Raw genomic sequence first — 53738 nt, 5'->3', positions numbered from 1 at the left:
AACTTCACAACACTTCAATCTCAACTATCTATATTGTTAATCAACTTATATGTTAATTTCTTCTTCGTCCGTATGCGCAATTCTGCGGGATGGCTGACTTTTGATAATTATTGAAAGAAAATATTTGATAATTTCAAGTTCTTCCAGTACCCCCATTAGAGGAAAAAAGACATTTATACTAATGACGATATGGTTCCACCACTTTACGTTCCTTCCTGTGCCGTGGCTGGTCCCGTATGATTACGGGATCACCCGCCACACTATTACAAGATTTTGTGCTTGTTGATAACACACTAGCACGGCCTGAACCCTGAATAGGCAGTCAATCTAAAGCGACGCGAGTCTATATTTCAATTATTTGTTTATTATGGAATCAACCCTTCATAATAACAATATTACACCCTTAAGAGCCGTTTAACTATCTATATTGCTCACAATACCTATCCACCATGAATACGTTCCTGCCCGCGACGCCTTTCCTGTTTTCTTTATTGTTCCTAACCGCTTGCTCCTCGGAAAAAAATGAAGACATAAGTAATAATACCAAATAGACTATAAAATGCTATTTAAATTGAAGTCTTTTCTGCGATAGTTTCGTTAAAAAGCCTCGTCTTAGCCCCGCTATGACTACGTTTCTTGCCTCACTCTCACAGAAAATCCATTTCAAGTTTATGCTGCACCCTATAATCTATTCGGTATAAGCCCCATTCCATCACCCTCAACTCTACCCTATATGACCGAAAAGGAAATGATACATTATTTATGTCGGATTATTTCGAAGAGGTGGAATATGTAGCATTGGAATCAGGTGATTCCACCTTGATGGCCCGCGTGGAGAATTTAAAAATTAATGACCATTTCATCGCCGCATACGCAGATAAAAAGATCTGGGTTTTCACGCGTTCCGGAGATTTCTATTCCAAAATTGACAAGTACGGTAAAGGAGCCGGGGAGTATACATTTCTATCTAATTTTAATTTCAAAAACGATTCTACCATCGGCCTTATTGACATAGACAATTCCAAATATATAGAGTATCATGTCAATGGCACCTTACAAAGCGAAATAAAAATCCCTGCGTCCAGTATGCAATTCAGTTATTCTGAAAACGATGACCTATTAGTAGTTTATCCCTTCCCAGACTATGGAAACAACGATTTTCACTTTGGAAAAAATTTAACCACTAATGAACTATTTTTAGAGGATACAACATTTAAAGAACTATTATCCTCTGAAGAAAAAATCAGAGGTTTGCCTAGTACAACAAATATTTCTTTCTATCGGGATCGTTTCGGAGACCTTCAATACTGGTCTTTCAAATATGACAAACTACTAAAGAAGGAAAAACAGGGTACAGAATATGCACAATTAACTATTGATACGCAAGAAGGAGATGTGATATCATTATTCGATTTCTATTCCAGCTTTTATTTATCCTCGTTATACGACGGTAAATTATACCACTTCATAATGGATAAAGAAACAGGCCATATCAAAAAGTTCGTATTCGAAGAAGGAGGATACCTGGGAATCATATATGCATTTGAAAATGATATCGATTACGGCCTGCCTTTCGTTCCCAAATTTCGATCCGAAGGTGACTATTTCGTATCCAATGTTAGTTTTCAGCAAATAAATGACCTGAAAAACCACCGCGAAAACTATTTCGGGGACTGTACCCATACCGGTCTATTGGATATCGTCACCAATGGCAATGAAAACATGAATAATGTGATAATGATTGCACAATTAAAATAACGTAAACTATTACTCCTACCTTTCCTCCTTATCCCTCTATTCCATCGGATGCTCTTTTAATAAGTCTTCCGAGGAATAAAACCCTTGTTTATTCTCGACACTTTCCCGAACTTTCTCAACCAACTCAGGGGTCACGACAGAGGATTCGTTTCCGAAAGAATTTCGAACATAGGTGGCTACCGCTGCTACTTCTTTGTCAGATAACATTCCTTCGAACGGAGTCATAGGAACTTGTCCGGGATAGCTCTTTCCCTTCACTTCGATCGGCCCCATCATTCCCTTGAGAATGATCTTCACCAATCGTTCTTCGCTTTCCTGTACCCATTTGGTTCCCGAAAGCGGCGGGAAACCCGATGTCTCCAGCCCGTTTCCATCTTCCTGGTGGCAGGTAATGCAAAATCCATCCCTGGAATAAATTTCCTTACCCAGCGTAAATAATTCTCCTTCTTCTTCATTTAACCGCTCCGGGACAATGGATTCTTCCTTACCCTTTTTACGACTCTCTACAGACTCCCCATTCAAGTGGGCTACTGCCGTCTCATAACTGTGAATAATCCATTTGTCCATGGGTTGTTGCCCGGCAACATCAAGTACCTTATTTCCTTCTTCCGGCTCCATCCACGAAGCTGCGACGATGGCTTCCAGGCGAACCCTACCGTGTTCGTCCCTAGCCGCTTCTGTCATTAATTCCGTTTGATTGTCTACCTGGTGCCCTGTATATCTCAATACCCTGACAGCGGCAGCCCTGGCGTGATAATCTTCGGCGTTTAGCATCCGGACTAATAAATCCTTATCCACTTTATTCAATCCCCAGGAAACCCATAAAGCTTCCAATACCTGGTGTTCGTAATTGGGATCGGAAGTATCCAGGTTTGACACCCACTCCTTCAATGCGGGTAAAACTTCCGAGGCATCTCGTCCACGGAGTTCCCGCCTGGTACGGTACCGGGTCCGGTATTCCGGCAACTTCAAATTATCCAATAACACCTGAATACTCGCGCCGTCAACTTCTGCAGGCTCCACCAGAGGTCGCGACGGATATGTCACTCTGTACACCCTTCCGTGGGAATGGTCGCGGAGAGGGTCCCTCGCATTGTGCTGCATGTGTCCTATAAGGACATTGTGCCAATCAATAAAATACAGTGATCCGTCCGGGGCGAATTCCATATCTACCGGCCGGAAATTACCGTCATCACCTTTTACGAGATCCACCCTGTGATGGCTTACATAGCCCGTACCGTCGTCTTCCATCACATGCTGTTTCATACCCAGGAACCCAATCGTATTATTTATCAAAAGGTCGCCCTGTACTTCGTCCGGGAAATGCCGGCTGGATACGAATTCCAGGCCGGAGGTAGGCCGCACTCTGTGTGCCTCCTCAATCAGGTTGTACGAATTGTGGTTGGCCTCGCCGTAATACGGCAACACCGTGCCCGGCATCATCCACCGAACATCCGGCCCGGAAGTATGCGCAAAGAAATTCTGTCCCCACCGGTCAAATGCAATTCCCCATGGATTGGGAATCGGCAATTGAGCCGTCCTTTCCAACCTTCTTCGCTGCGGATTGAACCGGTAAAATCCTCCGTTTGTACCCCTTACCGTACCATATGATGTCTCTACATTTGTGTGCAAGAATACACCCTCCCCCATATAAATAGCACCCGATGGGTCAGCAGTATATGCACTATGGGCATGGTGGGTATCGTGATCGTCAAAACCACTCAATAAAATTTCCTCTTTATCCGCATGGTCATCACCATCGGTATCCATTAACAGTTTCATATTGGTTCCCTGGGATATGTACACTCCTTCCGGTGCCAATTCAAATCCGACCGGAAGGTGTAAACTATCTGCAAAGACAATTTGGTTATCGGCCTTACCGTCGTTGTCCGTATCTTCCAGAATAATGAGTTTGTCATTTGGCTTTTGGTCCCCGGGCTTATAATGTGGATAACTCGGCATAGTAGCTACCCATAGGCGCCCTTTGTTGTCAAAGGACATCTGTACCGGATTGGCTAATTCCGAAAATTCCTCTTCCGAAGCAAATAGTTCTATTTTGTAGCCCTCGGGAACATGCACTTTTTCAAGTGCATCCTCACCGTACAAGTATTCTACAGTACCATTTTTTCTACTGGGCCGATAATTGGTTTCCACATCCGGTAAGGTATCGGTTTTTTTATCTGCCGTTGCAAGGTCCATTTTTTCCCCTTTAGAAGCAGCCATCCATATAGCGGTATCCCGAATGGAGGTCATTTCCCTGATTTTTGCAATTTCGTACGGGTAATTATCAGGTCCAAAGGGATTGTACCTTCTTCCATAGGCATGTACACCATTGGGTATTTTATAATCGTTATGCCACATCCAGTTCTTTTCCATTACGGCTTTGTGGACTAAATTCCTGCGACCCTCAATAGCAGATACCTTTTCTCCGAAAATTTGGTCAGCCAAATATTTACCCAATTTATTATACCCTTCGGCATTCAATTGAGACCCGTCTATAGTCAAGGGTTCTGCGCTATTGTTATACCAATCTTGTGAAGGTGCAAAAGCATCGACAAATAATAGATTATGATTTTGGGCTACCTCCTTCATAGCTTCCGTATACATGGAAAGGTTTTTATTCTCTTCCTCTCCATTCGGCACATCCATATCATCCGAAAGGTCTTCGAAAGCGATCGGTGAAACCAATACTAATTGTACCGTATCTTTACCATTGTATTTTTGACTGAGGGTGTGGCTTACAAAAGCATCCAGTTCGGCTTTGTAATTTTCTAATCCATCCTGTCCCTCAAAAGATTCGCTATACCCGAAAAAGGCAATAATAATATCTGTTTCCAATCGAGTCATCCACTCATCCGGTGTTTCGAAATGTCCGGTACTACCGGAAGGGTTGGCTAATTCCGTTTGAAATTCCTCAGCTCCGGGAAATGCCCAGGGGGAGTTTCTGCTGGAATGGGGACGAAACCCAGGCGTATTGCCCGGATCACACATGTTTCGAATCATTAAATTACTATCCGGATATCGCATATACATTTCTGTCTCAAAAGTTCCAAAATTCAGCATTCTGGAGCCAAGGTTATTGCCGAGAAGAATAATGCGGGAATCTTTTTTCACTTTTACAGCAGATCCGTTATGTTCCGTCGGAGTACAATTAAAAACGGTAAACAAAAAAAGTATTAATCCCAACCCTTTTAAAAGTTCGTGCAAAGTGGTGTTATCAGGTTTTGTCATTTTTATTGCTATTGCTTATTTTGAAATCTTGAACAGTTAAAAATTTGTCTGTCCTGTCGTAACATCAAATCAAATATTTAATAAAGATTACAATTACAAACTAATTATTTACCTGCTCTTACCTACAAGACTGCTCCGGGAATAAAAAGTACACCCCTAAATGTAGTAAACTTTTTCAATCGCCCGGGCATTTACCTTTTTTGACAACTCAACAACATACTTACAAATTCTTTCTTTAAACAATGGGAAGAATTTATAAATATCCTTTCGATGCAAACACCGCGAAAAAATAACACCGTCTGATTCCATAAAACTCCCTATTCAATAATTGTCAATACGTTTACGATATGCCGATGGGTATCCCTTTAATTTTGTAATTCCTGAGATATCATGGATTGATGCTGCATCTTTAACTTCATCGATCAATCTATTTACTTGCTTTTTAGTACGGATATCGCCAAGTTTTCGAGTATCTTTGTAAAATGCATTCTTGAAAAGAACTTCCATTTAACTTTCCAAATTTTTTCTGATATCTGCCTCCGGTATATAGTTCTCCTTCTTCTCCCTTACCATAGCCCGAAGCAATCCTACGTCTTCTATTTCTTCATCGCTTAATTCTGTCGAATCAATCCCACGTTTTTCTAAAAGCTCCTTCAAGAAGGAAAATTCTTTTTCGCTTTTCGACGTCACGATTAAAGATCTCTCCGTCATAATTCCAATTTATTATTCTTTTATATATATACTAATAAATAACTCAAATTACAAAACCGCGTAAACCAAAAACCATATCCACCACATCATAGGCCAGCCGTGCTCATTATAGAGTTGTTGTTTTACCATTCTTATAGACTCATATAATTGTTTTTTTACTGCAGATTGTGATATTTTTAGCGAAAGGGCAATATCAGCTATTGGCATCTCTTTTTGTGTACGCATCAGGAATATTCTTTTCCTCTGTGGTGTCAATCTTTCAATGATCTCCTGGGCCGATTCGTAATACTCTTCAAATACAAAATCTTCATGCGCAGAATTATGTCTCTCTTCAATATCCAAACCTCCATTAACCTGGTTTCGCGCTTGTCGTTGTTTATGGAGGTCAAATAATTTATTTTTTGCCATTCGAAAAAGGTATGACTCTACTGAACGAATATGAATAACTTTCTCCCTCCGATGCCATAATTTCATAAATACCTCCTGAATCACTTCCTCAGCTTCGGGTTTTGAATGCCTTACAAAGGGGAGAATAAAGGTATATAGAGACGAAGCATACTTCGAATACAGGAAAGTAAAAGCCTCCTTATCTCCATTGGCTATTCTCTCCAACAAAGAAAATTCACTGCACTCTGTATGCGATCCTTTCTTATTCAAAGTATCCTATTCCTTTACTTCATATAATCTTCCATCAAGAACAAAGAGTCAAAAAAACACACAAACTAAAATAATATACGTATTCAATACGCAATTAGTAAAATAATATTACATCTAAATTATAAATTCCCAAACCTGAAACCTACCTATGGTTTCCTATTTATGTTAAAATTTTATTTAGTATTCGTGCTTTTACAACCTGTTAAAATACAAAACTTATAAGCTCATATCAATCAAAAATTGCGTTGGTATTACCATTGAAAAGGATTTGAGAATAAATGAATTATTATATACCCCGTCCTATGGTTCAATTATAAAATTGTAATTTTCTAAATGTAAAGAAAAATGTAACAGATAAATATTAAACTTAATTGTAGAACTTATACAGATCTTTTTCCAAATTTTCACGAAATGAAGACCTTAGGTTAACGTGAGCTCGACGAATAATTAATTCTATCATTATTTTATCGAAAAATGAAATGCCCAAGGCATCTGGCAAAATCATCCCTATGAGGACTTCGTGCAAATCAATGCAAGAATCATCGTTCTACCTTGATTTCCACCCAGGGTTGGCACCCAGGGTTAACTATATTTCGCTTCCCGACAATTTCATGTCGGAACAGGCACTCCAGAGCTCATTTTTCTCTATCGAACTCAGGTTATGTTATTGTCATTCCCCCTTAAGTCGTTACAAGGAACACCCGAATATTTACCTGCCGGGAAGAAGAAAGGTCTGTACAAACATGAAATTCAACAGCACGCAAGTAAAGTAGGAGGTGCCCTCGCTATAGGGTAAACATTGTACCAAATGAACTATAAAATGATATTTAAATTAAAAGTCTTTTCAGCAATATCTTCGTTAAAAAGCCTCATGGTAGCTCTGGTATGACTACGTTTTTTGCCTCATTCCCTCAGAAAATCCAATTCAAGATTATACTGCACCCTATAATCTAATTGGCATTACGCAACTTCAGCTGATCCCTGTTTAGCACTTTAATGAAACATACATTATATTTAGTATAGTACAAAGACCTATTTATTTGTAAAAGTTTCCTTTAAAGTCATTGAATTAAAATCACCTTTCCATTTCCATCCGGCAAATGACAGAAAAAAAATCAAGAGTACCTCAAACCGAGTTGACAAAAGGCATACTAAACTACCCACGTGAATTTTTTATTTTATTTACTAAATGATAATTATCACCCGCCTTGTAAAATGGACCTATCGTGAATAAAACGGGTTAGGAAATGATAACCATCACTAGCCAATTCATCAGGACTTCCGGCCAATGGCCGCCATATACTCGCTGCCCGGGCCAATTCTTTGGAAGGCGCCCCGAAAGTTTCTATCACGAGCGCTCCATTATAATTAATTTTTTTCAGTGCTTCGAATATACCTTCCCAGTCCAAATGCCCGGTGCCGGGCGTACCCCGGTCATTTTCATTGGCCTGGATGTGAACCAACTCACCATCCAATTTTTCAATACAGCCCGGAATATCCTTTTCTTCAATATTACTGTGAAAAGTATCTAATAGAATTTTCAGATAATCACTCCCAATTTCTTTTGTTAATTCTAAGGCCTGATCCACCGTATTGACCATATCGGTTTCGAATCGATTGAGAGGCTCCAGTGCTAAAACAACTCCAAGATCTTTTGCCCTTATTGCCGCTATATGGAGATTTTCCAGGCACCACTGTCTTTCTCGTTCTTTTTGTTCAGGGGATACTAATCGGGTTTTACCAACCGCAGAATAAAGAGGCCCGCCAAACACCGGGCTTTCCATTTCACTCGCCAATTCCAGGCAATCGATTATATAATCTAATCCTCCGGAACGAAATTCAGATTGATCACTGGATATATCACGGCTTTCTCCAAAGGCTCCGCTAACAGAAATTTTTAACTCTAAATCCAAACATGTTTTCTTCAATTGTACCCAGTCGATCAAATTCCGGTCTTCCACAGCAATCTCTATAATATCATATCCGATGTCTTTGGCTTTATATAATACATCAAAAGATTGGGTTGAAAATGGTGAAGTCCAGACGAATGTACTAATTCCGAGTTGCATAAGTTTGGTTCTTTATTTTTAATTGTCAATTTTCTTCTTTGCCGGGATCTGGTATCACCTTCCTAAGTACCTATTTACAGACGGTCTGAATGAATATACGGAACAGAAAAATTTAGAAAATGAAGCCCTGGCACTGCAAGTTATAAATTGTAAAAGTTATTCCTTATACCAGGGTTTTGTCAGGAGACCTGACATGAACCTGGAAATCCATAACATACTTTATTTAAGAAACGGTGCACTAGTGTTTTGACACGATAAAGTGGAAACATATCGGTCTTTCCTACAACCCAAAATTCGGCACCTCAATCCGTACTCCCCCTTTCATCGCCGATTCATGGGCACAAATTCCGGCACAGGTATAGTTAGCCGCCAATGGCGCATCCACAGCAGAATCCCTGCCTTCTACAATAGCCGCTATGAACTCCTGAACCAGGTGCGGATGGGATCCACCGTGCCCCGCTCCCTGTAAAAAAGAAACGTGATTCGGATCATCTATTTTTTCGCGCTTGGTAAAACTTGCTATTTCTTCAATTAACAATTCATCCGTATCCGGTACATCTATCCGAAATGCATTTTCTCCACCATCAAAGACAACATGGTGTTCATCCTGTAATTGCTCCCACTCAAAAGACATTTTTGTACCGTAAACATCGTAGCTTTCCCTGTACTGTCTGACTACATCAAAAAGAGAGCGTGTAGCTTCTGCCACTACATCCGTACCTTTCAATGTAAATGTAGCTGTTTCCACTGCAAATGGGGATCCGTAGCGCTCAGCCAGATCATTAGTCAACTTTCCGGAACCGTGGCAAACCACCGTTTCGGCAATAGTATCATTTATTTTCAAAAGCGGGGAAATCGCATGGGTCCCATTGAGCATAGGAGGGTATCCCTTCCAGTAATCTGCCCAACCATCCATACTCATGTCCTGGATATGGGATCCACGGACAAATTGAATTCTCCCTAATTTACCCGATTTTACTAAATTTAATCCATACAGAAATTCCCGGGTATAAATAGCTGTTTCCATCATCATATATACTTTCCCGGACTTTCTCTTCGCTTCTACAATGGCTTCACAATCCTCTCTCGTCATAGCCATAGGAATGGTACAGGCAGTGTGTTTCCCCGCGTTCAAAGAAGCCAGGGTCATTCGGGCATGGTCGGGTACAGGTGTCACTACGTGAATAGCATCTACATCATCCCTTTCCGGTACTTTTTCAAAGTCTGTAAAACACAAATCATCATCCAGTCCAAACTTATTCTTCAATTCCCGAACCGTATTTTCATTCCGTGTACATATGCCCACTCTTTCAATATTCGGATGTTTTTGATAAATAGGTATAAACTCTTTTCCAAATCCCATCCCAATAATAACTACCGTAATTTTCTTCATTCCAAAGTTCTATTTTACAATTAAATCAAAATTAGTTTTCGGATACCCAGCGAACCGCATTAGTTAATAAGGTTTTATATTCATCCCTTGTGTGGCTTTTTTCATCGTGCCCAAGACTAATTCCTGCAATTCTTGCTTTCGGATGTTTAACCGTAAATACTACAGGATAAAATTCATCCGTGTGCATGGACATACCAATAGCCAATACTTCAATTCCCCTGGCTTCCGGGTCAGGCATATATCTGTACAATTCATCCGCTAATTCAAAGGTCAATGGGACATCTTTGGTGATAGGGTGCGTAGAATTAACTACACAATTCTTGAATACCCTGTATTCCTCGTGGCTTTTGCTTCCACCCCCGGCATAATTAAGATTGTATTCCGGCCAATCCGCCCAGTTGTACCACAATCCGGGATGTAATAGAAGCAACCCGTTCCCTTTTTCCACAAAACGGGTTATGGCTTTTTTCCCCTCGTCCCCGATCGGTTGATTATTACTTAAAATAAGGACATCTGAGTGTTTTAAGTAAAAAGGAATCGAATCCACATGATCAGTATATTGCACTTGAAAGGAATGCAGAGATTCTATCGTTTTTGCATCTTCCTGACGATACCACCGGTCAAAATCATGGGAAGCCCCTCCCCCTACCAATAATATATTAGCTGTCTTTTGAGCACTGGCGACAGTGGGATATAACCCCATAACTGCAGATAAAAAACTACAGACAAATAAACTCAATATCAATTTTCTATTTACCATACCATCCATTTAAAATCTTTAATTAATAACTTTCATTACACCGTTCATTCCACGCCAATGTCCCGGAAAAGTACATACATATGGGTAATTCCCCGTTTTATCAGGCACATCGAATGTAAGGGAATAACTGTCCCCCGGCTGTAATAATGGTGTATGGTACATTACTTCATCGACATCCGGAATATATTCTTTCTCTGCTGCTCCTGAATATTTTAGCATTTCATCTGCGGCCTTCCCGACAATTTCCAGTGTCCCGGGTTCAATGATCAAAAGGTTGTGGGGCATAGCATCGGGATTTTCTACAATTAATGTTACCCGGCTTCCTGCTTTTACAGTAATTTCCTTCTTATCATATTGCATTAAATCTTTTACCGTTTTAATCACGATCGTTTGATCTGAACTCACGGTAGCTCCTCCATCTTCATTCACAGCATCTCCCGGATGTTTATATTCTCCTCTTACCAATTTTACTTTGACATTTCCCATATTCCCGGTAAATTCGGATTGTCCTTCCAAAAACTTATTATCAATATTCAATTCTTGTCCTGTCCTCAAATATCCGGCAAGAGGCGTTTTAAATACAGCAGGCCCCTCATTTTCATCTACTATTTTATTATTAATTTTCAGCAATAATTTTGAATCCTTTGAAAGCGTAGCTTCTACCAGGTAGTCTCGTTTTCCTCTCAATCGGTCAGAGACTGAAAACAATTCGGAACCGCGATAGACATTAAAGAAAATTCGATCATTCTCAGCATAGAGAATATACCCCTCTTTTTTATTTCCTTGAGCTGCTATTAAACCGTTGTAGTCTTTTCCATCATTTCTACTTATCATAGTTTCAATCACAATTCCTTTGTTTGAGACATCAGGAGAAAACTGCAGTCGGGACCTTCTTCCCAAAATGTATTCTTCTTTTCCGAGGGATTCCAAAATAAGGTTTCCAAAAGAGCTAAACATCTTGCCTTCTGATTGGATATAAAACATTTCCTCATGGCTGGCAATAGCACCAATTAAAGCTTGGGCCAGCCAACGGTCATTGGCATTTTCTATATTGTCCGTTGCTTCTATCAACAAGTCAACTATTTCCGAAGACGAAGGGAATTCAGCGAGCTTGACAAAAGCTGCTAATCGGGTATTAAGATGGGGATCATGTATTATGTTGCTCTGTTTGATATCACTTATCAAAGCTTCATTTGCAGGCAATACCTGGATAGCTGCCTTCCGGACACCGGGAGAAGGATGATCCAGGCTTTTTATTACAGATTGTAGAGCTTTTTCATGCCCATGTATAGCATTCAGCCCTTTCATTGTCCACAAAGCGTGAATAGCAGGTGCATTTAACGCTATAGCATCAACCGATTGATCATCAACAATTTTGATGAGGTCGCTCACAACATCTTTATTCTTTCGCTCTACCAGTAGTCTCTGGGCATGGGTCCGCCAAAATTTGTTATCACTTTTCAATGCCTTCAAAAGTCCCGGAACATCATCTTTAGATAATTCAAATCCCTGACTTTCGCCCCCTCCTTTGTATACAAGCCTGTAAATACGACCATGCATTTTGTCCCTGAGTTCACTTTCAAAGGCATTCCCTTCACCATGCGGCTGGTCTTTGAAAGGCAGTACCTTCTCTGAGGGCGCTTGTCGGGGAACAAAAACATTGTGTTGTATGATAAAGTTATACCAATCCACTACCCAAACCGCCCCATCAGGTCCAACTTTCGCCTGAACCGGGCCAAACCATTCATCGGAACTTGCCATAAAATTCCAACCGTCGGATTCGGCAAACCCCGCACCATCAGCTTCTAATATAGCATTATGTACCAATCGAATTGTAGGTTCGGCAACAAACGCTATCCGGTTCCAATATTCTTCCGGGAAATTTCTCGCCGTGTAGAATTGATGCCCGGCCGCTGAGGTAAAACCCCCTACCACATCGACCTGCCTCAAATTTGGCGTAAGAGGATGTGCATTGTAATGTCCATCAATTTTTTGGATGGCATTAACTTCAAATTTCTTATCCTCGTCTCTGATCCTTCGCTGGGTCATCCATTCCGGCATTGAATAAAAAGCGCTATGTGTATTATTAGCCGTAGAAATAAATACATTGTTGTCCTCCGTCATTCCCAACCCCCAGGTATTATTGCTGGTAGTTGCCAAATATTCAAAATCCGAGCCATCGGGATTGAACCGATACAAACCCTGTCCAAAAATTTGGCGTTTACCATTGATATATCCATCAAATCCGGAATATCCGGTCACCCCCCATATCTTATTATCAAAACTATATTGCAGGTGGGAAGGGCCGGCATGGGTATCGAATTTTCGCCAACCGGTCATTATCGTATCACGCAGGTCAGCAACATCGTCACCATCCGTATCCTTTAAATATATAAAATGGGGAGCCATAGAAACCAGTACTCCATCGTTCACAAAAGTCAGACTGGTAGCAATATTCAATTCATCAGCAAATACCGTAAATTTATCGGCTTTCCCGTCACCGTTCGTATCTTCACAAATTTTGATTTGGTCATTTTTGGCACCATCCGTTTCTACAAAATCATTGGGATAATCCAATCCTTCTATTACCCATAGTCTGCCTTTTTCATCCCAGTTCATCGCAATAGGATTCACAATATCAGGTTCAGATGCAAACAATTCCACTTCAAAACCCACTGGTTTTTGAATGAGTTTCACAGCCTCTTCAGGGGACTGAGGATCCTGAATTCCCGGGACATCATGCCTGGCCGTAAAGTCAGCAATGGAATCTCCATAAATACTAGCCCTGGGTATTTTCAAATCCTCTACCAATTGCTGTACTTTGCTTCCCAATGTCCAAAACACCCCGTTTCTCAGCAAGTGAAGGAAATTGGATTTCTTCCAGGTCATTTCGCTACTTCCCAACGCGGTATAGAAAATTCTACCCTTTCCTTCCTTTCGGGTCCAGGCATAGGGTTCCCCTGAATCTGTATTCCCATTTTCTATTAAAATAGTAATATCAGGTTGTAAATTATTGTGTTGATAAATAACATCAGTTGTCTCAAATCCGGAGAATCCTTTTACTACCTGGGATGAAGTATCAGCTAAGTGGACCGTTATCTCTCCTTCAGCACCCTGGACTGCACTTCCTCCTACTGCATTACCGTACCAATCCGAGTTTTTAAAACAACTGGAACCAATATTGAGCACTGTTAATCCTTTTCCGGCTGAAACAAAACCTTTCAAAGCATCTTCTTGATCCGGCGAAAGAGTATCGATAGTAGAATAAATAATTAATCCATCATACAATTCCAGGTTTTCTTTGTTTAAATCACCACTTTCGCCTGTAAAAGTTACATTAACTCCGGATTTAAACAACTCGATAGCCATCCATGAAGCATATTTTTCAGCATCAGCAATACCTTTACCAAAAAACAAGACTTCTGCTCTTCTCGGTGGGTCATCCGTGCAATTGACGAACAATAAGGAGATTAATAAAACAAAAAATGGAAATCTATTCATCCCTAAATTATAAGTTGTGGATTATACAACAAATATAGAACGTAATTTTATCGAAAGTCGGCTATATTTTGCCCTTTTATAATCAAATTATATCCTACTATCAATCATATATCACCCATCTATGACAACATCAGATCAAATAAACGAAGAAGTAATTAGATCTTTTCTCCATGTTCAACCCTTCCCCATACGGTGTCTGACCGGGCCGGAATTACCGAGAAATCTGACCAGTCTTTGTGATTAAGGTAGGTAAATTCACATTTTTCTTTATACAAAAATTATATCGTACGACTGCTTGGCAGAATGCCCCACAAACTCCGAAGGAGTTGAATAACAATAACGCCGGGTGCAACCCGGTGCTAAGAGGTACCTGTCTGCACACCAACTCTGAAAGAGTTGAACAAAGAACAAAATCCATGTTATTACTAAGTTGTGGTAAAAATTCAACCACATAAAACATTATTCTTTCATAAATCCGTATATCTAATCCATTGTAGGTCATATACTTAAAACATATCGGAACCTAAAACAACTTTATAAATTATGAGTACTTACACCCAAATTCTTTACCAAATAGTCTTTAGTACCAAGCATAGAAACCCAACTTTACTGGAAGAAAGCAGAGATTTACTTTTCAAAGATATTTGGGGTATTTTGAAGAATAAAAAATGTCATTTGTATTGTATCAATGGTGCAGAGGATCATATACGTATAGTAACGCACATACATCCAATCGTTGCTGTATCCTCCCTGATAAAAGACATTATACTTGGGAGTAATGACTATATAAAAAAGAACCGCATATTTCTCGATTTCTCCGGTTGGCAAGAGGGATACGGGACATTCACTTATTCAATTAATGAAAAAGAACGACTCATTAGATACGTTAAAAACCAACAAGATCATCACAAGCATTTTACTTATAAAGAGGAATTAATCGCTCTACTAAATGAACATAATATAGAATTTGACGAGAAGTATTTACTTTAGATTCTAAGATTGTTCAACCCCTCCAGGGTTGACTTTATCCGGCATTCATACCCCGCATTTCATACGGGGTTATGAGGGTTCAATCCTTCCAGGATTGAGTGCTTTAGTCTTCGTAACTTCGGGTGAAGACCCGAAGTTACTTATGTTCAACCCCAATTGGGTTGCCCACCTCCGTTAGCTATCTTTGGTATTTCATAGCCTCACAAACATTATATAAATTTCTATGGACTAAATGGTATTAAAGGCTCCAAGTTTTCGATGCAAGTTAAAGTCCAAAACTGAATTATTAGTAACTGCAAAAGATTAAAAGGCTTCTGTCCGTAGAAGAATGAAGGCAATCACAATAACCTATCCCTATCTATCTGGTGGCAATCTACACGTTTTTGAAAAACTCCGAAGGAGTTCAACTTCAATAACTCCGGGTGGAAACCCGGGGATTAAAGCGCTCCGGAACCCAACTCCGAAGGAGTTGAACAAAGAACAAAATCCATGTTATTACCAAGGTGTGGTAAAAATTCAACCACATAAAACATTATTCTTTCATAAATCCGTATATTTAATCCGCTGTAGGTCATATACTTAAAACATATCGAAACCTAAAACAACTTTATAAATTATGAGTACTTACACCCAAATTCTTTACCAAATAGTCTTTAGTACCAAGCATAGAAACCCAACTTTACTGGAAGAAAGCAGAGATTTACTTTTCAAAGATATTTGGGGCATTTTGAAAAACAAAAAATGTCATTTGTATTGTATCAATGGTGTAGAGGATCATATACATATAGTGACGCACATACATCCAACCGTTGCTGTATCCTCCCTGATAAAAGACATTAAACTTGGGAGTAATGACTATATAAAAAAGAACCGCATATTTCTCGATTTCTCCGGTTGGCAAGAGGGATACGGGGCATTTACCTATTCTATTAAAGAAAAAGAACGACTAATCAGGTACGTTAAACACCAACAAGATCATCACAAACGCTTTACTTATAAAGAGGAATTAACCACTCTCCTGAATGAGCACCAGGTAGAATTTAATGAGAAGTACTTACTATAGTCTCACTTACTAAAGATTGTTCAACCCCTTCAGGGTTGATTTCTATTTCTGGCATTTCATTCCCCGCATGGCATGCGGGGTTATTTATGTTCAACCCCATTCGGGGTTGCTTCCTTTCCTAACATTTCATTCCCAACACTGCATACCCTTACAGGCCCAACTTGCCTGCCTAGGTATATGGAGCGGGTTATGAAGGTTCAACCTTCCGAAATTACCGAGCAATCAGAAGAATCTTCGCGATTCAGGTAGATGAATTTCGTACTCTTCCATATGAAAATTACATTGCACAAATGCCAGACAATATGACCTGAAAAACTCCGAAGGAGTTCAACTTCAATAACTCCGGGTGAAACCCGGGGATTAAAGCACTCCGGCTACCCAACTCCGAAGGAGTTGAACACTTCAGAAATCAAGTCCCCTACCTCTTACTCCCTTCAAACACCGGTGCACTTTGAGACGAAGTACCCGGTGTATTCCCCCTGATTTCCGGCCAACCGTCTTTCCATACTACCGGATCCAGCATCAACATACGCCGCGTTGCCCCACTCCTTACTTTTCCCTGATTCTTGTCAATACCGTGATACACAAACCAATCCATATCCATATCATCAGTAATCAATCGCGCATTGTGACCCGGCCCCACAAAAACATAGTTGCCTTCTATAAATAATGTGCCGTTTCCCCTCTCAGCAATTGGGTTCCCTTCCCTGTCCAAGTAAGGCCCTTTCAAACTTTCGGAACGGGCCACCATTACATGGTATTTGGTTCTGGCACCTTCACAGCAATTGCCCTTGGATCCAAAGAAGTAATAGTAACCTTTCCTCTTATGGATCATTACCCCTTCAAAATCTCCCGCTGCTATTTTAAACTTTCGGGAGAGGTCCAGCACCGATAATCCGTCACCTGCCATAGGCACGCCATAAGTACCCTGAGAAGGAGCACTACTATAACTTCCCCAGAACAAATACTTCCGGCCATTCTCTTCCCAATAAAACGGATCAATTGAATTGGGGACACCCGATTCTTCACTGGTAAAGATCTTCCCCTTATCGGTAAAGGGACCATCGGGATTTGTAGCGACCGCCACACCTATACCAGGATTGGCATCGCCCCATACGGAATAAGCATAATAGAGATAATATTTCCCATTTATGTAATTTGCATCGGGAGCCCACAAACCTCCTCTTTCTTTCCAGGCAGGTTTTGTCTCAAAAGCTTCTCCCACAACCTCCCAGTCAACCAGGTTTTCCGACTTCAATACGGGTATAAGCCTGCTTCCCATACCATCTCCCCAATCATCCTGTGTACCATAAACATAAAAAAGTCCGGACTTCGGATCCTTTATTACAGTTGGATCCGCCAGGATGGGTTCAAATACCGGATTGGTAAAAGTCTCTCCTTGCCAAGTCCCGCCGGATTGCAACGCTGTTTGTCCCATAGACCTTCCAACGATCAACATCACTACTGCAATAGTCAAAAATATTTTGCTCAACTTCACCCTATTTTATATTATCAATTTGTATCGTTCCAGGGTTGTGGCACAACGCCTGTCCTAAGGGCATACCCATTCCATATTTTCTTGAGTTCCTCAACTATTTCTGGATATTGATCCTTTACTTTGTGCAATTCACTCCTATCCTTTTCCATATCATACAATTCCCAATCCCCCATCGAATAACCTTTCCATTTTCCCTACGAACCATCCTGTAATTACCCTTTGGATTCCAGTCTCCATCTCCCCTTCCGTACTGCCCTGTTGGTTTCATGCTCCCAGCACAAGACGCTATCCCGTTTGAAATCTTCCCGCTTTTGTTTTCCGGTCCGGTTCGTCTTGCCATGAATGTGAATCCAGGGGTGATAATTCAAGATTCGGATCAACCAACCCCAATTGTTTGAGGCGGTTGAGTCTTTGTTCCCTTATAACCTCCCACCCTACATCATATACACCTTTGTATTTTGCTATTTCTTCCGGAGGTGCCTGCATGGGCCAGTGGGCAGCAGTATAAGCCATATACATAAAAAAGGGCGGACGTATCCCGTTCATTTACAAATCGGACACCTTCATCAGAAATAGCATTGGTATAGTAATAGTTTTCGGAAGGATAACTCCCATCAACCAAAGGAGTAATTAGTTTATTACCCCGACAAAAAGTAGCCGGGTCATAATAATTCCCCGCTCCTTGTATCGTACCATAATACCTGTCAAAACCTCTCTGAAGCGGCCAATTGTGTTTCGGACCATCATCCCTGACATTGGCAGTAACATGCCATTTACCTGTCATCATTGTAGAATAGCCGGCGCTTTTCGCCACTTCCGCAATAGTGACAACATTTCTACTGAGATCTCCCTGGTACGGTTGGAGATCCGTATCAATATTTACTCCGGTCATCCATCCCATACCCGCCTGGTGAGGATACAATCCCGTAAGTAGCGAGGCCCTTGTGGGACAACATCTTGCAGTATTGTAAAATTGGGAAAAACTTAGTCCGTTTTCCGTCAACGCATCCAGATTAGGCGTGTTGACTTCTCCACCATAACATCCCAGGTCTGAATACTCCCATATCGTCAGACATAATAAGAATAATATTGGGCTTTTCGGAATTGCCGATTCCCCTTTGTAGGCCATGCGATTTACTACTAATAAAATACAGAAAAAACAAAAGAGGCAAGAAAAATCGAATATGTTGCTTTTTAGTATTCATTTTAGGGTAGATTTTATCGATACATTTATTTTGTTCCTTTTTTATAAATACTTTTATCTATATCATGCGGATAGTCAACATACCAATGCAGTAATTCTTGTCTGAGTTCATCCGCAATCTCAGGATCAGTCGTGGCCAGGTTACTGCTTTCACCCGGATCCTCGGATATATTATATAACTGCATATTGGAACCATCAACATCCATCAATAATTTAAAATCTCCTTTCCGAATCGCCAGGTCAGGGTCATTATCTCCATCATACCCAGGACGGTCCGGTGGACGGATCCAAAACAACGGCTTCCACCTGGATCTGGTTGATTCTCCTGATATGACATCGAACATATTTTCTCCGTCATAAGAAATGCCTTTGGGAGGATCAACACTTCCAACCTGCATAAAAGTAAGAGGTAGGTCAACACCTGCAATTACTGAATTCTTGTTAATAGTTCCCCGCTTGTCTTTCGAAATTACACCCGGCCACCAAACAATAAACGGTTCTTTTATTCCTCCCTCATAAAGTTGGGTTTTATAACCTTTTAAATCTCCCGCTTTATTTACATTTTTATCAGGGCCATTGTCACTGGTAAATACAATAAGCGTATTATTGGCAAGGTCTGGCTCATTTCTAATGTATTTAAAAAGACGCCCCATTTGCCGATCCATTTCTTCCATCACGCCCAGGAATCGGGATTTAACGGAAAGGTCCCCCCTGAGCGAAGCCGGAGGCTCCAACGGTGTATGGATATCATCCGGCCAAAGATTTATGTAAAAAGGTTTGCTTTCCCTTCTGGCATTTTCTATGGCTACAATGGTACGATCGACAAAAACACGGGTAAAATTTTCCCTCTTTTCCCAGTGAACTTCCCCCCTTCCCAGATCTGCAGACATTTTTTCCAATCCTCTCGTACTATCTTTTAAATGATTAAGAGTCTCATAAGTAGCTAAGTACCGCTCTCCCAATCCTTCAAACTGCGTCACTGACTCATCAAAACCGTATTCTTCAATCAGGGGAACATCCGCTACATCCCGTCCCCCTCCGAGGTGCCATTTTCCGATATGTGCGGTGTAATAACCTGCCTTTTGGAAACTCCTTCCAATAGATGGTGCTTTAAGGTCGAGATAGTCACGAATCCCCCTTGATTTATTTTGTTCCCGCGATGAGATATACGAAGTTATTCCCCAACGGGAAGGATAATGGCCTGTGATCACAGCAGTTCTGGAAGGGGAGCAAATGGGAGAATTCACATAAAATTGATTGAACCGAATTCCTTCATCCGCCAGTAAATCAATATGGGGTGTGCGGACTTCCGGGTTCCCATAACATCCGAGATCTCCGTACCCCATATCATCGATAAACACAAATAAAATATTAGTCGATTGCCCCGAGCAAATATTCAGGCTAAAGAAGCACAGTGTTATTAGCATTGAAATTCGGAAAACAGATACTAATTTAATGAATACCCATTCGATAAAACGATATTTCCAACTTCCCAGGCCAATTATAATGGCATCCTCGTCTTTCTGTCTTGCAACAATATTGTCAATCTTTTGCTCCTCCATAATTTTCATAAATTAAAATATTACTAGTTTATTCAAAAATGTACGGAATCGACTGTTTACGGGTTTTGATTTTTGAAGCATCATAAGGCCCGGTTTCACTATCCTCTTGTGTTTTCCTCCAGGTATTCATCTGACTGCGAAAGGATTTTAAAATTTCCGAATAATGAATATTTGCGGCAAGATTTCGGGTTTCACCCGGATCATTTTCAATATCATATAATTCTTCATCTGGGCGATTATGATAACGCCAGAGGACCCACGCAGCATGTTTTGTTTCAAACGATTGATCCACCCACGAATCCCAATATTGCCTCCCTCCGTCGTGATTTTTCGATTTGTCCATATGAGTGGTATATTCTATTTCCGGAGCCAGGTTTAAGATATATTTATATTTTCGGGTTCTGATCATTCGCATCGGAGACCGGTTCATAGTGCCGTCACCGGTGTGAGAAGCAAATACTTCTTCACGATGACTTTCTCCACCTTTCTTCAAAATAGATAAAAAGCTTTTCCCATCAATGTCCGAAGGGTTTCCGGGGACTACACCCCCCGCTATTTCAACCACGGTGGGCAAAACATCAATAAGAGAAACCAGGGCAGCTGAGGTACTTCTTTCTTCACTTACTTCCGGCCACCGTACCAAAAGGGGTACTTTAACGCCGTAGTCATATAGGTTCCATTTTCCGAAAGCCCATTGGGGACCCTGGTCGGATGTAAATATGACAACCGTATTATCATCCAGTGCATTAGCCTCCAAAGCATTTAATAATCGTCCTACATTTCGATCCATCTTTGTAATGTCTGTATAATATCTTGCTCTGGATTCCCGGGTTTCCCTGGTGTCAATATGTCTTTCCGGAACATTTATTGCGGAAGGATCATAATCAGTCGATTCAGGCCAAATTACATGCGGGCTATGGTCATTGACGATCAAAAGGAAAGGACTGTCCCCTATAGATACATCGGCAAGCCACTCTTCCACCGGTCGCATATTGAGATCCGTCCAAAGAACTCCTTTTCCCTCATATCCCGGTTCCTGTACATTGGTGTGGTGAATCATTTCAAAGGGATAAGCCTCTTTCGGGCCAATATGATATTTTCCGGCGATAGCGGTCTTATACCCCATTTGTTGCATTAAAAAGGGCAATGTAGGTATTCCATCCCTGATACCAGTATGATTGGCATGGGCACCATTTCGAAAAGGCATTAACCCAGTGAGAAGAGCTGCACGTGAAGGAGAACAGGTAGGAGATGCTGCAAATGCATTGGAAAACAGCATCGATCTTGAAGCCAGGTGATCCAGATTGGGTGTTCTCACTACTACGTTACCATAAGGACCGATATCATGTGCCCCCAGGTCATCCGCAACAAACAAAACAACATTAACAAGGCCTTCCGAAGAAACAGTTTGACCACGAAGAACAATGACCATAACCATATTAATAATCAAATTATACAAAAACCTGGCTCTCATATGCTACTAATTTAGAGCTTGATAAAATTTACCTATTTAGGAACAAAGAATAAATTTGATTTCAGACAAGAATGATCCTATATACTAAATGTGAAACATAAATCAAAATACCTGATGTCTTAATTAATCTAACCGAAGTCCGAAGAATTTTAAGGAGTCTGAGCACATGCGAATAGTGATGATCGACTAAAAGGGGCCAATATATAATGGATATTTAGAGCTCCTTTTAAGAAGAAGATTGCTGTTTTCAAAGGGGTAATTCCCAAATGCAAGTTCTCATACTGGATTGAGACGGTGCACCTACTACGTTCCCTTCTTTTGCTTTATCGGGATAAAAAATCAGGAAGCTACCTTTTACTATTCGTCGAACACAGTTTAATCTAACTTATCTTATTTGGTCCATAATTTGATTTTAAAAAAATGTATTTTATATAAAAATTTCTGATGTAAATATAAATATTATTAATATCTCACTGAACCGATGCATACCCTCTATCGAACCCGGACAACATCTGAATAGATGGCCTGATCCGCACCTACGGGCCTTACTCCTACTCTTGCAAACAACGCCCCGTTAGCCTCCACTTCTGCAATTCCGGATACATCCATAGACAATTCCAGTTCATTTCCTACCTGCGGAGCGCTCAAATCCTGACGGCCTATATAGACCACGTCATCAACAAAGGCGGTTTTACCCAGCAATACCATGGCATATTCGGCATTAGCAACTTCTGCAATTTGATCTATGGTAAAAGTAGCAGTTACTTCATTCTTACCTTCCAGAGAAATATCGACCTCAGAAAGCATAAAATAAGGTGTAACTTCCAAATTTACTTCAGCACTTCCATTTACGGTAACCAACATAGTATCTCTGTCATTAACCCATGGACCATTCTGGTCGCGGGTAACCAATTTATACTCCCCGTCGAATAAAGTAGCTTCGAAAGATCCGTCTTGTTTAACAAATACCGGAATAGGGGCATCCAATTCATACCCATCCTGATACAATTGTAACTGAACTGCCTCTCCCGTACCCCTCAGACCGATAGATTCGCCTTCATACGTTATTTGACCGAACAATTGGGATCCGGGTTCATCGTAATTATCAAGTCCACAGCTTATTGTGAAAAATAGTCCAGCGAACCAAAGGATATATATATTATTTTTCATGATTATATTTATTTTCAATTATTGAAAAGGATTTCTCACAAGCTTTGGATTGTTATTGATCCATCCCTGATCCAGAAAGTTGTAATAGTGCCTCAGTTGGAAATGCCTGGGATTCGGGGAATTACTAAACGGTTGTTTATCAAATACCCACTTCCCGTCATTTGGGCTTCCTGGAGCATTTACTAAATACGGGAACAAAGCAAATTGCTGTGCTTCGGGGTCATTCTGTACCCCATTCCATACTTCATGAGCCAGTCTCCAACGTTTCAAATCCCAATACCGGTGATCTTCGAAGGCAAATTCGACCCGGTTTTCCCTGACAATATCCTCAAATGTCAAAGCCTCTAATTCCTGAATCCCTGCACGGGACCTGATTTGATTAATATAATCCAGGGCTTGCTCCTTTTGTCCCAATTCAAAAGTGGCCTCACATGCAATCATCAACGCTTCGGCAAACCTAAACCTGGGAAACCACATTTCACTATTTCGTCCCCGGGTTGAAGCACCCCCTGTTTCATCCATAAATTTTCGAAAGAAAAACCCGGTTTTATTTATGAATTGTTGATTTGAAGTCGTCGGACCGTTTACAGAAGTAATCAAATCTTTATCATCCCCACGATCTCCAGGTTGCCCGGTCCTTTCTTTCCATTGCCCATTTTCCAAATATTTTTGCCCCGCCTGGAGCACCACTTTACTACCTTTGAATTCAGCTCCCGGATATATTATTGAACCTCCCAATCGAGCATCTTTATTCTCAAATGCATCTTCAGGGCTATCATAAAATATATAATTGCCTTGTGCATCCCTCGTCCGGATGGTTCCATCCCTATTGTCCGCATACTCGAAATCTTCTACCAAATTGAGGATCGGACCGGCGTACGCTCGGTCGATATCTTCGGCATGGGATGCCGGTATATTGACCCTCGTAAAACCTACTGTTTGCCCGGGATATATGTAATCACGAGCCCAAATAACTTCCAGGTTGTTCTCCTTGATACTTAGTGCCTCATAAAAATTCCTTTTCAGGTCATCCGGATCAGACATATTCAACTGGTATTTTCCACTATTAATCACTTCCTGTGCTGCAGAGTGGGCCTGTTGATAATATTCATCCGCCCTTTCGGCCGGAATGCCGACTTCCCCTCCTTCCGTCCGTATGGGATTGGGCATTTTGTTATTGTAATTCGCGATGGAGCCGGCATAGACAGCCGCCCTGGCTTTCAACATATATGCCGCCCATTTGGTAGCCCTGGCGGCATTAATTGACGGTTCTTCGGGTAAAAAATCCACTATAGCATTACATTCAGAAATTATATAATCATACAATTCTGCCTCTGTAGATCTCGGATACTGCAAGGTAGAAATATCCGTACCTCCTGTATATTCAAAAACGTCATCTCCAACAATAGGCATTCCACCCAACCCTTTACACATATTAAAATATACCCAGGCCCTGAGAAATCGCACTTCTCCTTCATAGGCCTGTCTTGAATCTTCATCGAGTATAGGTGTTTCACGTAATCCTTGCAAGAATTGATTGATGTTTCGGATCAAGGTATAATCATACACTCTCCATTGGTCATCCGAATACGTTTGTAACAAGTCCGGACCACCATCGCATTTTCCAGCTTCATCCAGTACCGTATAAGAATAAGAATCATTAGTATGCTGTCCCCAGGTTACTCTGCCATAATAGTTGGCCAGCACAGATTGTATAATTACTTCATCGCTAAAGACCTGGTTACCTGTAAGGATCTGATCCGGTTCCTGTTCAAGTATATCAGAACAGCCACCAAACAAAACAACCAATATTGGCAAAATAATATATATGTAGTTTTTCATGGTTATTAAAATTTTAGGTTTAAACCAAAATTGTATATCGTCATGGTAGGATATCCCAATCCATTGTCGGCATCGCCTTCCGGGTCAATCCCAATGAGATTGGTCAAAGTCCATAAATTCTGGCCTGAAAAAGAAATACGGACACTGGTAATCGACCATTGCGACAATAATTGATCGGGAAGCGAATATCCCAAAGCCAGGTTGCGCAATTTGATATATCTGACATTGTGCTTCCAAAAATCACTATTCCAGTAATTACTATGCCCACTGTTCCCTATCAATGGGGTAGGATATTTACCGGGGACCAATTCACTTTCCGCATCAAAGATATCCGACAAACCCCATGCATCATCCAAGTAATACTGGGGATTATTCCCACCGTCATGGAAAGGGTTTCGCTGCTCCCAGTTCTGATACCAGGAGTACATGGCCCCGCCTGTCAGGTCAAATGCCAAATCGATCCCTTTCCATAAAAAGCTAACATTCAATCCAAAATTGAGGACCGGTGTCGAATTTTGACGGTAACCAATCGGACGTTCATCCAATCCGTTTATTACGCCATCCCCATTTTGATCGACATATTTGATATCACCGGGACGAAGCGTCTTGTTACCTTGCCGATCATTATCAATTGGCCATGAAGCAATTTCTTCCCAACTCGTAAATTGTCCATCGGTTTCCAACCCCCAATTGAGATAACCGTATCTCCGCTCTAATGAACCGCGGTATTCGTCCCAGGAATTGCTAAACCTGGGTTTATAGCGATCCCAGTCATAAAAACGGGAATAGGTAATATTACCCCCTATAGAATAATTCAACTCCCCTCTGGTCTCACGCCAGTTAATGGATGCATCATACCCTATATGCACATCTGAATTCAGGTTTTCCAGTGGCAGACTAAACCCGACCTCGGAAGGCAACAATACATCATACCTGGAAGCCGGCAAGCCTGTTCGAATTCTTCTAAAAAAATCTATTGTAGCGGTTAACCTGTAATCCAAAAAGCTCATATCCACACCTACATCCAACATTTCCGCTTCTATCCACGATAAAGTGGTAACGGGTAATCCCCTTGGAGCTGTTCCGATCGTATATTCTCCATTAATTACAGATCCGCCTGATTTATAATTGTAACCGCTTAAATAATCAAACGGAGCATAACTATCCCCCAAATCATCATCTCCTAAAATGCCGTAAGAACCTCTTACCTTAAGGTCATCAACAACCTCTGCCAATCCGCCATTTTCCCAGAAATTTTCTTCAGAAATTCTCCATCCAAGTGATACCGATGGGAAAAATCCCCAACGGTCACTGGGGGGAAATTTCCAGGATCCGTCGTAGCGTGCCGCCAATTCTAAAAGATATTTATTACCATAATCATAGTTGATCCTCCCCATGTACCCAAGCCGGGCTTGCGTATTATCCCCTACATCATCATAGGTATCCGCTGTTTCATAATCGATCAAATTCAACGCATTGGCTGTTGGAATAGAATGTATCCAGGTAGTGGGTTCATCTCGTGTAATGGTTTCCACTCCCCCCAGAAGCGAAAGCGTGTGGTTGTCAATTACCTTGTTATAGGTCAACCTGACATTAGAGGTCACCTCTTCTACATGGCCGACTCTCCGCTCACGCCATGGATTGTTATTCTCAAAAATAACGGGATACGTATCAGAGTCTTCATCATAACCGTATAACTTATAAGTATATTCGTGATTGTCCAGGCGCTGGGCTGCATAGTAATATCCCATCAAAGCTGAAATTTTAAGTCCGTCTAACAGCTCGTATTCCGCATCAAAATTCAATTGACCAACCCGCCAGGTTTCCTGCCACTTGCCGGATAAATCATAGGTTAACCAGGCAAAATTCGTTCCCGGGTCCGTAGAAGTCAAGGTAGGATAATCGGGATTATCATTGGCGAAAGGCCGTACGGTAGGCAGATTTCGGTATGTAGCGAAGCGGGGCAACCAATAATCATCCCCTCCAGGCACACCTGGATTCACCCGCTTCTCCACCCGGCCATTAAGGCCGGCTCCTAATTTCAAACGGTCAGAGACCTGAGATTCTATATTCATTTGCACGTTGGTCCGGTTAAATCCCCCATAATTTACGATCATGGCATCCTGGTTGAGATGTCCGGCACTGAAGTAATAGTTGATTTTATCCGATCCACCCGACGCGTTGACGTTGAGATAATACTGTGGAGCTGCCTCCCATACAAAATCATACCAGTTAAATGGCCTATAGCCTTGCTCTGTTCCCTGTCGCCATTTCTCGAGATCTTCACGGGAATATTTGTAATTACCGACCCCTTGAATGGTTTCCGATTGTATATATTTTTCCACATAGGTAGCTGCGTCTGCCGGCTTCGGAAAAGTAGATAGGTTTTGGAAGCCATATTTACTGGTCACACTAATTGTATTTTTAGTGTTTTGTCTTCCTTTTTTTGTAGTGACTACCACCACTCCATTGGCTGCGCGAACACCATATATCGCTGCAGAAGCATCTTTCAATACAGAAATAGACTCGATATCATTAAAATCCAGATTATTAAACTGGCCGGCATCCTTTTGTATTCCGTCAATTACGAATAAAGGATTCCCCATATTCCTAATCTGAAGTGCAGTGGATGCCCCTGGCCTCCCATCAGTTTGCCGGGAATTTAATCCGGCTATCTTCCCTACCAAAGCACCGGAAGTAGTCGAAGCTACAGACCGTTGGATATTATCCGAATTTAAGGTAGTTATAGCACCTGTTAAAGATTCTTTTTTAGCCGTCCCATACCCTATCACCACTACTTCCTCCAACGTTTCAGAATCCTCGGTCAAGACGACAGAAACCTCAGTTCTGCCTTCGACCTGGATTTCTTGTGGTTCATAACCTACATAGGAAAACACCAAAATAGCGTCTTCTGCTACATTCTCTATTGTGAAGTTCCCATCAAAATCAGTTACTGCTCCTTTCTCTGTATCTTTTACCAAAACATTTACCCCCACCAGGGGATTTCCTTCTTTATCTAAAACGCTACCAGATATATCTACTTCCATAGGTAGCGTATTCCTACCAAACCCTTCCAAAGTCAAAACTGTAGCCCCAACCAAATTGGTCAGGAAAATAAGAATCGTGGCGACACAAACGCATCGCAGCATTGTAAGTACCATATTCCATTGGTTTTTTATGTTAATTAAAATTTCAATGTCATCACCCTGACTTCTTTTTTAAAGAGTCAAAAAGAAAAGTCCCAGTGAATTATATAATTTTTATAAATCAGATTTATAGTAAGCTGTAGAAGCAAAGGTAATGTACTGCAAATTGATAATTCTGCCTTATTTTATCACATTGTAGTCATATTATATCCATAATAAATTTTTTTTATTTAATTTTTGATAATATTATACCTATTTAAGAACACCATATTTGAAATTAATACGAATGAAACAACGACATGTCATACCCAAGGCCCTTATTCCGGACTCAAAATCGTTTCTCATCAAAGAAATACACGCTCCTCATTTTGATCCTATTTTCCACCTTCACCCCGAATTTCAAATATCATACGTGGTACAGGGGGAAGGAAACCGTTTTGTAGGAGATAATGTAAAACCCTTCAAGGCCAATGACCTGGTATTATTAGGTCCCAACCTACCCCATGTCTGGAGAAGCCATAAGGCTTATTTCGAAAAAAACAGTACATTGAGCACTACAGTAATTGTCCTATATTTTCAGGATAATTTTCTCGGCAGGACTATTCAGACAAAAGAAGAATTTGAAGGGATTAAACATCTACTTAAACATTCCCAACAAGGATTAGAGATAACCGGAAGAACCAAGAAAAAGGTGTGTCGGTTAATGGTTGAATTACTTTCACTCAAAGGTACGGAAAGCATTATTCAACTGCTCAAAATATTAAATACGCTAGCTGAGTCCGATGAATGTCACATTATTACACAAACCCACTCCATATCCTATAATACAGAAATCGAAACCCAACGAATGAATAAAGTATATGAATTCGTAATGGATCATTTTCACGAAAAAATAAAGCTGGAAGAAGTAGCCGATATCGCCTGCATGACCAAAACTTCCTTTAGCCGTTACTTTAAATCGCGATTAAATAAGTCCTTCTCGGACTTTCTCAAAGAAATAAGAATAGAACACGCCTGCAAACTCCTCAAAGAAGGCGAGATGAACATCGACCGGGTGGGGTATGAAAGTGGTTTCCATACCCCTTCCAATTTCAACAAGCAATTCAAGAAAGTTACCGGACAACAACCCCGGCAGTACCGCGATGAATACCATAAAATCGCACATGATTCGTATCATCAGGTGTGATGGAGGAATATGTAATGTAATAACTACAAGCTACTGACATAAGCTTAGACATTGTAGCTCTTCATTACCTTTCATCGTCCTGTAAGCGCCTCCGGATATTGATTCAATATAGCGCGTAACCTTGCCACCACTTCCGGATTTTCATCCGAAATATTCCTTTTCTCTACCTCGCTGTCTTTATAGTCATAAAGTTCCATTTCGGCCGTCTCCGAAGCCTCACCAATCTTCTTCCACTCTACCAGTCGATATCTTTCGGTGCGAATGGCGCGCCCCATTCGACCACCACGCGGATAGCAGTGATAGGCATGATCCCGGTCACCGTCAAGTGGATTCACCAGGGCAGGCACCAGGCTCTTCCCGTCAAAAGGTTGGGTTATGTCCACTTCTTCTAATCCGGCCAATTCTGTCAAAGTGGGATAGATATCCACGGTCTCGGCAAACTGATCCGTATTTTCCCCTGCTTTGAAATCTTTCAGTATTGCTTCCGGAACCTTTATTAAAAGCGGTATTCGATTCGCCGCCTCATAATTGACATGTTTGGTCCATATACCCATTTCGCCGAGGTGAAACCCATGATCCCCCCAAAGAACGACAATCGTATTTTCATCCAGACCCAGGCGCTCCAATTCCTTCATTACTTTTCCGATCTGGACATCTACATAACTAATTCCTGCGTAATAGCCGTGAATCAAATTTCGCTTTATTTCCTCTGGAAAAGGGTCTGAATCAGAAGACTGCGGAATGGGTTTGTACTGAACGATCTCCCCGTCGCGTTTGACTGCATAGCCCGGTGCCCCCTCAGGAGGTTTCTCAAAAGCCGGCATAGGAAGGTGATCCGCATCATATAGGTCCCAATATTTCTTCGGTACTGAAAACGGTAAATGAGGTCTGGCAAAACCCACAGCCATAAAAAAAGGTTTGTCCTTTTTCCCCAATACACGTAATCTTCCAATAGCATATTCAGCAGTTCGTCCGTCTGCGTAGTCTTCGTCATCCACATCGGGTGACTCCCAGGCTGCCCCTTTGGGCAAAGATCTGGCGAACTCCCAACTTTCATTATTAAAAAGCGCTTCTTCCCGGGTCAACTCCCCACCTGTACTTTCCGGATTTTTATATTCGATCACTTTATCCGAATGGTGTGGGACACTCCACGATTGTCCGTCATTGTAAGTACCGTGACCAATGTGAAATACCTTGCCCATAGACTCAGAATGATATCCACTTTTTTTGAAGTACTCTGGAAGGGTAACAGCATCCGGATAGTAGTCCCTGAAATCCTTACCGAATCCATAAATGCCTGTGGAAGTTGATCGACTCCCCAGCATTAGGTTAATCCTCGATGGTGCACATACGGATTGATTGGCATACCCCCGGTCAAAGCGCATGCTTTCAGAAGCCAGTGCATTGATATTGGGAGATATTGCAGTGCCATCCCCGTAACATCCCAATGCCGGGCGCAAATCATCGACGAGAATGAGTAATACGTTTGGCCCGGGCTTTACAAGCTCCTGCGACTGCATATAACCAGGTAAAAAAACCAATATCCAACATGAAATTTTTAACAATATCCTGTACTCCATAGCTTTGAAAAGTTAAACAACTTCTATTTCTAAAAGAAAATATATGTATATCATTACAGCAAATCTTTGCGGTAAGCTTCCCGCACCAGTCCTGCTACATTTTTCACCCCTAATTTGGCGATCAGGTTTCCACGGTGGGATTCTACGGTATGGGTGCTAAGATTAAGCTCCGTAGCTATTTCCTGAGTAGTCATTTCAGCTACAATCAGTTTTAATATTTCCGTCTCCCTCCTGCTAAGTCTGGGTTTATATTCATTAGATGGTTTATTTTTCAGGGATTGGGCCAATAGCGACTCCTTCAATTTTTCCTGTATATATTCCTTACCCTGATAAACAGATAAAATGGCTTCCTCAAAAACTTTCTTACCAGCAGATTTCAGAATAAAACCATTTCCTCCTGCAGCCAGGAAGGTCTTTACAATCCCAAATTCATCAAACGTTGATATTCCCAATATCCCCATTTCGGGAAATGATCGACGTAAATTTTTACACCAGTAGACTCCATCTTTTTCACCTCCCAAATGGATATCCATGAGAATTACATCACAAGATTCTTCTTTCAGGTGATCAAGAAGATCTTCCCCGGAGGTAAATCCACCACACCATACCATTTTCTCATTCCCATGCAAAATAGCCTGGTACCCTTCCAGGATAAAAGGATGATCGTCCAATGCAGTAATCCGTATCATAATTCTTCCTTAAATAACCCGGGACAAAATAATGAAATTGTTGTACCCAGTCCTTCATCAGCGTCAATATTCACTATTCCATTTAATAGAGATATCTGGTTTTCTATGTTTTGCAGGCCAATCCCTTGTGTCCGGACACCTTTTATATCAAACCCCTTTCCATTATCTTCCACAATTACTTCACAATCGCTGCCATGCCTAAATACCTGGACGAGGATCTCATCACATTCTGCGTGTTTTATAGCATTTATGACCAATTCCTGAACCGCCCTGTATATAACGAGGGCATCCGAACTATCCAAAGCATCTATATTCCCACTGCTTTCAAAAATGATTTCTATTTGATCTTTTTGACTAACGAGGTTACAAAAATACGCTAAAGCACCATCCAACCCGGATTGTTCCAATTTGATCGGAGCCAATCTGTGGCTTATTGTCCTTGCTTCCTGGTGTGCTTTTTCTACGATCTCCGAAATTTTTCCATACGGTTCTATTATTCCGTTTTCAGTATCGGTACCCATCGCGGAAATATGCAATTTGGCAGCTGCTAGTAATCCACCAATGTTATCGTGTAACTCCCTGGAAATTCGCATCCGTTCTTTTTCCTCGCCTGCGCTGTACTCCTGCAAAAGCAATACCTTTTGTTCTGCTTCTTTTTGCTGTAAAACACGGTCTTGTAATGCTTTTTTCCTCCTGTAGTTACTAATAATCAGTCCTCCGATAACCAGAGATATCAAGAACCCTCCTAAACTAAGATACAACCAGTTTGTCCTGGACTCCAATTCATTTCTTGTATTGGATAATTCCAATTCCTTCTCCAGGTTAAGAGCCTTCTGGCGCTGCAATTCAAAGTTGGTTTCCAGTTCCAGTATCCGGTTTTTAGTATTTTCATTCTGTATTTCCTGTTTCAAGGAATATCCTTTTCCCTGAAAGCCAAATGCTTTTTGATATTCACCAATTTTGCTGTACAGCTCAGCGGCTGATTCATACAGGTTAACTAATCTATTTTTTTCTTCTACCTCTTCATAAATATCAATGGCTTTAACCAGGTAATTTTCAGAAAGTCCATAATTACCAATCATAGAATAATATTTACTAAAACCGCTATACGAATAGGCTATTTTTTCCTGCGACTTCATTAACTCAGCTATTTCCAACATTTCCCGGGCATGGATTAACATATCTCCAGGCCTGTTGTAAATTCCACTAAAGTCTACCATATTGGCGTGGAAGGCATATTTCAAATGGATATTGGTGTTTTCTACATATTTTTCGGCTGCTTTCAACTTCTGGTATGCAGCAGAAGTATCCTGCATGTGTTTTAAAGAAATCGCATGGTTAACAAGCAAGCTGGCATAGTTTCCCCATTGTCCCTGATCAAACGCCAATTTTGTCGCTTCTTCAATATAAGGTATTGACCTTTCATATTCTTCCTGGTGCATAAGAACGGCGGCAATATTGGCCAGTTCTTTAACGATCGGCGCTTTCCTTTCCAGTGATTTATTTATCGTATAAGCCTTTTGGTAATTTTCCAATGCAAGTCCGGTCTGTCCTGTCATTGTGTTAATATTTCCCTGCAAATCCAGGTAATCCGCATATTCCCTCAAATCGTTTAAAGTATCAATTCCCAGGAAGGCTTCCCTTTGAAGTATTTTGGCGGAATCCAACTCTCCTTTTATCACATAAATTCGGGCAAGACCTATTTTCGCGCGAATCTCTATTTCTTCCAGACCATTTTCTCCAGCCTCCGATACAATTTCTTTTCCAAGTTCCAGCGCACGGGTAAAGTCTATCCGCGTCAGACTATCCAGTTTCCTTAGCTTTTTGTCAAAGTAGACAGAGTCGACCTGTACCCCTTGCACATATCCTTGAACTTCAGTGGAAAGCACAACCAACAATACAATAAAAATTCGCAATATATTACCAATTTTCGCCATGATTCGAAAGTAAGTAATAAAAGCGATTTTATCGATTTCTGAAAAAAGAATAAAAATGTTAATCCAATATAATGCCCTTTCTAAAGGATAAGAAATAGCAAATACAAGATTTACCCTGACAAGTTCCTATGCGTCACACGAGGTTTATATTCGGCCCCCGTCTAAGTGAATTGATCCAGTAACTGTAAAAGGATAAACATTGGTGATTTCAGCTTCCCTCTTCAAGGTACCGGTATTTCATTCATTCTTTGCCACAGAAAAGCAGTAATCACTTCCTACTAAAGTTCAAATGAATCCTCTGGTCATTCTCCACTTTCCTATTATCAAGTAAACCTAATCCTAATTACTTTGATTTACCGGAATCAGTCTGAAAGATTAAGACCATTGAAATATAAAGTATTTTATAATTGATTCCAAATTAGGCCATTCCTCCCATTAAAGGGTCTGTTTTTTGGGCCTTACCGGTTTCTACTTTTCCTGCATACCTGTAACAAAATTCTTTAGATCCTGTTACTTTTAACTCAAAATCATACCACCCATAATTATCATCCACATTAATTTGAACGATTTCCCTTTCTCCTTTATGTCCCCCTAATTGAAACACACGAGAAGATTGCCCGTAAGATTGATCTTCTATACTTATTTCAAATGGCTGTGTATTTCCACCTGAAATAAATGTCAATTCCAACATTCCGGTAGTCTCTTTCTTTGAATTACTTTTTACTTTATAACTACATTCAATAGCGAGATTAGGATCTTTTGTACTCCCATTAAACGATCTAAAAAATCCATTGGGGCCGTATACTTCCAAATGATATATCCCATTCTCAAAATGATTTAATGCAAATTGGTCGTTCAATTCGTCTCCGGCGTCTACTGCATAATTCCAAACTTTCACAGACTCAAAATTTCCGGATTCTTCATTTAAATAACTACCCGGAGCGTATACTGTAAAAGGAGCGCCCGAACTCTTATCACCAAAAACTTTATCGCCTGATTTTAATCGAAGTTCGAAAAACTCATTATCAGGACTAAGTCCCCCGTTTACATAGAGTTCATAAGGCAGGACATTACTGTTTTTAATTCCCTTTTCTTGCCTAGGCATTCTATTTGATGAATTCGGATCTTCATTTATTTGCGCTATTTCCCTGTCACTCAATTCAACAAAACCATCCGGCAGATCCCTGAACTGAGCCCGGTGTATGGTTTGAACAAATTCTTCCCGATTCGTAGATTCCGGAAGGGAAATTTTTTCACCATTATACGGTCTGAAGGCAGAAGAAAGGTCTCCACAAATCATTCGTCTCCATTCACTGATATTATCTTCACGGACTTTTTTCCCCTTCTTGTAACTCATTACATTTTCCATTAATTGCAAAATAGATGTATGATCACAAACCTGGGAATTCACATATCCACCGCGACTCCATGGGGAAACCACTAAAAGAGGGACGCGAAATCCCAGTCCTACCGGTCCAAAACGCGCTTTTGTACGATCCCCATTGTGTCTTTCCACCTCGTCTTTTTCATTGGCAAAGTCAATTCCGGTATGAATATTATGACTGATTTTACCTGTGTTCTTACCTGAGGGATGTGGGGGCACAAAGGGAGGTACATGGTCAAAATAACCATCGTTTTCGTCATAGGTAACGATAAAAATAGTTTTTTTCCATACCTCCGGATTTTTAGTTAAAATATCCATTACTTCTGAGATGTACCAAGCTCCATACCACGGAGCACTTGGATGGTCTGAAAAATTCTTAGGGGCACACAACCAGGAGACCTCAGGAAGATTTCCTTTTTCAACATCAGATCTGAACTGGTGAAAGACATCCCCTTTTGGCAATTTCATTTCACGATCAATTCCATTATCATTGTACGTAAAGGATTCTATTGTATGATAAAAAGGATCTTCCTGGTTTGTGGTAAAAGCTTTCTTATGTAAATTCTGTTCAAACTTTGGCAGCCCCTTAAATTTTGAAGGATGATACTTAATTTTATTCTCTTTTGCCTCTGCTAATGTTTGTTCTCTTTCTTCAATTTCTTGCTGCCATTCTTTGTATTTTCCACTTGTGGGAGATAGATTTTGTATTCGGTCTTTTAATTCTTTTATTTCCTTAGGAAGAGATTCCAACAATTGATCCAGGTATGCATGAAAACCTTCAGAAAACATAACGTGATACTGAGAAAACCACTCCATGTTGTTATCTGTAAAATTAGCTAACCAGGCTTCTTCCTCTCCTTCAAACCCCATTGGCAAACTGAGCTCATTCTGGTAAATTCTCCATGAAATATCATTTTCTTCCAACCGTTCGGGGAACGTTTTCCAACTAGCCCATCTATTGTAGGTAACGTCTGAATTATGAACATTCGCTTTGGAATCCGGATCCTGTTTTTCCCGTATCGTCCCAGTCCACAAAAAGTGCCTATTCGCTGTGGTACCCGTAAGGGAAGAACAAAAATTATGATCGCAAACAGTAAATGCATCTGCAAGGGCGTAATAAAAGGGTAAATCTTCACGATTATAATACCCCAGAGTAAGAGGCATGTCAGAATACTCTTTATTTCCGGATTTTTTTGCCTCCAACCATTTATCGTATTTACCCTCATTACGAGCATCTACCATATTTTCCCAACTATGGGGCAATGAACTCATCCATGTAGATTTTGTATTTTTTAAATCCAGACGAAAGGGAGCGTAGGTATGACCCTTTGAATTAGTTTGAAGCCAAACCCGGTTCTTATTCGGTAACCTGATGGCTCTTGGATCATTAAATCCCCGAACGCCTTTGAGACATCCAAAAGCATGGTCAAAAGACCTGTTTTCCTGCATTAACACTACTATGTGCTCTGCATCCAGATAAGAACTACCTTTGGAGGGGTTAATCGATAATGCTTTTTGGATAGCGGGTGGCAAAACACCTGAAAGTGCTGCAGACCCTGATAATAAAGCAGATTTTTTGAGAAATGATCTTCTGGTATCCATTCTTTGGTTATGTAGATAGTTTAAAAAAGTATCGACTAAAATACCATAACCTACCAAAAAATACCAGAAGATTGAGTTTAAATTTAATTCAAAAATACACCCAGTTTTTCACAAAGGCATTCAACCTTCTTTACACCAAAGGTCGAAGGTAACCGCTACGGTGCCCTTACCAGCGAAAAGACCATAATGCCCGCATGAAATACAGAATGGTAAAATATTGACTACAGGACATCAAGCAGTTGGTTACCATTTAATCATCCCCTTTTTTTTTGGATAATAGCATTTTGTGCCGTCAGAAAGTGTTTCCAAATGGAACAATAGCTACCGGATGCGCTGTGTCATAACTTTCATTTATCCTCAAATTTGAAAATCTTTGGGATCGTCAGTCGACAAATTCTTCCAAAGTTGATGGAAAGTGAATTACTTCCCATCAATCGTAGCCAATATTTATAGGTCTTACATGTAATATGTGATAATAATTATACTTCCTGTAATAGAATCATTTCAATATGCTAATACCGATCTAGTTTTGCATAACAGTCACTTTTGTAATCGCCTTGTAAGGCTCATATTTATATTCTGATCCCAGTTTGAGGTTTTTTGTCATATAAGATTTCAAATCAGGAATATCGTTTTTCACAACGAAACTTTTTTCCCGGCGATATTGGTCCCTGTAATTTACCACAACGTATCTTCCAGAACGACTAACTATAATTGACTGCGGATAAAATCCCAGTCTTCTATAATCAAAACTACCGTTTGGCTTTGCTTTGTAACTTCCCTCATAATTATACTCTTTGGTAAATATCACATTACCTTTCCCATAATATTTATACCAAGCTTTATTATTATATCCATCTTTATTATCACTCCTACCTTTTCCATAGGTCTTATTGTTGCTTTTATCTTTTGAATAGTCATTTTTATGCTGAAACTGGTATTTTCTATTTCCTCCGGAAGCATATTTTTCATTCCCATGGTGGTTATCCTTACACTGATGTACCACTTTTTGAATATTTTTCCAACCCTGTCGATACCCGTATTTTAAGTCCTTCCATTTTTTCAATTCTGAATAGAAATCCCTGACATCCCCACATAATATTTTGTCTTCTATTTTTCCATTTTTTGTGTAATAATAAAATTGAGTGCAGCAACTTGTTTTCCACGAACTCCATTTCCATGAATGTGATGGTTTATGATCCCCTTTTTGATACGTTTTATGGTATCCTTTATAATAGGTGCTATTGTAATATGTCCATTCTCCACTTTGAGAAAAACAAAACTGAGAATAACTTACAAATAAGATCAGCACAAGACCCATTTTGATTTTCATAGTATTTTTAATTTAGTTTATTAAGGAATTGAGACAAAGCTATTCCCACTCAAAAGACATTTTATCACCCCAAAAGGTAGAATTTGAAAAACCATGACTTGAACTTCTAAAAAACCAATAGCTTATACCAATCCATAATTCACCCTTTTGGGTGAAAGACAGAGAATAAAAGAATTATATATTGTAAATTTAATGGCGCCGAAAAAATTACTCATTGAATTGTGGGATCAAAATAGCACTATTTCTTTCAGGATTGCGTAACAATATATTCACCGTTTGCACTATTAGTTGTCTATGTCTGGGAGCAACCCAAGCCCAGGAAGCCCATACGGATAGTATGATCTATTCTTCATTGAAGTCAATAGATACACTGGACAATGACTCTTCAAAAGTTCGGCAACTGTTATCTTATGCCGGAAGAACTTATAGGTACCATCCGTCCGCAAAAATACTTATTGACAGAGCATATAATTTATCTGCTAAAATCAATGACGAACATTTGTTGGCCGAAACAAACTATAGCTATGGTAACTATTTTATGTACGCCTCTATGATGGATAGCGCTGAGGCTCGCTACAACATGGCGTTAAATTTTCCTAATATTGATAATTTTCCATTTTTAAAAGCGCATATACAATCATCTGCCAGCCATATCTTTAAACAGAAAGGACTTATGTCAGAAGCATTGGAAAAGCTTCTTAGCGGTTTAAAAATCCTTGAAGACATTGATACTGTATCACTTTCCTCAATGGAGTTATTCAAACGAGATGGGCAAATGAGTACTATCAACAATGGAATTGGAAATTTGTACAATGATATGGGAGAAGAGGAGTTAGCTGTACAATATTATTCAAAAGCCTATTCCACCCTACTTGAAATGGGGGAAAAAGGTAATGCCGGAATTATTCTGGGCAATATTGGGGACCTACAAATAGACCTTGGAAAATTGGACGAAGCATTTGAATCTATCTCCCAAAGCAAGGAATTAAAACAAAATGCACAACTCCCTCCCAGGTATATTGCTTCGGCCGAATTAAATCTGGGCATAATTTACAACCGGAAAAACCAATATAACAAGGCAATCGAACAGTACGAAATTGCCCAACAATTGTACAAACAGGGAAATTACTTTAAAGGCCAGGTAGAAGCCACACTGCGAAGAGGAGAACTTTTTCTTACCATGCAGGAATTTCAAAAAGCGAAAGAAGATTGTGAAACGGCCCTATCCGGGGTACAAAAACTAAACGACGCACTTGATATGTATTCCCAGACCTGTTTTTGTTTGTATCAAGCCAATAAATCACTGGGTAATTACCAAAAAGCTCTCTACTTTTATGAGAACCACGTTTCGCTGAAAGATTCTATTTTCAATGCCGAAAACATCAAACAGCTCACTCAGCTAGAGATGCAATATAATTTTGACAGGGAACAGTACCTTATCAAACTAGAATCTGACATTCAAGAACAAGAATACCAAAGAGTAAAGCGAGTATTAATTGCCGGGATGGTTGCTATATCTATCATAGCATTTTTGTTATATTATCTATTCCAATTGCGAAAAAAAGCCAATAAAACGCTATCTTTTAAAAATGAGCAAATAACCCGGTCTCTTGATGAAAAAGAAATACTTCTTAAAGAAATACACCACCGCGTAAAGAATAATTTACAAATTATTTCTTCATTATTGAGTCTCCAAAGCAGAAAGATTGACAACCCAAAAGCAAAAGAGGCAATTCAAGTAGGGCGAAATCGCATCAAATCAATGGCATTAATCCATCAAAACCTCTATCAGGATGAGGACTTAATAGGTGTAGATCTCCACGAATATGTGACGAAATTAAGTAATAGCCTGGTAAAAAATTACTCTTCAGATGATAAAATCATTACTATTGACACAATGGTGGCACCGATAAAATTGGACGTAGATACACTTATTCCCATTGGCCTGATCCTTAATGAAATTATTACCAATGCTCTGAAATATGCATTTAAAGACCAGGATAAAGGTACGATCACAATTAAAATGGAGAACGATAACGGTCACCTCATAATGAATGTAATGGATACCGGAAAAGGATTACCCCCGGATTTCGACGCTAAAACCGCACAAAGTCTCGGGTTTCGTCTGATTTACTCACTTTCTGATAAACTAAATGCCTGTGTGAAAATTAATAGCTCAGCCTCAGGCACAGAAATAACCATTGATATCCCTAATCCTAAAATCTTTGAATAATGTCTCGAATAAATGTTTTAGTAGTAGAAGATGAACCTTTAATAGCCACTGATATTGAAGAATATCTAACCAATGTAGACTACAAAGTATCTACAATTGCAAAAACCAAGACAGAGGCATTGAACGCCCTAAAAAACCATGATTTTGACCTGGCATTACTCGATATTAACCTGGGGAATAATATGGACGGTTTTGACATCGCTAATACCATCAATTCCCATTATGGAATACCTTTCTTGTATTTGACATCATATTCTGGTAAAAACATAGTAAATCAAGCCAAAGTGACACGTCCAATGGGATATATTCTCAAGCCATTTGAAGAAGACGATTTGTTTTGTTCCATTGAAATAGCCCTGTACAACCACGGCCAAAACCAACGTCCCCAGAATCTTTGCTTAAGAACAATAAATGACCAGATTTTCCTCAAAATCACTTCAAAAGAGTTTGATATCCTCGAGGATATTTTTGAAGGGAAAACGAATAAACAAATGGCAACTAAGCACTATGTAAGTATTAACACTATAAAATCCCATGTGAAAAATTTATATGAAAAACTGGAAACTCATTCGCGTTCAGGAACGATAGTTCGCATACGGGAATTAATGAACAACTAATACTTATTTCTTCAATCATCGCAACCTATTTTGTTCGCTAATAGCACATCTTCTCAGACCTTTCATTCCTTTCAAAAAAATTGCTATTCCATTGACCTTTCGCATCCCCTTTTTTAAAATCACCTTTTTGGGTGAAAATGCATGTAGAATCTGACTGTAACTTCACAGCTATTATTCAAATTTTAATCAGAGAAAAATGAAATTGTATCAAGTTTTATTACCAGTAATATTATTATTCATTGGAATGACGGGTTATTGCCAGCAAGTAACCAAATTAAAAGCGGTAAAGGGCTGTGAAGGAAGTATCGGAGAATGGGGCATAAAAAAAGGAAATACAGTATATCCCGCTAAAGGATGGAGCTTTTATGATATTGAAAACATTGCTTTTGTGATCCTGCATGAAAAGAGCGGGACTCAAAAAGATCTTAAATCTTTTATCAGCAAAAACAAAGAAGCTCAATTTAAGTTATTTGGAAGCACCTATAAAGAATACACTGCTGAGGCAAAAAAGAAAAAGAAAAAGCCCAAATACCCAGGAGTAATGGTTGTATGTAGAAGTTCATCCGATTGCAGTTCCCAGCCTTGTGCTGCCGTTATCATCAACGGGGAATTCCTTAGATGTACAGGTATTTGCTGTGGACCTGGTTCAGATCCCAGTACCGACATCGTGACAGATGCGGCTGAATATTTATATCCATAATAAAGTTCAAATACAAATGAAAAGGCCTTATATACATTTTTTAATACAAGGCCTTTTTTTTATGGTCGGGATATACCTCATTCAGTTGACAGTCTTTTTCTCTGCATTAAAAATCCACTCCTTAAGTGAATTAGACTTCCTTCAGGAAAACTTACATGGTAATGTTCACCATTCCGCCATTCTGTTTAGAGAAGTAATTGACAATAATGAATCTTCTTACTTGCCTTTTGTCAATGATGAAGTGCCTGGTTACGACCACATCGCCCTGGCTATTAACGATTCTGTATACGAAGTCCACCCTGGATACGGGAGAGGCATATACCTTTCCGCTAACCATAGAGATTCAATCAGAATAACTAACATAAGCGGATTACAATCCCAACACAATCCGGCCACTTTTGCATACAATTCCCGAATTAATTCCAGCACTCGGGTTAAAAGTTTCAACTCCGTACGTATCCCTGATAGTTTAGCATTTTCTATGCTCAGTGCTATGCAATCACTTTCAGCAGCTCATTACAAGCCATTAGACTTCCATTATCAAAATTTTGATCGCGTGTTATCTCCCAAATCCCAAAAAGGTACTAATAGTAGCTTTACCTGCTCAGGAATAATTGAGTGGGCGGCAGAACAAGCCGGGCATAATAATGGTAGTGGATTTGTACCAAATCATCTGGAGTCAATACTACTTCCCAATCCTTTTAATTTTTTCATTCTATCCGAATTCCCTACCCTTTCCCCCCAATTAATATTTATGTGTATCGCCAGAAAATAGGATACCTGCGAGTACAACCAAAAAGTTAGATATCAATGTCTATGAAACGCAGGGACGATTCCATTACACCGGTATTAGACCAAGAGTTATAATTTCATGTATAGTGAAAGCCCATTATCCATGGCGTCTTCCTGAAGCTATTCGATATAAAGAAAAGGGTGTCACTAAAGACTTAACGCTGTGACCGAAGCTATTAAGCTGTACTGATTTTCCACTTGAAAACAGCGATCTTCATCCGCAAGGGGATTTGCATTCACCCTTTATATTCAAACCAACTGATTCACCAGTGATCAAAACCCTACATTCGAACTTAGGTAGCAACCATTGTATCCGTGAAATTCCAACAAATTAGGAATCACCTTTTTTTAATCTCTATTTTTAATTTGTACCCACCATTTGTCAGCTTTTCTGCTCCTGCTACACCAATCACTACCTGGTAGGGGTTTTTAAGCGCCACAATGTTTCGCACCTTTCTCGTATGGTCCTGAGTTTTGCCGCGCCTTTTAAATTCCCACTTAAAATCAGATTCACAACGAATGCATTGTGTAAGGCTTGGAACCGTATTTTGTGGTGTCACCTTACCTACTTCATAGGCATATAGGCTCATATTTGATGTCCTATCATTAGGGATAAGTGTTATTTCCATTTCCGAATAACTTGGTAAGTCCGTATAATACAATACATGATTTCCAGAAAACTTTTCTTGTCGGATGGCAGGAAAACAGGCATTACTAGAATTCCATGCCCAGGATAAATCATTCATCTGCCTTCCATTGGCAAGATCTCCACCTATCTCAACCGTTCTTTCGTTTCCTATTTTTATATATTCCGGGAGCTCTATGGGTATAAAAAATGGTAAAACCATTAATAAAGAATAATAGATATAATTCATTTCCTAATCGTTAATTGACAAATTAACCTAACTTTAAATGGCCTTTTTCCACCCTTCCGGGTGAAATTTAAATTGTATTTCCAATCTAACTAAATTAAAGTCACTATTGTACTATAGATTAAAAACCACGAAAGCCTTCCTGCTGCAAGTCTAACCTTGGCACACATTATTTATTTAACCGTCTAGTTCTGATTAAATATTACCCAATTTATCTCTTGTTGCGTACCTATATGTTTTCACCTTTGGTTTGTCCCATTGGAACATTTTCAGAGGGTATCGCGCGCACGTACTTTCGGTAGCTACTCAGTGTAGGTAAAAAGCGGGTATAGATAGAGAAAGTACGATGGATTTGGCCAGATACAATTCTTTTTTCAGATGCATGCCAACAACAGGCCACAGGTGAGCATGATTACTATAACATAGCGAACATTTCGATCTAACACTACCTCAACCTGTATTCAATTTAGAGTTAAAAGAATAAAATTTCAGGTCGTTAATACAAATTATTTGATATAAATAAGAAACTTAATAAATTTGTTGCTGTTCAAATTTTTAATACGTTGAAAATCAAATTTGATGAAAACCGTTAAATGTTTGTATTCTTACACTAAGTATTTCTATGCATTTTTGCTACTCCCACTATTGTTCTTTTTTGTTTCCAGTTGTAATAAAACCAAAGGTTATAAGACCAAAAGTGGTTTGATATTGTATATCCACCCGGGCCATTCCGACGACACGACTAAAACAAGAGCCGGTAGCATTTTAAAAATGCACTATAAAAAATTTGTAAATGACTCCCTGGTGGAAAGCACATTCAGTGGAATGCCTAGATACGAAAATGTATTACCGGGTTTTGCTTACCCGCATGAACCCGAAGAAGTTTTTAGCATGTTTCAAAAGGGAGATAGTGCCACTGTTATCCAGGAAGCTGATTCCCTTCTTAAGAAACAACTTTTTTACTCTGTACCACAATACGTTGAAGCCGGGGATAAAATCATCACCCACTATAAGATTTTGGATGTTTTGGGAAATGATAGCCTGGCGCGATTGGATCAGGAAAAAGAATTTGAAAATGTAAAAATACATAATAAGAAAAATGGACCTGCCAGGATACGTAAATATCTAAAAGATCGTAATATTCAGGCAAAAATGACTCCGGACAGTGTATTTATCCAGGTAATCAAGGAAGGAAATGGTGTACAGGTTGATTCTGGACAACTGATTAGCTTACGTTTTAAAGCAACCACATTTTCAGGGGAACAATTAGGTTCGAATATGGACGAGGAATCCGACCCCATGAAATACAAAGTCAAAACAGGGTATATGATAGATGGCGTGGATGATGGACTATGTGCTCTCAGTGAAGGATCATCTGCCATATTATACATCCCGGCAATGAAAGGTTTTGGTTCCAATTCTCCTCCGGGCATTACAAAAGGTTTTCAGGACTTAATCTTTGAAGTAAAAATAGAAGATATTGAAGAAGTAATGGAGTAGGATTATTTCTATAAACGCATTAATTAATTCGTTTCAAATTCTACAATATTGTCATAAGTACGTACTTCCGTAGAAGATACTCTTCCAAATTTATCTGTTACAGGAAAAATATATCTTGGTATCATTTCTATCTTATATCCATTATTCTCCTTAGGTACGATCTCTATGACCAGATGGCCATAATGTTTTCCTCCTGAAATCAATTTTTCTCCTTCCCACAACTCCCTTGCATCCCTGTGTGCAACCCATTGCCTGTAAGGATTTTCCCTTCTGGGATCTTTATCATCAATGGAAAAACCAAATCCATCTCCTGCGATTCCGACATCCCAAAAATGAATTCCATCCACTACAGAATGCTCTAATGATTCATTGTGACCACATATTACCGCAACGACACCATATTTCTTAAATTCAGGGGTATAAACACGCATTGGAATACCTGCTTGACCAGAACTATTCTCTGCGGTCAATGGCAGGCTATGACCACCACTGGAATATGGAATATGATGAAATTGTACTATAATTATTTGCCCGAGGTCTCTGGCCTCCCGAAGTTGTTCGATTGCCCAATTCCACTGATCAGAACCGGGATTAATATCGGGAAGGTCATCTCCAGGGTAATCAGATAAATTGATATTTATATTTGTGTCAAAATCGGTACTGTCGGGCAAACCATTTGATGAGTCCAGCGTAATAATGGTTACCGGTCCGTAATCTACCCGATAGTAAAAATTTCTATAATTTGATTTATTATTTTCTGGCATCGTAAAATAGGAGCTATATTTTGACCTTGACTTCTGTACTGCCAATGGGTTATAACCTCCATTTGGTCCGCCGTAATTTTCCCAATTTCCTATGGCTGGTAGCAAGGGAATAGTACTTATCGGATGTCCAAATTTTCCGGAAAAATGAAAAAAGAATTCATCCCAGGCCCTTTGATAGCCGCCTCCTTGCACTAAATCACCTGGTAAAAGAATCAGATCAGGATTTTCTTCAGTAACCTCATGCACATTATATTGCAATCCTTCACTTTCAGTCAATAAGTAATTTAACACCCCTTCTGGCCTACCCGAACTTTCATCAGTCTGAAACCCCGGTTCCCATTTCCTGAATATAGTTCTTCCTGCGGGATCCGTTTCAGTATCTGCCAATGCCACAATACGAATAGGTTTTCGCTGCCCCGGAAGTGGAGGAGCTTGAAAATGGCTGTAAAATGTATCACGTCCCTGAATTACAACATAAGAATATTTTCTACCTGGACTTAAAGACTCTGTATACAACTGGTGCTTCCAATTCTCATTCACAAACATATCGGGAAAGTCTACTCGTTCTGATTCTTCCAATTCACTGTAAGAAAGTTCAGTCAATAATTGTGGGCGAGAAAAGACGACAGTAGTATCTTTTTCTATTATATTCCAGTACTGAAGCCGTCCCTCCTCACCCAATTCCGAAAACCAGGAAATTAATAACTGCCCGTTATCGGCCGGTAATAAATAGGGATCTACCCTGAATTGACTTATTGCAGGTACAGGCAATAAATAGAAAAGGATCCATAAAAAAACAATCAATTTCATTTGTATACATTAAATGTAGGGCGAAATACTAAATTCCGCCCTTTTCAACAATTATTAATATTTACTCTGACTAGGAAAAGAGTTTAATTCTGCCATCCGGGATTTTGTTCCAATCGGTCATTTATTAACAAATCCTGAATAGGAAGTGGATAAAAATAGTCCTTACTTTCATCAAATGTCTTGGGAATATTGGGATTTATTATAACTAATCCTCCATTTTCACCATTTTCCAATAGAATTTCTGATCCCAACTGCAGGTAAATCGGCCCCTTTTCAGTTGGTTTTTCACCCGTATAAATTACCACGTCAATAGATCCATTTTCATCCAGATCGAATGTCCCGGTACCTGGAAAATACATCCCTTTGAATTGCCGTACAACCTGGGGACCTACCTTCCACCTCAGAATATCATCCCACCTGTAACTTTCCATAACCAATTCTATTCTTCGTTCTCTTCTAATCTCAAGGATTACCCCCATATTTTCACCAGAGACATTAGGATATTGCTCCGAAATATAGGGATCCGGATTACTATTTGCCAGGCTTATTTGGATATTTGGCATAGCAACGCGCTCACGCACCAACGCAATCGACTGGTCAAGGTCAGCCTGGGTTAATGTCCCCAACTCTGCCTTGGCTTCAGCAAAATTCAATAATACTTCCGCATACCTGAATACTGGAATATCATTATAAGACCTATTATAGGAATCTTCAGATGTAGCTGTTACAAACTTTGTGAGTTGATACCCTGTTACAGAAGCACCAAAATCAGCAGGTAACACAGTTGTTTGTCCAATTCTGGAATACCCGGGAGTACGGATGGTTTGCGACAATCGCAAATCTCTGTTCTTGACTTCTTCCGGAAACAACAACTCATTAAAACCCTCCTGATCCGTAAAACGACTCCCATCTTGCATTAGATATGAATTAACCAGCGATTTTTCCAATCCCGGTTTGCCATAGGATGCGGTAATTGTATAATAATTTACATTGTGGTATAGTTGCAGATCGGCACTGTATTTACGTGCCAATATCACCTCTTCATCTATGGCATCGTACGATGCAAATAACTCCTTGTATGCAGTCTCAGGAGAAGACTTATAAATAGAATAAGTTCCACTTTCCATCAATTCCCGGGCTGCCTCAACGGCTTCATTCAGAAAGATTTCATATCCGGGAAGATTCATCTCTGTGTGGTATTTCCGGAAAGTTCCTTCAAAAAGTCCTACCCTTGATTTTAGAGCCAGTGCAGTCCATTTAGTAATTTTATCAACACTCCTGGTGCTTGCTAGATTGGCAATGGCATAATCCAAATCGCTCATGACAAAATCCATTACCTCTATTCGGGAATCTCGGGATTTATAAAGACTTTCATCATCGTTAGCTGCTATAACTTCAGTATATATTGGCACATCACCAAATGTCTTTACTTTTTCAAAGTAAAACCAGGCTCTGAAAAATCGTGCTTCTGCCAGGTAAGGTTTTGCCTCTTCTTCTGACAATCCGTTGTTGGCGTAATTTTGAAGAAAATAATTGATTTTTCGCAATTCTCCCCAACTCCATCCACCGCCGGAAGTGGGAGTAATACGAGTACCTTTTATCCTGTCAGCCAATCCTGTTTTGACTATATTATCGTCGGCTTCATTATAAATCCCCGTAGCGTCCGGGATTACACTATAAAAAGAATTGGTATATAAATCAAGATCTTTTTCAGACTGAAAGAAGGCTTCAGGTGACACATCAGAAAGGGGCTGTCTATTGAGATAATCGTAGTCGCAAGAAGTGAATATCACGATAAAAAAGAAGGCATAAAAAATATTTATAATTTTCATTTCTTTTCATTTAAGATTTAAAAATTTGATTCCTAAAGATTGATATCCAATCCGAATGTGAAATTTTTGGTAAATGGATATACCCTACCGTTGGAATCCCCCAAAGCTTGTTCGGGGTCTATATAATCAGATTTAAGTTTTGTTAGTGTAAAGACATTTTCACCACTCGCATAAATTCTCATTCCTTTTAACCCCAATCTTTCCATTAACTTATCATTAATAGTATAGCCAAGGGTCAGATTTTTAAGTCGGATATAGGCAAGGTCCTGGACATATCGTGTATTATATACACCCAATGAGCGATTACTGCCCAGTGCAATATATCCCCGTAATCTGGGATAGTAGGAATCAGGATTCTCCGGTGACCACAATTTATCCTGGAAATCTTCTGGGATAAAAGAATAATATGGCCTTGAGAATGGCCCCCAGAATTTATCTGCATTAGTTCCCGGATACCAATTTTGTTTTCCTATGCCCTGAAAAAAGAAACTCATATCAAAACCATTCCAATTGGCTCCACCATTGATACCAAAAGAATACCGAGGTTGCCTATTTCCGATAACCACCAAATCACCATGGTCATCCAGAGTGTTTTCACCATTTGTAATAGCACCATCACCATCGCGATCAATGAATTTCACATCCCCGGCTTTGAGGCTTGACCATTCTCCCGGTGAATTATTGATCATTGCATTTACGCGGGATTGATCCACTCCATACGTCTCTGCTTCTTCATCTGTCAGGAAAAAACCATCAACTTCGTAGCCCCACATCTCTCCAAGTTCCTGACCGACATAATAATCATTTAGTAAATTACTTGGATTATCAAACCGGGTAATGGTAGAAGTATAATCCGAAAGGACAAATCCAATATTATATCCGAATTGGTGCCCTGATATATTGAATCTATCATTCCATCGAGTAGCTATTTCCCATCCATTGGTTTTCAAGTCTGCAGCATTCTCCCTTGGCTCACCTGCACCGTACACACTTGGCAGTGTTTTACCTTTGGTCAGCATATTGATAGTCTCACGGGTATATACATCTACTGAAAATGACAATCTACTATTTAACAAATCGACATCCAGACCAAAATTGGTAGTCACTGCAGTTTCCCATGTCGGATTAGTAGCGATTGGATTGGGTACAGTAAGGTATTCAGTTGTTCCGGTTCCGGAAATATAATTTAAGGTTCCTCTATTCATTATGGGTACGTAAGCATACGTTCCAACTTGCTGGTTACCTAATGCTCCATACGAAAAACGTAATTTAAGATTGTCAACTACTTTTCTTGCCCCAGTAAAAAAGTTTTCTTCGCTCATTCTCCACCCAGCGGAAATAGACGGGAAATATCCAAACCTTCTATCGGACGGGAACCGGGATGTCCCATCGTAGCGACTATTAAACTCTACAAGGTATTTACTCTTGTAGTCATAACTCAGGCGGTTAAACAGTCCTAATACAGCCCATTCGCTGGCAGAACTATTGATTTGCATATCTCCTGAACCCAAATTCAGCTCATTAAGATCCTCAGATAACAGATCCTTTCGCCATCCTGAAAAATTCTTTTCTTGCCGCAATTCCTGATTAGCGCCTACAATTACTTTGAAGTTGTGATCCTCAAAAGACTGGTCCCAGGTACCATATAAATTCGTAACCTGGTATTGATCCAAACGTTGGGTCATATCTAGTTGATCATAACCTATATAATCTATTACACCCGGGAAAATAGACCAGGGAGCTTCTGTCCGTCTCTGCAAATCGGTTTCAGGATAAATTCCATAGGTATAATCACCATTCACTTTGAAGTGATCCCCAAGATTCAATGTAAAACCTGCTGTATTTTGAAAATTATATCGCTTTTCATCTCCTTTAGTTTTACCGTGCAAAAGATCAGCGTACAAACCGTCACCTATCGTGTAATTATTTAATTCCGTACGATAAGTAGCTGTGCCGTCGGGATTCACAGGCAAATATGATGGCAATGCATGAACGGTAACATAGACAAAATTCCTGTTAACACCCCACCCAGGATAGTTATAAGTAGAAGCATTAAACTGTGTATTGTTGTGGACCGTTAGCCAATCGGTAATATCCACATCAATTTTACCTCTTAGGTTATAAGATTTGAACTTATCCTGATTCAACCTCATCATGCCATTTTTTTGGTAGAACCTTCCGGATAATAGGAAATTGGTTTTTTCCGTACCTCCTGTGATACTTACATTGTGTTCCATGCCTGTCTGCCAATCTCTGAAGATTTCATTCCACCAATCAGTATTTCCATAATAAATGTATTGGTCTTTCCCATTTCGATTGTCTATTACAACCGAAGGCAAGCTGTTATCCGTTTGTCGCTTTTTCAGCTCTTCATAATCCTGATCATTATACCCTGTATATGAACGACCTACAGAATTCAAAAATGCCTCGTCATTAAGAATAGCCGAAGTATAGCCGTCAGTAATAAAGTCCGTACTAACAGTAGGTGTTGACCAGGCAAAATTATTACCATATCTTACATTAATAGTTCCGTCCCTGGCTTTTTTGGTGGTGACCAGTATAACTCCAAAAGCAGCCCTTGCCCCATAGATAGCAGAGGATGCAGCATCTTTTAACACCGAAATAGATTCGACATCACGGGGATTGATAGCATCCAAAGATCCAGGAACTCCATCCACTAGAACAAGAGGGGACCCGCCATTTATGGAAGTATTTCCCCTGATATTTATGCTACCTGTTTTCCCAGGTCGGCCATCTCCCATATTAATATTTAAATTGGGCACCATCCCCTGTAGAGCCTGCGTTAGATTTGGAATGGGACGGTCTTCCAATTCCTCTGCCCCTATCTGGCTGACGGCTCCGGTCAAATTTACTTTTTTCTTACTACCGTAACCTACTACTACAATTTCATCTATCATCTCTGAATCTGAAATTAAGGTTACATCGATATTCAAACTACCATTGAGCTCAACTTCCACCGTCTTATATCCAATATAGCTAAAAACCAAGGTAGCATCTTCACTTACTCCCTCCAGAATAAATTTTCCATCAAAATCTGTCGATGTACCTACCCCATTACTTTTTATCTGTACATTCACTCCTATCAATGGATTTCCATCTTCATCAAGGACCTTTCCCCCAATGTCTTCAGGAGGTGCCATACTGTCACTCACCGTTCTTTTAGAAAAAACATTTTCAGTATCCGTAAAAAAAGGCTTTCCATTTTCGGTAGAAACAGGTATCGCACCCGCCTCAAGCAAGGAAATGAAAACCAGGAATACAATACCTTTACAGGTAAACCAACTTCGTTTCATAATTTCAATCTTTGTTACTAATAATTAATTTTAATCAGATCTTTCAATCATTTATAGATCTCTTACTTCCAAATATTTATAATCACTCTCTTGATTTTTCACAGTGATCAATCAACATTTCAGTTGGGGAATTCATCGAATAATTTCATTCGATCTTATACCTGTAAGAGATAAAATGTGTACGTTAACAACTAGTCGGACCTGAATAATTATTCCTAAATAACCATTTCTTAAAATTGGCTTAACACGAACTGAAGGTCTTCTCAATAATTTTGTGACAAGGTTTTAACTAGGTAACATAAAGAAGAAAAACATGGAAAATCTTGTAAAACGATACTATAATAAAGTATATACTTATGTCTTAAGTAAGGTAGAATCAGAGGTCCAGGCCAAGGATATCATCCAGGATGTATTCCTGAACTTCTTAAAAGTCAATTCGAGGATTGAAGAAATAAAAAACCCGGATGCTTACTTAATGTCTATGGCAAAAAATGCCATTATCAAAAACAGTAAAACCATTAAAACCATTGAAATCTCGACATTACATGACAGTATGGACCATCTGACATCAAACATTCCCAGTTTCGAAGGGAAATTCGAAGCCAAAGATCTTCATGAAAAACTGGAAGAATTTGTAACACAGCTGCCCAATAGGCAAAGAGAAGTTTTTGAATTGAGCCGAAAAAAGGGATTATCCCACCATGAAATAGCGGAAAAACTAAATTTATCTTCGCATACGGTTAATAATCACCTGGTACAGGCATTAAAAACAATACGCAAGAGATATACCGTATTGATATAGTCTTTCGATTGCTTAAAAAAACCGTATTCGCACGGCAATTATTTCCCTTCTTCAGGTTTGGGGAATTGCCTCATAGGGCTATACCTGGGATAGGAATCAAATATTTCAGGTTCACTCCCTGTGATGCGGGGATCTTTAAATTTTTCAAGCTCGGACTTTAATACATTCAATAAAGTCTCCTGATGCTTCTTATATTTTTTTACACCGTAAAGGTTTGTCAGGTTGGAGGGATCCTTCTTAACATTAAACAATTCAAATTCAGGTCTCTTGGCTACGGCCCAGTCAAAGTACCTGGAAAACTCAGGATCTTCTCTATTCTCTACTATAAAAGACTTAGAAGGACAGGCATCAATATCTGTAAATGCCCATTCCGAATGATGTTCACCACTTTCATCGATTCCATATAAAGGATACAGTTCTTTTCGATTAGTCCCCGGTACTATTCTTTGAGGTGCACCTGCAGGCCATCTGTCAGGTTTCATATTCCAGATTAACAAATAATCACCTTTGCGGATCGCCCTTTGCGGGTACCCCCAATTCTTGTACCTCGAGGATGAATGTCTTTCCCTACTATAGATGGAATATCCTCTCTTATTTTTTACTCTATTTTCATTGTGGGATTCCAGCAAAGTAACCAGGCTTTGCCCTGAAATAGCTTTCATATTCCCTTTTTCCGTTTGGGTTAATTCCAATACAGTAGGGGCTATATCAATAAAACTTACTGGAGTTTTAACTTTTCTACCGCCTGGAAATTCTTTCGGGAAACGAATCGCCATAGGCACATGAGCACCGTAATCATAGGCATTCGCTTTGGCCCGTGGGAAAGGCATACCGTTATCAGCGGTAACAATGATAATAGTATTTTCCAACTCTCCAATTTCTTCCAAGTAGTTGACCATTCTTTGCAAATGAAGATCAAACCATTCTATCTCAACGGCATAATCTAGAATATCTCCCCGGATCACTTCGTCATCCGGCATAAATTCAGGCACATCTACACTGGACAAATTTTTTCCTCTCCTTTTCCATGAATCTTTTTCGTATGACCTGTGAGGTTCTGATGCTCCATACCAAAAGAAAAAAGGTTCCCCGTTTTCTCTTTTCTGAAGGAAAGCTTTAAAATTTTCAAAATAATTGAGGTTCCTGATCTTGGAAGCAAATCTTTCATCCTCCGGGCTACCCTCTTCGTATTGTATTTCATTGTATACCGTACCTGCCGCATTTGTTGACCGCAAAGGAGAGTCACCGTATTCAAAAGGGCCTACTCCCTTTCCCGTATACCCGGTATGGTATCCATTTTTTTCCACTTCATCGACAAATGGAACATACTTCTCGAACCACCCGGCTGCATGTTGACCCGCTTGTTCATTTTGCCAATGGTACCTGCCCGTGACTATTGAACTTCGGGATGGGGCACAACCGGGGGATCCGGCATAACAATTTTCGAAGTAAATACCTTCACTCGCTATTCTGTCAAAACCAGGCGTAGAAACCCATTTCGCGCCTGCATAACTCGTATGGCCATGGGTTTGATCATCGCTGATAGCAAAAAGGATATTGGGCCTATTATCCATATCCTGAGAAAAACCCGAAACCAATGTATTCAGCAGAAAAATTACAAAAATAATAGAAACCGGTATTTGATTCAACATATCTTATATTCGTCGTTTGATCTAAATATAAGAACATCAATAAATATTTCTATTATAAGGTGAAATTAATTTACAGAAGAAGTTCCCTGACTATTCTATACCTATTATAC

At 39.8% G+C, this 53738-nt stretch carries 35 protein-coding genes; 10 read left to right on the top strand and 25 right to left on the bottom strand.

Annotated features, from left to right (window positions below; all coding sequences use genetic code 11):
• Window positions 1-762 precede the first annotated feature (762 nt).
• On the top strand, window positions 763-1758 hold the full coding sequence (locus LVD47_RS11860; protein ID WP_236976202.1) for a DUF4934 domain-containing protein: 996 nt from the start codon (window positions 763-765) through the stop codon (window positions 1756-1758).
• A 36-nt stretch (window positions 1759-1794) separates the two neighbouring features.
• Here LVD47_RS11860 and LVD47_RS11855 read toward each other — a convergent pair whose 3' ends face one another.
• From LVD47_RS11855 to LVD47_RS11825, 7 genes are all read right to left on the bottom strand, one after another.
• Window positions 1795-4989 carry a PVC-type heme-binding CxxCH protein gene (locus tag LVD47_RS11855; RefSeq protein ID WP_236976200.1) on the bottom strand — a complete coding sequence of 1065 codons (3195 nt, stop codon included), beginning with the start codon at window positions 4987-4989 and terminating at the stop codon, window positions 1795-1797.
• A 507-nt stretch (window positions 4990-5496) separates the two neighbouring features.
• Window positions 5497-5700, bottom strand: a complete 204-nt coding sequence (locus LVD47_RS11850; protein ID WP_236976198.1) for a hypothetical protein — start codon at window positions 5698-5700, stop codon at window positions 5497-5499.
• Window positions 5701-5748: 48 nt separating this feature from the next.
• Window positions 5749-6357, bottom strand: coding sequence for an RNA polymerase sigma factor (locus LVD47_RS11845; protein WP_236976196.1), 609 nt, complete (start codon window positions 6355-6357; stop codon window positions 5749-5751).
• A 1199-nt stretch (window positions 6358-7556) separates the two neighbouring features.
• Complete coding sequence (locus tag LVD47_RS11840) at window positions 7557-8426, bottom strand: sugar phosphate isomerase/epimerase family protein (protein ID WP_236976193.1); 870 nt, start codon at window positions 8424-8426, stop codon at window positions 7557-7559.
• 280 nt (window positions 8427-8706) lie between these two features.
• Complete coding sequence (locus LVD47_RS11835; protein ID WP_236976191.1) at window positions 8707-9819, bottom strand: Gfo/Idh/MocA family protein; 1113 nt, start codon at window positions 9817-9819, stop codon at window positions 8707-8709.
• Window positions 9820-9850: 31 nt separating this feature from the next.
• Window positions 9851-10579 (bottom strand): ThuA domain-containing protein, encoded by a 729-nt coding sequence (locus LVD47_RS11830; RefSeq protein ID WP_236976189.1) that lies wholly within the window; start codon window positions 10577-10579, stop codon window positions 9851-9853.
• 18 nt (window positions 10580-10597) lie between these two features.
• A complete protein-coding gene (locus tag LVD47_RS11825; RefSeq protein ID WP_236976187.1) occupies window positions 10598-14080 on the bottom strand; it encodes a PVC-type heme-binding CxxCH protein in 3483 nt (1160 codons plus the stop codon).
• A gap of 543 nt (window positions 14081-14623) precedes the next feature.
• Between LVD47_RS11825 and LVD47_RS11820 the strand changes: the two genes are divergently transcribed.
• Together LVD47_RS11820 and tnpA are read left to right on the top strand one after the other, a co-directional pair.
• Window positions 14624-15070 carry a transposase gene (locus tag LVD47_RS11820; protein ID WP_236976177.1) on the top strand — a complete coding sequence of 149 codons (447 nt, stop codon included), beginning with the start codon at window positions 14624-14626 and terminating at the stop codon, window positions 15068-15070.
• A 616-nt stretch (window positions 15071-15686) separates the two neighbouring features.
• Window positions 15687-16133, top strand: coding sequence for an IS200/IS605 family transposase (gene tnpA, locus LVD47_RS11815; RefSeq protein WP_236976173.1), 447 nt, complete (start codon window positions 15687-15689; stop codon window positions 16131-16133).
• A 418-nt stretch (window positions 16134-16551) separates the two neighbouring features.
• Here tnpA and LVD47_RS11810 read toward each other — a convergent pair whose 3' ends face one another.
• The 8 genes from LVD47_RS11810 to LVD47_RS11775 all read right to left on the bottom strand — a co-directional run bounded on the left by LVD47_RS11810 (window position 16552) and on the right by LVD47_RS11775 (window position 28044).
• Window positions 16552-17631: a family 43 glycosylhydrolase gene (locus LVD47_RS11810; RefSeq protein WP_369427781.1), complete on the bottom strand. Its 1080-nt coding sequence runs from the start codon at window positions 17629-17631 to the stop codon at window positions 16552-16554.
• A 115-nt stretch (window positions 17632-17746) separates the two neighbouring features.
• Entirely contained in the window at window positions 17747-17971 is a 225-nt protein-coding gene (locus LVD47_RS11805; protein WP_236976170.1) for a hypothetical protein, read from the bottom strand.
• Between the two features lie 99 nt (window positions 17972-18070).
• Window positions 18071-18760 carry a sulfatase-like hydrolase/transferase gene (locus LVD47_RS11800; protein WP_236976168.1) on the bottom strand — a complete coding sequence of 230 codons (690 nt, stop codon included), beginning with the start codon at window positions 18758-18760 and terminating at the stop codon, window positions 18071-18073.
• Between the two features lie 101 nt (window positions 18761-18861).
• Window positions 18862-20406 carry a sulfatase-like hydrolase/transferase gene (locus LVD47_RS11795; protein ID WP_236976166.1) on the bottom strand — a complete coding sequence of 515 codons (1545 nt, stop codon included), beginning with the start codon at window positions 20404-20406 and terminating at the stop codon, window positions 18862-18864.
• Window positions 20407-20425: 19 nt separating this feature from the next.
• On the bottom strand, window positions 20426-21871 hold the full coding sequence (locus LVD47_RS11790) for a sulfatase family protein (RefSeq protein WP_236976164.1): 1446 nt from the start codon (window positions 21869-21871) through the stop codon (window positions 20426-20428).
• A gap of 492 nt (window positions 21872-22363) precedes the next feature.
• Window positions 22364-23041 (bottom strand): DUF3823 domain-containing protein, encoded by a 678-nt coding sequence (locus LVD47_RS11785; RefSeq protein WP_236976162.1) that lies wholly within the window; start codon window positions 23039-23041, stop codon window positions 22364-22366.
• Window positions 23042-23059: 18 nt separating this feature from the next.
• Window positions 23060-24883, bottom strand: coding sequence for a RagB/SusD family nutrient uptake outer membrane protein (locus tag LVD47_RS11780; protein ID WP_236976160.1), 1824 nt, complete (start codon window positions 24881-24883; stop codon window positions 23060-23062).
• 5 nt (window positions 24884-24888) lie between these two features.
• Complete coding sequence (locus LVD47_RS11775) at window positions 24889-28044, bottom strand: SusC/RagA family TonB-linked outer membrane protein (protein WP_236976158.1); 3156 nt, start codon at window positions 28042-28044, stop codon at window positions 24889-24891.
• Window positions 28045-28315: 271 nt separating this feature from the next.
• Between LVD47_RS11775 and LVD47_RS11770 the strand changes: the two genes are divergently transcribed.
• Window positions 28316-29215 (top strand): AraC family transcriptional regulator, encoded by a 900-nt coding sequence (locus LVD47_RS11770; RefSeq protein WP_236976157.1) that lies wholly within the window; start codon window positions 28316-28318, stop codon window positions 29213-29215.
• 71 nt (window positions 29216-29286) lie between these two features.
• On the opposite strand, the gene LVD47_RS11765 is transcribed toward LVD47_RS11770, so the two are convergent.
• The 5 genes from LVD47_RS11765 to LVD47_RS11745 form a co-directional block, all read right to left on the bottom strand.
• Window positions 29287-30795 (bottom strand): sulfatase, encoded by a 1509-nt coding sequence (locus tag LVD47_RS11765; protein ID WP_236976155.1) that lies wholly within the window; start codon window positions 30793-30795, stop codon window positions 29287-29289.
• Between the two features lie 53 nt (window positions 30796-30848).
• Window positions 30849-31484 carry a LuxR C-terminal-related transcriptional regulator gene (locus LVD47_RS11760; RefSeq protein ID WP_236976153.1) on the bottom strand — a complete coding sequence of 212 codons (636 nt, stop codon included), beginning with the start codon at window positions 31482-31484 and terminating at the stop codon, window positions 30849-30851.
• On the bottom strand, window positions 31481-33421 hold the full coding sequence (locus tag LVD47_RS11755) for an ATP-binding protein (protein WP_236976151.1): 1941 nt from the start codon (window positions 33419-33421) through the stop codon (window positions 31481-31483). The genes LVD47_RS11760 and LVD47_RS11755 overlap by 4 nt, the downstream gene beginning before the upstream one ends.
• 418 nt (window positions 33422-33839) lie before the next feature.
• Window positions 33840-36407, bottom strand: a complete 2568-nt coding sequence (locus LVD47_RS11750; RefSeq protein ID WP_236976149.1) for a phosphocholine-specific phospholipase C — start codon at window positions 36405-36407, stop codon at window positions 33840-33842.
• Between the two features lie 523 nt (window positions 36408-36930).
• The gene (locus tag LVD47_RS11745) at window positions 36931-37740 is read right to left on the bottom strand and encodes a hypothetical protein (RefSeq protein ID WP_236976145.1); all 810 of its coding nucleotides are present in this window, start codon (window positions 37738-37740) and stop codon (window positions 36931-36933) included.
• A 214-nt stretch (window positions 37741-37954) separates the two neighbouring features.
• Here LVD47_RS11745 and LVD47_RS11740 point away from each other — a divergent pair, with 214 nt between their 5' ends.
• The 4 genes from LVD47_RS11740 to LVD47_RS11725 all read left to right on the top strand — a co-directional run bounded on the left by LVD47_RS11740 (window position 37955) and on the right by LVD47_RS11725 (window position 42065).
• Complete coding sequence (locus LVD47_RS11740; RefSeq protein WP_236976144.1) at window positions 37955-39973, top strand: tetratricopeptide repeat-containing sensor histidine kinase; 2019 nt, start codon at window positions 37955-37957, stop codon at window positions 39971-39973.
• The gene (locus tag LVD47_RS11735) at window positions 39973-40590 is read left to right on the top strand and encodes a response regulator transcription factor (protein WP_236976143.1); all 618 of its coding nucleotides are present in this window, start codon (window positions 39973-39975) and stop codon (window positions 40588-40590) included. Before LVD47_RS11740 ends, LVD47_RS11735 begins: the two co-directional genes overlap by 1 nt.
• Before the next feature lie 196 nt (window positions 40591-40786).
• Window positions 40787-41290 (top strand): hypothetical protein, encoded by a 504-nt coding sequence (locus LVD47_RS11730; protein WP_236976142.1) that lies wholly within the window; start codon window positions 40787-40789, stop codon window positions 41288-41290.
• 61 nt (window positions 41291-41351) lie between these two features.
• A complete protein-coding gene (locus LVD47_RS11725) occupies window positions 41352-42065 on the top strand; it encodes a hypothetical protein (protein ID WP_236976140.1) in 714 nt (237 codons plus the stop codon).
• Window positions 42066-42420: 355 nt separating this feature from the next.
• On the opposite strand, the gene LVD47_RS11720 is transcribed toward LVD47_RS11725, so the two are convergent.
• Window positions 42421-42957 (bottom strand): hypothetical protein, encoded by a 537-nt coding sequence (locus LVD47_RS11720; RefSeq protein ID WP_236976138.1) that lies wholly within the window; start codon window positions 42955-42957, stop codon window positions 42421-42423.
• Between the two features lie 576 nt (window positions 42958-43533).
• Here LVD47_RS11720 and LVD47_RS11715 point away from each other — a divergent pair.
• Window positions 43534-44454: an FKBP-type peptidyl-prolyl cis-trans isomerase gene (locus LVD47_RS11715; protein ID WP_236976136.1), complete on the top strand. Its 921-nt coding sequence runs from the start codon at window positions 43534-43536 to the stop codon at window positions 44452-44454.
• A gap of 23 nt (window positions 44455-44477) precedes the next feature.
• Here the strand turns inward: LVD47_RS11715 and LVD47_RS11710 are convergent, their stop codons facing one another.
• From LVD47_RS11710 to LVD47_RS11700, 3 genes are all read right to left on the bottom strand, one after another.
• Window positions 44478-46028 (bottom strand): metallophosphoesterase family protein, encoded by a 1551-nt coding sequence (locus LVD47_RS11710; protein WP_236976134.1) that lies wholly within the window; start codon window positions 46026-46028, stop codon window positions 44478-44480.
• Between the two features lie 83 nt (window positions 46029-46111).
• Window positions 46112-47860 (bottom strand): RagB/SusD family nutrient uptake outer membrane protein, encoded by a 1749-nt coding sequence (locus tag LVD47_RS11705; RefSeq protein ID WP_236976132.1) that lies wholly within the window; start codon window positions 47858-47860, stop codon window positions 46112-46114.
• Window positions 47861-47892: 32 nt separating this feature from the next.
• The gene (locus tag LVD47_RS11700; RefSeq protein ID WP_236976130.1) at window positions 47893-51174 is read right to left on the bottom strand and encodes a SusC/RagA family TonB-linked outer membrane protein; all 3282 of its coding nucleotides are present in this window, start codon (window positions 51172-51174) and stop codon (window positions 47893-47895) included.
• A gap of 313 nt (window positions 51175-51487) precedes the next feature.
• Between LVD47_RS11700 and LVD47_RS11695 the strand changes: the two genes are divergently transcribed.
• Window positions 51488-51976 (top strand): RNA polymerase sigma factor, encoded by a 489-nt coding sequence (locus LVD47_RS11695; protein ID WP_236976128.1) that lies wholly within the window; start codon window positions 51488-51490, stop codon window positions 51974-51976.
• 38 nt (window positions 51977-52014) lie between these two features.
• On the opposite strand, the gene LVD47_RS11690 is transcribed toward LVD47_RS11695, so the two are convergent.
• The gene (locus LVD47_RS11690; RefSeq protein ID WP_236976126.1) at window positions 52015-53628 is read right to left on the bottom strand and encodes a sulfatase family protein; all 1614 of its coding nucleotides are present in this window, start codon (window positions 53626-53628) and stop codon (window positions 52015-52017) included.
• Between the last annotated feature and the right edge of the window lie 110 nt (window positions 53629-53738).

The organism is Membranihabitans maritimus, assembly GCF_021729145.1.
Classification (GTDB): domain Bacteria; phylum Bacteroidota; class Bacteroidia; order Chitinophagales; family Saprospiraceae; genus Membranihabitans; species Membranihabitans maritimus.
This window is presented reverse-complemented; position numbering and strand designations above follow the sequence as displayed.

What these genes read in the sequence shown, in the direction of transcription:
- LVD47_RS11860 (WP_236976202.1), top strand. Translation starts at nt 763, where the DNA reads ATGTCGGATTATTTCGAAGAGGTGGAATATGTAGCATTGGAATCAGGT.
- LVD47_RS11855 (WP_236976200.1), bottom strand. Translation starts at nt 4,989, where the DNA reads ATGACAAAACCTGATAACACCACTTTGCACGAACTTTTAAAAGGGTTG.
- LVD47_RS11850 (WP_236976198.1), bottom strand. Translation starts at nt 5,700, where the DNA reads ATGACGGAGAGATCTTTAATCGTGACGTCGAAAAGCGAAAAAGAATTT.
- LVD47_RS11840 (WP_236976193.1), bottom strand. Translation starts at nt 8,426, where the DNA reads ATGCAACTCGGAATTAGTACATTCGTCTGGACTTCACCATTTTCAACC.
- LVD47_RS11835 (WP_236976191.1), bottom strand. Translation starts at nt 9,819, where the DNA reads ATGAAGAAAATTACGGTAGTTATTATTGGGATGGGATTTGGAAAAGAG.
- LVD47_RS11830 (WP_236976189.1), bottom strand. Translation starts at nt 10,579, where the DNA reads ATGGTAAATAGAAAATTGATATTGAGTTTATTTGTCTGTAGTTTTTTA.
- LVD47_RS11825 (WP_236976187.1), bottom strand. Translation starts at nt 14,080, where the DNA reads ATGAATAGATTTCCATTTTTTGTTTTATTAATCTCCTTATTGTTCGTC.
- LVD47_RS11820 (WP_236976177.1), top strand. Translation starts at nt 14,624, where the DNA reads ATGAGTACTTACACCCAAATTCTTTACCAAATAGTCTTTAGTACCAAG.
- tnpA (WP_236976173.1), top strand. Translation starts at nt 15,687, where the DNA reads ATGAGTACTTACACCCAAATTCTTTACCAAATAGTCTTTAGTACCAAG.
- LVD47_RS11805 (WP_236976170.1), bottom strand. Translation starts at nt 17,971, where the DNA reads ATGGCAAGACGAACCGGACCGGAAAACAAAAGCGGGAAGATTTCAAAC.
- LVD47_RS11800 (WP_236976168.1), bottom strand. Translation starts at nt 18,760, where the DNA reads ATGGCCTACAAAGGGGAATCGGCAATTCCGAAAAGCCCAATATTATTC.
- LVD47_RS11795 (WP_236976166.1), bottom strand. Translation starts at nt 20,406, where the DNA reads ATGAAAATTATGGAGGAGCAAAAGATTGACAATATTGTTGCAAGACAG.
- LVD47_RS11790 (WP_236976164.1), bottom strand. Translation starts at nt 21,871, where the DNA reads ATGAGAGCCAGGTTTTTGTATAATTTGATTATTAATATGGTTATGGTC.
- LVD47_RS11785 (WP_236976162.1), bottom strand. Translation starts at nt 23,041, where the DNA reads ATGAAAAATAATATATATATCCTTTGGTTCGCTGGACTATTTTTCACA.
- LVD47_RS11780 (WP_236976160.1), bottom strand. Translation starts at nt 24,883, where the DNA reads ATGAAAAACTACATATATATTATTTTGCCAATATTGGTTGTTTTGTTT.
- LVD47_RS11775 (WP_236976158.1), bottom strand. Translation starts at nt 28,044, where the DNA reads ATGGTACTTACAATGCTGCGATGCGTTTGTGTCGCCACGATTCTTATT.
- LVD47_RS11770 (WP_236976157.1), top strand. Translation starts at nt 28,316, where the DNA reads ATGAAACAACGACATGTCATACCCAAGGCCCTTATTCCGGACTCAAAA.
- LVD47_RS11765 (WP_236976155.1), bottom strand. Translation starts at nt 30,795, where the DNA reads ATGGAGTACAGGATATTGTTAAAAATTTCATGTTGGATATTGGTTTTT.
- LVD47_RS11760 (WP_236976153.1), bottom strand. Translation starts at nt 31,484, where the DNA reads ATGATACGGATTACTGCATTGGACGATCATCCTTTTATCCTGGAAGGG.
- LVD47_RS11755 (WP_236976151.1), bottom strand. Translation starts at nt 33,421, where the DNA reads ATGGCGAAAATTGGTAATATATTGCGAATTTTTATTGTATTGTTGGTT.
- LVD47_RS11750 (WP_236976149.1), bottom strand. Translation starts at nt 36,407, where the DNA reads ATGGATACCAGAAGATCATTTCTCAAAAAATCTGCTTTATTATCAGGG.
- LVD47_RS11745 (WP_236976145.1), bottom strand. Translation starts at nt 37,740, where the DNA reads ATGAAAATCAAAATGGGTCTTGTGCTGATCTTATTTGTAAGTTATTCT.
- LVD47_RS11735 (WP_236976143.1), top strand. Translation starts at nt 39,973, where the DNA reads ATGTCTCGAATAAATGTTTTAGTAGTAGAAGATGAACCTTTAATAGCC.
- LVD47_RS11730 (WP_236976142.1), top strand. Translation starts at nt 40,787, where the DNA reads ATGAAATTGTATCAAGTTTTATTACCAGTAATATTATTATTCATTGGA.
- LVD47_RS11725 (WP_236976140.1), top strand. Translation starts at nt 41,352, where the DNA reads ATGGTCGGGATATACCTCATTCAGTTGACAGTCTTTTTCTCTGCATTA.
- LVD47_RS11720 (WP_236976138.1), bottom strand. Translation starts at nt 42,957, where the DNA reads ATGAATTATATCTATTATTCTTTATTAATGGTTTTACCATTTTTTATA.
- LVD47_RS11715 (WP_236976136.1), top strand. Translation starts at nt 43,534, where the DNA reads ATGAAAACCGTTAAATGTTTGTATTCTTACACTAAGTATTTCTATGCA.
- LVD47_RS11710 (WP_236976134.1), bottom strand. Translation starts at nt 46,028, where the DNA reads ATGAAATTGATTGTTTTTTTATGGATCCTTTTCTATTTATTGCCTGTA.
- LVD47_RS11705 (WP_236976132.1), bottom strand. Translation starts at nt 47,860, where the DNA reads ATGAAAATTATAAATATTTTTTATGCCTTCTTTTTTATCGTGATATTC.
- LVD47_RS11700 (WP_236976130.1), bottom strand. Translation starts at nt 51,174, where the DNA reads ATGAAACGAAGTTGGTTTACCTGTAAAGGTATTGTATTCCTGGTTTTC.
- LVD47_RS11695 (WP_236976128.1), top strand. Translation starts at nt 51,488, where the DNA reads ATGGAAAATCTTGTAAAACGATACTATAATAAAGTATATACTTATGTC.
- LVD47_RS11690 (WP_236976126.1), bottom strand. Translation starts at nt 53,628, where the DNA reads ATGTTGAATCAAATACCGGTTTCTATTATTTTTGTAATTTTTCTGCTG.